Source organism: Streptomyces montanus, from assembly GCF_005786655.1.
Classification (GTDB): Bacteria; Actinomycetota; Actinomycetes; order Streptomycetales; family Streptomycetaceae; genus Streptomyces; species Streptomyces sporangiiformans.
The window spans coordinates 1-46,725 of the sequence record NZ_VBZC01000071.1; the positions used below are offsets into that span (position 1 = coordinate 1).

At 70.2% G+C, this 46,725-nt stretch carries 38 protein-coding genes and 1 pseudogene; 20 read left to right on the forward strand and 19 right to left on the reverse strand.

Translation table 11 applies throughout. From position 1 onward, the window contains the following. The 3 genes from FE633_RS40005 to FE633_RS40015 form a co-directional block, all read left to right on the forward strand. A partial coding sequence (locus FE633_RS40005) for a cbb3-type cytochrome c oxidase subunit I (RefSeq protein ID WP_171060313.1) occupies positions 1-500 on the forward strand: 500 nt, incomplete at its 5' end. Between the two features lie 5 nt (positions 501-505). Further along, the gene (locus tag FE633_RS40010) at positions 506-856 is read left to right on the forward strand and encodes a hypothetical protein (RefSeq protein WP_138050077.1); all 351 of its coding nucleotides are present in this window, start codon (positions 506-508) and stop codon (positions 854-856) included. 32 nt (positions 857-888) lie between these two features. Further along, complete coding sequence (locus FE633_RS40015) at positions 889-1,812, forward strand: aminoglycoside phosphotransferase family protein (protein ID WP_138050078.1); 924 nt, start codon at positions 889-891, stop codon at positions 1,810-1,812. A 37-nt stretch (positions 1,813-1,849) separates the two neighbouring features. Here the strand turns inward: FE633_RS40015 and FE633_RS40020 are convergent, their stop codons facing one another. Continuing rightward, the gene (locus FE633_RS40020; RefSeq protein WP_138050079.1) at positions 1,850-2,512 is read right to left on the reverse strand and encodes a TetR/AcrR family transcriptional regulator; all 663 of its coding nucleotides are present in this window, start codon (positions 2,510-2,512) and stop codon (positions 1,850-1,852) included. Positions 2,513-2,672: 160 nt separating this feature from the next. Here FE633_RS40020 and FE633_RS40025 point away from each other — a divergent pair, with 160 nt between their 5' ends. Further along, a complete protein-coding gene (locus FE633_RS40025; RefSeq protein WP_138050080.1) occupies positions 2,673-3,947 on the forward strand; it encodes a YncE family protein in 1,275 nt (424 codons plus the stop codon). Here the strand turns inward: FE633_RS40025 and FE633_RS40030 are convergent. From FE633_RS40030 to FE633_RS40060, 5 genes are all read right to left on the reverse strand, one after another. After that, positions 3,940-5,817: a cellulase family glycosylhydrolase gene (locus FE633_RS40030; protein ID WP_246114040.1), complete on the reverse strand. Its 1,878-nt coding sequence runs from the start codon at positions 5,815-5,817 to the stop codon at positions 3,940-3,942. The genes FE633_RS40025 and FE633_RS40030 overlap by 8 nt on opposite strands. A gap of 439 nt (positions 5,818-6,256) precedes the next feature. Continuing rightward, positions 6,257-6,961, reverse strand: a complete 705-nt coding sequence (locus FE633_RS40040) for a helix-turn-helix transcriptional regulator (protein WP_246114041.1) — start codon at positions 6,959-6,961, stop codon at positions 6,257-6,259. A gap of 1,136 nt (positions 6,962-8,097) precedes the next feature. Then, complete coding sequence (locus tag FE633_RS40050; RefSeq protein WP_138050082.1) at positions 8,098-10,092, reverse strand: elongation factor G; 1,995 nt, start codon at positions 10,090-10,092, stop codon at positions 8,098-8,100. Positions 10,093-10,235: 143 nt separating this feature from the next. Continuing rightward, positions 10,236-10,742: a metallophosphoesterase family protein gene (locus FE633_RS40055; protein ID WP_138050083.1), complete on the reverse strand. Its 507-nt coding sequence runs from the start codon at positions 10,740-10,742 to the stop codon at positions 10,236-10,238. A 24-nt stretch (positions 10,743-10,766) separates the two neighbouring features. Then, complete coding sequence (locus tag FE633_RS40060) at positions 10,767-13,205, reverse strand: SpoIIE family protein phosphatase (RefSeq protein WP_425473293.1); 2,439 nt, start codon at positions 13,203-13,205, stop codon at positions 10,767-10,769. Between the two features lie 362 nt (positions 13,206-13,567). Here FE633_RS40060 and FE633_RS40065 point away from each other — a divergent pair, with 362 nt between their 5' ends. After that, complete coding sequence (locus FE633_RS40065) at positions 13,568-15,619, forward strand: SpoIIE family protein phosphatase (RefSeq protein WP_138050111.1); 2,052 nt, start codon at positions 13,568-13,570, stop codon at positions 15,617-15,619. 150 nt (positions 15,620-15,769) lie between these two features. Here FE633_RS40065 and FE633_RS40070 read toward each other — a convergent pair whose 3' ends face one another. Then, the gene (locus tag FE633_RS40070) at positions 15,770-17,005 is read right to left on the reverse strand and encodes a S1 family peptidase (protein ID WP_138050085.1); all 1,236 of its coding nucleotides are present in this window, start codon (positions 17,003-17,005) and stop codon (positions 15,770-15,772) included. A 428-nt stretch (positions 17,006-17,433) separates the two neighbouring features. Here FE633_RS40070 and FE633_RS40075 point away from each other — a divergent pair, with 428 nt between their 5' ends. The 5 genes from FE633_RS40075 to FE633_RS40095 all read left to right on the forward strand — a co-directional run bounded on the left by FE633_RS40075 (position 17,434) and on the right by FE633_RS40095 (position 24,894). Continuing rightward, positions 17,434-18,129, forward strand: coding sequence for a type 1 glutamine amidotransferase domain-containing protein (locus FE633_RS40075; RefSeq protein WP_138050086.1), 696 nt, complete (start codon positions 17,434-17,436; stop codon positions 18,127-18,129). A gap of 482 nt (positions 18,130-18,611) precedes the next feature. Further along, complete coding sequence (locus FE633_RS40080) at positions 18,612-18,827, forward strand: type A2 lantipeptide (protein ID WP_138050087.1); 216 nt, start codon at positions 18,612-18,614, stop codon at positions 18,825-18,827. 133 nt (positions 18,828-18,960) lie between these two features. Continuing rightward, positions 18,961-19,767 (forward strand): biotin/lipoyl-containing protein, encoded by an 807-nt coding sequence (locus tag FE633_RS40085; RefSeq protein ID WP_138050088.1) that lies wholly within the window; start codon positions 18,961-18,963, stop codon positions 19,765-19,767. A 29-nt stretch (positions 19,768-19,796) separates the two neighbouring features. Next, the gene (locus FE633_RS40090; protein WP_138050112.1) at positions 19,797-22,013 is read left to right on the forward strand and encodes an NHLP family bacteriocin export ABC transporter peptidase/permease/ATPase subunit; all 2,217 of its coding nucleotides are present in this window, start codon (positions 19,797-19,799) and stop codon (positions 22,011-22,013) included. 112 nt (positions 22,014-22,125) lie between these two features. After that, positions 22,126-24,894, forward strand: a complete 2,769-nt coding sequence (locus FE633_RS40095) for an NHLP bacteriocin export ABC transporter permease/ATPase subunit (protein ID WP_246114046.1) — start codon at positions 22,126-22,128, stop codon at positions 24,892-24,894. A 35-nt stretch (positions 24,895-24,929) separates the two neighbouring features. Here the strand turns inward: FE633_RS40095 and FE633_RS40100 are convergent, their stop codons facing one another. Continuing rightward, on the reverse strand, positions 24,930-26,150 hold the full coding sequence (locus FE633_RS40100; RefSeq protein WP_138050090.1) for an RNA-guided endonuclease InsQ/TnpB family protein: 1,221 nt from the start codon (positions 26,148-26,150) through the stop codon (positions 24,930-24,932). Between the two features lie 17 nt (positions 26,151-26,167). Here FE633_RS40100 and FE633_RS49615 point away from each other — a divergent pair, with 17 nt between their 5' ends. The 4 genes and pseudogenes from FE633_RS49615 (at position 26,168) to FE633_RS40120 (ending at position 28,939) form a co-directional block, all read left to right on the forward strand. After that, entirely contained in the window at positions 26,168-26,404 is a 237-nt protein-coding gene (locus FE633_RS49615) for an Arc family DNA-binding protein (protein WP_138050091.1), read from the forward strand. A gap of 41 nt (positions 26,405-26,445) precedes the next feature. Continuing rightward, positions 26,446-27,261 (forward strand): HAD-IIA family hydrolase, encoded by an 816-nt coding sequence (locus FE633_RS40110; protein ID WP_138050092.1) that lies wholly within the window; start codon positions 26,446-26,448, stop codon positions 27,259-27,261. Positions 27,262-27,292: 31 nt separating this feature from the next. Further along, a pseudogene (locus FE633_RS40115) lies at positions 27,293-27,538 on the forward strand (hypothetical protein); the annotation flags it as partial. 129 nt (positions 27,539-27,667) lie between these two features. Then, a complete protein-coding gene (locus FE633_RS40120) occupies positions 27,668-28,939 on the forward strand; it encodes an ABC transporter substrate-binding protein (protein ID WP_138050093.1) in 1,272 nt (423 codons plus the stop codon). A 99-nt stretch (positions 28,940-29,038) separates the two neighbouring features. Here the strand turns inward: FE633_RS40120 and FE633_RS40125 are convergent, their stop codons facing one another. The 7 genes from FE633_RS40125 to FE633_RS40155 all read right to left on the reverse strand — a co-directional run bounded on the left by FE633_RS40125 (position 29,039) and on the right by FE633_RS40155 (position 35,467). Beyond that, the gene (locus FE633_RS40125) at positions 29,039-29,779 is read right to left on the reverse strand and encodes an ABC transporter ATP-binding protein (RefSeq protein WP_138050094.1); all 741 of its coding nucleotides are present in this window, start codon (positions 29,777-29,779) and stop codon (positions 29,039-29,041) included. A 2-nt stretch (positions 29,780-29,781) separates the two neighbouring features. Next, positions 29,782-30,789 (reverse strand): ABC transporter ATP-binding protein, encoded by a 1,008-nt coding sequence (locus FE633_RS40130; protein WP_138050095.1) that lies wholly within the window; start codon positions 30,787-30,789, stop codon positions 29,782-29,784. Next, positions 30,779-31,771, reverse strand: coding sequence for a branched-chain amino acid ABC transporter permease (locus tag FE633_RS40135; protein WP_138050096.1), 993 nt, complete (start codon positions 31,769-31,771; stop codon positions 30,779-30,781). The genes FE633_RS40130 and FE633_RS40135 overlap by 11 nt, the downstream gene beginning before the upstream one ends. Positions 31,772-31,783: 12 nt before the next feature. After that, entirely contained in the window at positions 31,784-32,779 is a 996-nt protein-coding gene (locus FE633_RS40140; protein WP_138050097.1) for a branched-chain amino acid ABC transporter permease, read from the reverse strand. A gap of 128 nt (positions 32,780-32,907) precedes the next feature. Continuing rightward, positions 32,908-33,666: a sulfite exporter TauE/SafE family protein gene (locus FE633_RS40145; protein WP_138050098.1), complete on the reverse strand. Its 759-nt coding sequence runs from the start codon at positions 33,664-33,666 to the stop codon at positions 32,908-32,910. Positions 33,667-33,859: 193 nt separating this feature from the next. Then, positions 33,860-34,951, reverse strand: coding sequence for a serine hydrolase domain-containing protein (locus FE633_RS40150; protein WP_138050099.1), 1,092 nt, complete (start codon positions 34,949-34,951; stop codon positions 33,860-33,862). Between the two features lie 3 nt (positions 34,952-34,954). Then, positions 34,955-35,467 carry an ArsR/SmtB family transcription factor gene (locus tag FE633_RS40155; protein ID WP_138050100.1) on the reverse strand — a complete coding sequence of 171 codons (513 nt, stop codon included), beginning with the start codon at positions 35,465-35,467 and terminating at the stop codon, positions 34,955-34,957. A 178-nt stretch (positions 35,468-35,645) separates the two neighbouring features. Between FE633_RS40155 and FE633_RS40160 the strand changes: the two genes are divergently transcribed. The 6 genes from FE633_RS40160 to FE633_RS40185 all read left to right on the forward strand — a co-directional run bounded on the left by FE633_RS40160 (position 35,646) and on the right by FE633_RS40185 (position 43,142). Continuing rightward, the gene (locus tag FE633_RS40160) at positions 35,646-36,734 is read left to right on the forward strand and encodes a LacI family DNA-binding transcriptional regulator (protein WP_138050101.1); all 1,089 of its coding nucleotides are present in this window, start codon (positions 35,646-35,648) and stop codon (positions 36,732-36,734) included. A 122-nt stretch (positions 36,735-36,856) separates the two neighbouring features. Next, a complete protein-coding gene (locus tag FE633_RS40165) occupies positions 36,857-38,170 on the forward strand; it encodes an ABC transporter substrate-binding protein (RefSeq protein ID WP_138050102.1) in 1,314 nt (437 codons plus the stop codon). A gap of 9 nt (positions 38,171-38,179) precedes the next feature. Then, positions 38,180-39,157, forward strand: coding sequence for a carbohydrate ABC transporter permease (locus FE633_RS40170; RefSeq protein WP_246114043.1), 978 nt, complete (start codon positions 38,180-38,182; stop codon positions 39,155-39,157). Continuing rightward, the gene (locus FE633_RS40175) at positions 39,154-40,065 is read left to right on the forward strand and encodes a carbohydrate ABC transporter permease (protein WP_246114044.1); all 912 of its coding nucleotides are present in this window, start codon (positions 39,154-39,156) and stop codon (positions 40,063-40,065) included. Before FE633_RS40170 ends, FE633_RS40175 begins: the two co-directional genes overlap by 4 nt. Positions 40,066-40,148: 83 nt before the next feature. Continuing rightward, the gene (locus FE633_RS40180) at positions 40,149-41,129 is read left to right on the forward strand and encodes a hydroxyacid dehydrogenase (protein WP_138050115.1); all 981 of its coding nucleotides are present in this window, start codon (positions 40,149-40,151) and stop codon (positions 41,127-41,129) included. Between the two features lie 48 nt (positions 41,130-41,177). After that, positions 41,178-43,142 (forward strand): DUF2264 domain-containing protein, encoded by a 1,965-nt coding sequence (locus FE633_RS40185; RefSeq protein ID WP_138050103.1) that lies wholly within the window; start codon positions 41,178-41,180, stop codon positions 43,140-43,142. A 6-nt stretch (positions 43,143-43,148) separates the two neighbouring features. Here the strand turns inward: FE633_RS40185 and FE633_RS40190 are convergent, their stop codons facing one another. The 4 genes from FE633_RS40190 to FE633_RS40205 all read right to left on the reverse strand — a co-directional run. Further along, positions 43,149-43,685, reverse strand: a complete 537-nt coding sequence (locus FE633_RS40190; RefSeq protein WP_138050104.1) for an SRPBCC family protein — start codon at positions 43,683-43,685, stop codon at positions 43,149-43,151. A gap of 6 nt (positions 43,686-43,691) precedes the next feature. Beyond that, the gene (locus FE633_RS40195) at positions 43,692-44,048 is read right to left on the reverse strand and encodes an ArsR/SmtB family transcription factor (protein WP_138050105.1); all 357 of its coding nucleotides are present in this window, start codon (positions 44,046-44,048) and stop codon (positions 43,692-43,694) included. A 56-nt stretch (positions 44,049-44,104) separates the two neighbouring features. Further along, positions 44,105-45,472: an MDR family MFS transporter gene (locus FE633_RS40200; RefSeq protein WP_138050106.1), complete on the reverse strand. Its 1,368-nt coding sequence runs from the start codon at positions 45,470-45,472 to the stop codon at positions 44,105-44,107. Beyond that, positions 45,469-46,725: ABC transporter permease subunit (locus tag FE633_RS40205; protein ID WP_138050107.1), on the reverse strand; the 1,257-nt coding region annotated here is incomplete at its 5' end. The genes FE633_RS40200 and FE633_RS40205, both read right to left, overlap by 4 nt.

A 46,725-nucleotide genomic window follows, 5' to 3' on the forward strand; every position in this document is an offset into this window, starting at 1 on the left:
TGGTGTTCGGCACCGTGGTGTTCGCGATGTTCTCCGGCTTCCACTTCTGGTGGCCGAAGATGACGGGCAAGATGCTCGACGAACGACTCGGCAAGATCACCTTCTGGACGCTGTTCATCAGCTTCCACGGCACCTTCCTCGTCCAGCACTGGCTGGGCACCAACGGAATGCAGCGCCGGATTCCCGACTACCTGGCGGTGGAGGGCCTGACCGTCCTCAATACCGTCTCCACCATTTTCTCCTTCCTCCTCGGTCTGTCCCTGCTCCCGTTCTTCTACAACGTGTGGAAGACCGCCAAGTACGGCAAGAAGGTCGAGGTCGACGACCCGTGGGGCCACGGCCGTTCGCTGGAGTGGGCGACGTCCTGCCCGCCGCCGCGGCACAACTTCCTCACCATGCCGCGTATCCGCAGCGAATCCCCGGCGTTCGACCTGCACCGACCCGAAGTCGGCGCCGCCGGGGTGGAGTTGGACGCCGCGGAGAGGGCGGCCCTGCGGTGACCGCGATGGACGAGCGCCCGCTGGACGCGAACGCCCTGATCAACGAGATCGAAGGCCATCTGCTGGTCGAGGCCACCCGCGGCGAGGGCCGTGCCCAAGCCGGCCGTTTCGCCCGGCAGTTCGAGTGGCTCAGCGAGTCCCAGCGCGAGGAGATCGAGGAGCGCTACGCGAAGGAGTACTTCGCGCTCACCCGGCTCTCCTGGCGACGCACCGCACGACGCGGCGAAGAACTGCGGGCCGAGTATCAGGAGAGGTATCGCAAACTGCGCCGGCGGCTCGTCGGCCGGTTCCTGTTCGGGGTGGCCCTCTTCACCGCGGCGGTTGTGCTGGTCGTTTCCGTGATCGTGTACGAGTAGGGTGCTGTCATGCTGGACGCGGGATACGCGACATGAGTACGTCGATTCGGGTCGACGTGCCCGACGCGTTCGCCGCGTCGTACAGCAGGAGCGGCGCGTCCGGCCGTGCGTGGATCGCCGCGCTCCCGGGGCTGGCGGCGAGCTTCCTGGACCGCTGGGCACTGCGGCTGGACGGCCCCGCCGGGCACGGCATGGCCTCGCTGGTGCTTCCGGTGACCCGCGCGGACGGTACGCCCGCGGTGCTGAAACTCCAGCAGGTCACCGAGGACAACGCCGACGCCGCGCGCGGTCTGCGGGCATGGAACGGCAACGGTGCGGTGCGGCTGCTCGACCACGACCCGGACACCGGCACCATGCTCCTGGAACGGCTGGACGCGACCCGGCCGCTGTCGTCGGTGACCGACGACACCGCCGCGACGCGGATCCTCGCCGAGGTGATGGCTCGCCTGGTCGCGGTGCCCGCGCCGCAGGGCGTGCGGCGGCTCGCGGACATCGCCGCCGCCATGCTCGACCAGGTGCCGCGCGCCGTACCGGTACTGCGCGACCCTGCCGACCAACGGCTGCTGCGCACCTGCGCGTTCGCCGTGTCCGACCTGATCGGCGAGGCCGGCGACCGGCTGCTGCACTGGGATCTGCACTACGACAACATCCTGGCCGGGCAACGGGAACCCTGGCTCGCCATCGACCCGGAACCACTGGCCGGTGACCCCGGGTTCGACCTGTGGCCGGCACTCGACAGCCGGTGGGAGTCGGTGGTGGCCTCCGGCGACGTGACAGACACGGTGCTCCGCCGCTTCGACCAGCTGACCGAGGCGCTCGGTCTGGACCGGCGGCGGGCGTCCGGCTGGACACTCGGTCGCGTCCTGCAGAACACGTTGTGGGACGTCGAAGACGGCAGAACAGCCCTGGACCCGGCCCAAGCCGCCGTCGCCACAGCGATGCTGCGCCGTTGGTGACCGTCGGGCCATCCCACTCGCGTACAGCGAGGCGGACTTACGTGTCCGCCGGGCTCCACCCGGCCGGGCGCAGAATGCCCAGGAGCAGTTGGACCAGTTCGTCGACCACCTCGTCGAGACTCGCGTCGACCCAGCCCGAACTCCAGTCGTGCAGCAGGCCGTTGACGCTGCCGATGAAGGCCGCGGCGGCGACGCGGTAGTCGCGGGGCGCCGCCTCGCCGCGCTGGACGGCGGCCGCGGCCTCGGCGCAGATGAAGTCGATCCAGCGGGAGCGGCGGGCCAGCCGCTGTCTCTCGAGGCGGGGGCTGACACCGATGATCTCGACGAAGGTGATGCGCAGGCGACGTGGGTCGCTGGTGACGTTGGCGGCGTAGGCACGGAAGGCGGCGGTGGCGCGCTCCGCGATCGGCTGTCCGGTCACGTCGCCGAGTCCGGCCAGGGCGGCTTCCTCCGCCCAGTCGTTGACCTGGAGGTGGAGGGCGGCGAGTACGTCCTCGAGGGTGCGGAACTCCTCGTAGAACTGGCGGGTCGACAGCCCGGCGGCCTCGCTCAGGGCGGCCACGGTCGTGGCGCGGTAGCCAGGGCTGTCGCCGAAGAGCTGGAGCGCGGCGTCCAGGAACCGCCGACGTCGCTCGGCCTGCCGCTCCTGGGCGGACTTGCCACCATAACGGCCGGTCGGCGCTTTGATCCTGCCCGCCACTGACCCCTCCCTCATCACTCTTGTCGCTCAGATGGCCAATTTTGTCGTGTCCGACGTCTTGTGGAGAGCGGCACCCACTCCTTACTTTCCAGTAAGTAAGTCTGAACGCCCACGTATTCAGATCTCAGCTTGTCATGCTCCCACCAATGAGGAGAAGGTCATGTCTGCCTTCAAAGCCCGGCACGTAGGGCCGCTCGCGGCCGCCCTCGCCCTGATCGTCGCCGGACCGGCGGCGGCCACGGCCGGCACGCAGAACGCCTCCGACGGCACCCAGGACGCCTCCGCGGCCCTGCGCGAGGTGATGTTCGTCGGCAACAACTGGGACGGCACCGCCGACGTCATCAAGTCGAGCGGCGACCTCGCGAAGATCGGCCGGATCAACGTCATCCCGGACAAGGAACAGCGGATGGCGGAGATCAACGCCGACCCGATCAAGTGGATCTACTTCATGGCCATCCGCAACGGCGTCGGAGAGGGCCACGACCAGTTCGTCGACGACATGTACTCGACGCCCGACGGGTCGGCGATGGTGGTCTCCCGGCCCAGCTTCGCCGATGTCGTGTCGATCAACCTCGCGACGGGGAAGATCAACTGGCGCTTCCCGGTGTCGGGTTACCGTTCCGACCACATGGCGGTCTCCCCCGACGGCAAGCGTGTCGCCGTGTCGGCCTCGATCTCCAACACCGTGCACGTCCTCGACATCGCCACCGGCAAGCAGCTCGGCTCGTTCAAGACCGGCGACAAGCCGCACGAGAACGTCTTCTCCCAGGACGGCAAGTACCTGTGGAACATGTCGATCGGGGACGTGAACACCGCGACCGACGCCCCGTGGCTGGACTGGACGAAGGGCGACCGCAAGATCACCGTCGTCGACGCCAACACGTACGAGACGGTCAAGGTCATCGACATGCGCGAACGGCTCGACGCCTTCGGCCGCAAGGACCTGTCCGACGCCGTCCGCCCGGTCGCCTTCACTCCGGACGAATCGAAGCTCTACTTCCAGGTCTCGTTCTTCAACGGCTTCGTCGAGTACGACATCGCGAGCGACAAGATCACCCGCGTGAAAACACTCCCCAAGAACCCGGCGACGAGCGAGGACCGCACGACCTGGGTCAACGACTCGCGCCACCACGGCATGTCGATGAGCCCCGCCGGCGACAAGCTGTGCATCGCCGGGACGATGGACGACTACGCGACCGTCGTCGACCGCTCCTCCCTCCAGGAGGGCCCGCTCGTCACCGCCTCGAAGCCCTACTGGGCGACTGTCAGCGGTGACGGCAAGTCCTGTGTCATCTCCGAGAGCGGCGCCGACCGGGTCACGGCCATCGACTTCGCCACCGGGCGAAAGACGGCGTCCGTGACGGTCGGCGACCACCCTCAGCGCGTACGCCTGGCCCAGGTCCGCGCGGACTGGACCGGCCCGTCCGCTAACTGACCTTCGTCGCGACCCAGTTCGCCAGCTCCGTCCGCGCGGCACTCAGCAGCTCCGCGGACGGAGCCGTCGCGCCGTTGGTGACGAGCGCGTAGTGCGTGCCCGAGCCGGCGGCGGTCAGGAGCAGCCGACGACTGCCCGTGCCGCCCGGCTCGTTCGCGACCGCGACCGGGGTGGTCTTCGTGTACGAGGGCGGGGCCGCCGTCGTACCGAGATCGGAGACCACGGTGGTGGACGAGTTCGGGAAGGACGCGGGCAGGTGCAGTTCGGTGGGTGCCGAGCCGCCGTCGGAGCGCCACACATGCAGGGCGTACTGGCCCGAGCCCACCAGCTGCTTCACGCGCGGGAGCGAGTCGGGCACCGGGTTCCACGTCAGGGTCGTGGAGCCGTCGCGGGAGCGGTCCTCGTAGGTGAACGCGACGGTGCTGCCCGCCGTGGCGCTCGGGTAGACGCGGTCGAGGAGCCGGGCGTCCTGGCGCAGCACCGCCTTGCCGGAGTCGTCGAGGCGTACGGCGGAGAGGTCCTCGTCGTTCCAGGCGTCACCGGAGGTGAGCACCTTGTCGGGGTTGCCGTTCATCAGCTCGCGGTGGCGGCCGTTGTAGATGTCCCACTGCCACTGCGAACCGGAGAGGACCGGACCGGACTGCGCGGGCCGGGACCACCAACTGGCGCCCGGCACACGGGAGTCGAGCGCCTGGTACATCGCTTTGAGGACGGTCGGGGCCTTGTCGGAGACGGTCCCCGCCAGCGGATGGCCGAACTCGCTGATGATGCCCGCCGTGCCACCCGCGGCGGCACGGTCGCGCACCGTGCCGAAGTCGGTGGCGTACTGGCCGTCACCCGCCTTGCCCGGCATGAAGATGCCCGAGATCGCCTTCTGGTCGTAGAAGTGGGTGTTGAAGACGTAGTCCGGCCCGAGCTTGCCCGCGTCGAGGAGGCCGCCCTCCTGCTTCTGGAAGTCGATGTTCGCGTTCCAGAAGAGGTTGGGTTCCACGAAGGCGGGCTTGTCCTGCCAGCCGGCCGCGTCCATACGGGCGCGGAACTTCTCGTAGAACGGCCACAGGACGTTCTTCTCCCACTTGCGGCTGGTCTGCCCGGAGTCGTAGGTGCCCGCGTGGGGTTCGTTGTACGGGTCGAAGCCGATGACGCCCGCGAACTGGTCGTCGGTCAGGTTCCGTTCGACGTACGCCATGGTCTTCTGGGCGGTGGTGAGGAAGGCTTCCTGGAGTCCGTGCTCGTTGTGCCAGAAGTCGTAGGACGCCTGCTTCACGGCCTCGTTCTGCGTGATGTTCTGGCCCCAGAAGGGGCAGATTCCGCAGTACTCGTCCGGGTAGTCCCCGGCGTCGACGGCCCACTTGGGCGCCCCGTCGCCGGTGTACCAGCTGTCCGGGTCGAAGAGATGGCGCGAGTAGAGGTCCTGGTGGAAGTCCGGATACACGCGGATTCCGGCGTCGAGGAACGCGCGCATCTGGCCGGTGGCGGCGGCGAGATACGTGGCGTCCACCTGGCCGCGCACGGGCTCGGCATACGCCCAGGAGAGCAGGAAGCGGACCGTGTTGCCGCCGCCGAGGGCGCGCAGCGCGGTCGCGGACTTCTTGGCGTCGGCGACTGAGGCGAACGGCAGGCCCTTGTTCTCCGCCAGCTTCGTCTCGCCGGAGACGTTGTAGCCACGGAGCACCACTTCGCGGCCGAGGCCATCGGTGAAGCGGCCGTTCTCGACGGTGAGGGTGGCCCCGGCCGGTCTGTCGAACCAGAGGTCGTCGGGGAGAGCGGTGGCGGGCCGGGCGCCCGCCGTGGTCAGCAAGCCGGTGAGGAGAATGAGCACACCGAGCAGGCGCGTACGCGATGGTGCCATGTCCGCGATCTTTGACATGTCCACCACATTCGCAACGGCAGCAGGGGCCCGTCAACTCCTCTGACTCCAGAGTAAGTATCTGTTACTCCAAAGTAAGTACTCGTTTTCTCGGGGTAGTTCTGTCGCTGCACGTCGTCCTCGCGGTTCTGCGCGGCCGGCTTCGCCGTCATGTCCCTGGCGGCAACGCCCCGCTGCCGGCCGCCGGAGCGGTGGTCAACTGCCTGGGCACGGGCATGCCGCCGCCAGCCCTCCTCACCAGAGCGTCAAGGGCCAGCGGTTGACACTTGAGGGCATGAGCGGATCACGCCCGAGTTGGGGGCCAGGTGTGCCAGAGCCCCGTTCTCACCTACGAAGCCGGCCTGCGGATTGCAGGTAAGGGAAGGCGCAATCCCATCAGTTGATGCGATCGCCACAGGCACACCCTGTGGTCGAACGGTCGATTGCCGCCGTGATGTTGCTACTTGACGAACTCGGGCAGGACCCGAGGCGGCCAGTGGCCGACGGTCAGCATGCCCAGGGAGTGCGCCCGGGCAACGAGGGCCGCACGGTTGGGAGCCCTGAGTTTCCGCAACATCAGTCCGACGTGGTACTCGACACCCTGCCGACTGAGGTAGAGCCGTGTGGCAAGCTGCACGGTGGAGGCACCGCTCGCGACACCTTCGAGTACCTGGGCATCGAGCTTGCTGAGAAGAACGTCGCGGGGGCTGACCGCCTCCGCGGTGGTGTCGCCCGGGACCGTGTCCGGGTGGACGAGGACCACGATGCCGACAAGGCGGTCCGAGGTGCCGTGAACCGCTATGCCTGCCAGCTCGCAGGAGAACACGCGATGAGGGGCGCACACGCCCACTGTGCGTTCGACGAACCGGTTGCAGCGGCCCTCGGCGAGTCGCCTGAAGTGCCGGCCCATGACGCTCGGGGCGCTGGGATGCAGGAGGTCGAAGAGGCTGCGCCCACAGGTGTCGGCCGAACTGCGTCCGAACTGCCAGCAGAAGTCGGAGTCCGCGGCCGTGACATTGAGCTCGGTGTCGATGTGCGCCGTACAGGTACGGCGTCGCGCGCGGGGGTTGAGTCGGCTTTCCAAAGGATGAGCGGGGACGGTTGCGCGGGACGACACGGTCACGCTGTCACTGGCACGCGAGGCACCGGTCATGTTCTTGGTCATCTGAGACGTACCGTCTTTCTTCTGCTGCACATACATGGGGGGTTGTTCGACTGTCCCGTCAGGCCATGAGAAGCCCTAGTGTCGGGGTTTGCCAGAAAGTTGAGTACCTGAGCGGACAATGCCGTGGTTCGGTGGTTCGGTCCGGCGGGGCCGGCGGTTCTTCGGCGGCATTGTCGGTGTCGGGCCGAGCTGGGCCGTAGGCGATCGCGGCCATCGCAGTGACGGCGACGGCGGCGACGGCCCATGGACCAACCACCCATCGCTGCCATCCGTTGCCGCGTGCTGCCTTCTCGTCAGCACATCGGGACTTGCATACAACTCTCCGTCCAAGAATTCGTCATGACTCCTTGAAGCCACCAAATCCTCTGGAGTCGGGAGACTTTCCTTTTCACAGGGGGATCTTTGATGGCTTCGGGCCCCAGTGGACCCATGGGGGAATTTCTACAACGGATGTGCGGCACTGACTGTGTTTGTTGCTCATCCGATGGTGCCCGTATGGGCCCGTTTCGTCCGCCGGTACCCGTACGGGACCAGTGGTGGAGCGGAATTCGAGCGCTGCGGCAGCCCGAACACGCGGGCGAGCGGGGCCCGTTTGGTGCCTGCCCGCCCTGTGCGGTGCCCAGCAGGGGCAGGGCGGTTCGATCTACCGCCCATTAGCCCTCCGCCTCGGCATCGACCTCGAAGTCGTTCGCCGCACGACCGGCACCCGCGGCTCCACCGTGCTCCCGCGCAGGTGGACGGCGGAGAGGATGCTCGGCTGGCCGATGCTCCACCGCCCTCTCAGACCGGAGCGTGATGCGCCGTGGCTGGAGCCCCAGCTGACGTACGGCCGACAGGTGTGCCGCGCGTGACTGGAGATCGCGACGACCCGCCGCCGACCGCGCTCGATAATGCCTGGCAGCACCGCCCGGCAGGCTGCCGGCGCGCCACCCAGGTTGACCCCCATGGCGTGCCAACACTCCACCGGGTCGTTCTCCCAGGGTGGTCCGGCCGGTGCGGAGACGTCAACGTCGAACATCACTCCAGCGGACGTGACCCTGCACCGGAAGCACTGTGCTCACCTGCATAAATGCGCCCTAAAATGGATCACCTCGTGTACTCGTGGTAAATACCCGTTTTCTCGGAGGAGTTCAACGTCATCCGGCAACCCGCCGTGTCACGTTCAGCAGGTACTCCTTCCGGTCCAGGGGGTTGTGGTCGGTCCGGGCCCGCTCCGGGAGCATGCCGCGGGCGACCGGCGCGTAGTGGTCGAAGGCGGACTCCAGCTCGCCCTCGCCCCGGGTCATCCCCGGGAGCTGCTGCTCCAGTTCGTGCACCCGGGCCGCCGGGATCCGCCCCTCCAGCACGGACGCCGTTCCCCTCGTCCGGGTCGTCTGCGGCGCGGCGCGCAGCTTCGCCAGGACGGGCAGCACCGCGCCCAGCGTGTCCGTCGGGGCCTCCAGTCGGAAACGGTGCATCGGCTCGTGCACCTGGGTGCCCGCCTGCCGCAGCGCGTCCATCAGCACCAGTGGAGTCAGTCCGCGGAAGTCGGCGCCCGTGCTCGACATGCTCTTGTCGAACCGCTGATGGGCGTGGCTCTGCCGCGGCGAATAGCCGGAGTGCGTCATGGTGACCGTGCAGTCGGTGACCTGCCAGCCGTGAATGCCCTGGCCCAGCGTCTCCCTCACGGTGTCCTCGACGGCCTTGAAGAACGCGTACGGCATCGATCCGAGTTCGGCCTCCAGCCGGAATTCCACGCCGGAGCCGACCGGTGCCGGATCGACGCGCAGACCGACGGTCGCGAGGAAGGGGTTCGGGTCCTTGCCGTTGAACTCGACGGCCGCCCCCGTGCCGACCGGCCGCTCGACGCAGATCGTCGTCGTCTCGCGGAAGGTGACGTCGATGCCGAATTCGTCGGCCAGCGTGGCCTGGATGACCTCTTTCTGCACTTCTCCGTACAGGGACAGCGAGGTTTCCTGCCGGATTTCGTCCTGCCGAAGATTGATCAGCGGGTCCTGTTCGGCGAGTTGGGTGAGCGCGAGATGCAGGGCGCCTTTGTCGGCCGTTCTGGCCGGGACGACGACCGTTTCCAGCGTCGGCGGGGAGAAATGGTGCTCGGCCGGCCCATTCCGCGGTACGCCGATGGTGTCGCCGATGCGGATGTCGCCCAGCCCCCACAGCTTGCCGATCCGCCCCGCCGTCACGGACGTTGTCCGCGCGGCCGAGCCGCGGTCGAAGACGCTGATCGCGGTGACCTTGCCCTCCTCGCCGTCGCGGAACGGCAGCCGGTCGCGTGTGTGCAGAGTCCCCGAGAACATCCGCGCGTACGCGACCTTCTCCCCCGCCGGCCCGCGCTCGACCTTGAAGACGGTCCCCGAGACCGGACCGTCCGTGTCGCCCGTGGCCGAGGGCAGCAACTCCCGGATCCCCTTGACCAGTTCGCTGATCCCCGCCCCCGTGATGGCCGAGCCCAGGAACACCGGGTGCACCAGGCACCGCCCGGTCTGAGCGGCGAGTTCCCTGTGCAGTCGCTCGCGGGAGACGGTCGCCTTGTCGTCGACGTACGCGGCCAGCAGCCCGTCGTCGTGCTCGGCGAGCAGCTCGAGAAGTCGCGGCGCGGGACCGGTGTACGGGGTGAAACGGGCGTCCCGCGTGCCCAGTTCGCGGACCTCGCCCATCGGGACGATCGCCGGGGTGAGCCGCCTGGAGATGCTCTCCAGCAGGTCCGCGTACCGTGCCCCGGCACGATCGATCTTGTTCACGAAGATCAGCGTCGGAATGCCCAGCCGCCGCAGCGTCCGCATCAGGACGCGTGTCTGCGCCTGTACGCCTTCCACGGCCGACAGCACGAGGACCGCGCCGTCGAGCACGCTCAGCACCCGTTCCACCTCGGCGATGAAATCCGGGTGCCCGGGTGTGTCGATCAGATTGACCGTCACGTCGTCGATCGCGAAGGAGACGACGGCGGATTTGATCGTGATGCCGCGCCGGCGTTCCAGCGCGAGGGAATCCGTCTGGGTACTGCCGTCATCCACGCTGCCGATCTCGTCGATGACCCCGACGGTATGCAGGAGCCGCTCGGTCAGGCTCGTCTTACCGGCGTCTACGTGCGCCAGAATTCCCAGGTTCAGCGTGTGCGTGTGCGTATGCACCGGGTGTCATGTCCTTTGAAGTGAGAGGGATTCCTTCCTGGGTGGACATGAACGGTGCTCGCATGTGCTGCTCCTCAGATCTGCTTGATCAATGACGGCTCGTCTCCCGTAGTGCAGCAGGCGGCGTGCGCGAGCGCAACGGATTAACGTTGACGGGGCGGCAGCCGGTGGAGGTGTACGTCCGTCAGGCGGGCGTCGCTCACGACCGCCGTCATGTACGTGCAGTGGGGCTGGCGGCGGCGGTCGGTGGGTGAGCCGGGGTTGAGCAGGCGCAGGCCGGTCGGTGCCGTGGTGTCCCAGGGGATGTGGCTGTGGCCGAAGACGAGGACGTCGAGGTCGGGGAAGCGTGCGGCGCAGCGGCGTTCGCGCCCCGCCGCGGCGCCGGTCTCGTGGACGACTGCGAGGCGCAGCCCGTCCAGTTCGGCGTGGGCCACTTCCGGCAGGCGGGCCCTGAGCGCGGGGCCGTCGTTGTTGCCGTACACGCCGATCAGCCGGTTCGACCGGCTTTCCAGGAGGTCGAGGGTGGCGACGTCCACCCAGTCGCCGGCGTGGATGACGATGTCGGCGCGCGGGAGTTCGGCGAGCAGCGGCGCAGGGAGCTCCTTGGCGCGCTGGGGGATGTGGGTGTCGGACATCAGCAGGAGGCGCACGCCACTCAGCGTAGGACGGACGGTTCAGCTCAGGGCGATCTCGCTCCACACCTGTTTGCCGCCACTGACCGGCACGGTTCCCCAGACCGCCGACAGGGCCTCGACCAGGAGGATGCCACGCCCCCCGGTGGCCTCCCAGCCGATGCTGGTCGGCTTGATGGGCGTACGTGGTGAGGCGTCGGCGACGGCGACGCGCAGGCGGTTGTCGATCAGCGTGAGGTCGAGCCGGACCTGGCCGTCGGTGTGCACGAGGGCGTTGGTGACCAGCTCGGAGACGACCAGCAGGATGGCGTCGGTCTCCTCGGTCACGCCCCATGCACGCAGGGTGCGCTTGGTGAAGCGACGGGCGTGCCGGACCGCCTCGGGCAGGCGCCACACCGTCCAGCTCTCGCGCTGTGGCCGTAGCGCCATGCCGTCGTAGCGCAGGAGCAGCAGGGCCACGTCGTCGCTGCGGTTGGCGTAGGTGAGCAGGGCGTCCGCCACCAGGTCGAGGTGGGCGGGGTCGGCGGCGGCCAGCTCGTCGGCCAGCCGGTACAGGCCGTCCTCGAAGTCGAGTTCGGCGGACTCGACCAGACCGTCCGTCGTCAGCGCCAGCAGCGAGCCGGGGCGCAGCGGTATCGGGCTCATCGGGAAGTCGGCCTGTGTGATCACGCCGAGCGGCGGCCCGCCCTCCGTGACCACGACCTCGGTGGTGCCGTCCGGGTGCCGCAGGACCGGGGGCAGATGTCCGGCTCGTACGCACCAGGCCGTGCCCTCCTCCATGTCGACGTCCACGTAGCAGCAGGTGGCGAAGAGATCGGTCTCCAGGTCCACGAGCAGCCGGTTGGCATGGGAGACCACCACGTCCGGAGGGTGACCCTCGACGGCGTACGCGCGCAGGGCGGTGCGCATCTGGCCCATGAGCGTCGCCGCCCCGGCGTTGTGCCCCTGGACGTCGCCGATGACGAGGGCGACGTGGTTGTGGGGCAGCGGGATCACGTCGTACCAGTCGCCGCCGACCTCCAGGCCCGCCGTGGTGGGCAGATAACGGGCGACGGCGACCGCGCCGGGCAGGGTCGGCAGGCGGCGCGGGAGCAGGGTGCGCTGGAGCATCCCGACGAGTTCGTGTTCGGCGTCGAAGGCCTGGGCGCGTATCAGGGCCTGGCCGGCGAGACCGGCGGACGCGGTGAGCAGGGCGCGCTCGTCCGGGCCGAAGTCGTGCGGAGTGTCCCAGCCGATCAGGCAGGCGCCGGCCGTGCGGCCGCCGGCCGGCAGCGGCAGGACGGCGAGACCGCCGGGTCCGACCTCGGCGAGCGCGGGTTCCAGCGGCGTCCCGGCGGGCCAGATCGCCGCGCGCCCCTCGCGCAGGGCGGCCGCCAGGGTCGGCATGGTGCGGATGGGCGCGTCGGGCCACTCCGAGCGCCACTCGCTGCGCCACACCTGGGGCCATGCCTCCGGCTCCGGCGGGTCCAGGACGGTGACGACGAGGCGGTCGCCCTCCACTACGGCCAGCGCCATGCGGTCGGCCAGCAGCGGCCGGCGCAGGGCGGTGACCACGGCCTGGCTGACGTCCCGCACGGTGCCCGCGGTGGCCAGGGCTGCGGCGAGTTGCTGGACGCGGGCCACCTCGTTGATGCCGGTACGCAGTTTCGAGGCGTCCGCGACCGTGCCCACGAGCCGCGCCGGCTGCCCGTCGCCGGCGGGCAGCAGCTGTCCGCGCAGCCTCAGCCACCGCTGCTCCCCGGAGGGCTGGAGGATGCGGAACTCCAGCTCGCGGTCCCCGATGGACATGTGGTCCGCCTCCACCACGGACATCAGCGTGGGCAGGTCCTCCGGGACCGTCATCCCCAGCAGGGTCTCGACCTTGCCGTCGAAGTCACCCCTGCTGAGGCCGAACAGCTCCAGCATCTCGTCGTCGACCTCGACGCGCCCGGTGTCCATGGCCAGGGCGAACGCACTGCTGGGCAGGCCGTCGCCGTGCGGGGCGTCGCCGTGCGGGGCGTCGGCAGCGCCCGCGGACGGAGGAAGAGGTCGGGGCGGGGAGGGGACCCGGGGCGGGAAGGGGCGGACCACGACCGCCTCGGCGAGCAGTTCCAGGCACTGCCGGTCGTCGGCGTCGAAGCCGCCGGGGCTGTCGCTCACGGCGAGCAGGCATCCGCCACCACCCTGATCCGCGGGCAGCGCAACGGCGGCCAGCGAGAAGTCCCCCGCGGGTGTGTGCTGGACGCCGCGGGGATCAGGGATGCCGGGGGGATCAGGGATCCCTGAGGGATCGCGGATACCGGAGGTTTCGCGGATGCCGGCATCCCCGGGATTCGTGGCGAGTTCCTCGGGGCCGAGCCACAGCGGCTGTCCGCGGCGATACGCGTCCGCGGCGGGCGAGTCCTCGGAGAGGGGATAACTGTCACGCAGCCCGTACAAGGTCCAGGGCACGCCCGCGGACTCGACCAGACTCAGCTGTTCGTCCTCCCCCGGCGCGTACACGGCGGCGACCGTCGCGCGGCCGAAGACGAGGGCCAGCTCGATCACGCTCCGCAACCGCTCGCGGGAGCCCGGATCCGCGGAGAGCGCCTTGAGGGCAAGTTCAGCACGCAGTGTTCTCGTTCTGCGTCCCGCAGCGCCCTCACTTACCACGTCCGCAATTACAGCGCGTCGTGGACGCTCGCGCAGCCCTTGTGACGGTTCCCGCTCGCCGTGCGGGAACGGTGCGCACGAGAGAGCCTTGATTCCGGTACTCCTACGCACGTCCGTGGGAGGAGGTGGTCGGCGTGCCTGAGTGGCAGGAGCCGGACAACGTCCCGGCGACGGTCGGCCGACCACTGCTGTCCCTGACGCTGGCCGCGATCATGGACGACGTCCACGCCCACTCCGGCGCGGTCTATCTGCTGGCCCCGGGGGAACAGGTCCTGGAGATGGCGGTGATGGCGGGGCTGCCCAGGGCCTTCGCCGCGCCCTGGGAGCGGGTGGGGCTCAGCGCCCCGGTCCCGGTGGCGAAGGCGGTGCGCGAACGCCGGCTCGTCTGGATCGCCGGCGAGGAGGAAATGGCCCGGGACTATCCGCGGATCGCCGTGGTCCTGCCGTATCCCTTCGCGCTGGCCGCGCTGCCGGTGGCCACCGAGCGGGCCGCGTACGGAGCGATCTTCGTGACCTGGCCGGGCACGCGTCCGTCGGAACTGTCCGACCGCGAGCGGGACCATCTCAGCGCCGCCTGCGGCCGCCTCGCCCTGCGTCTGGAGCGGGCCGTCGAGGAGGGCTACCCGGTCCGCCCCGAGCCCGATCTGCTCGCCCCGGCGTCGGTGGCGACCGTGGCCGGGACGCTCGGCACGGTGGAGGCCGTGCGCATGGTGGCCCGGCTGCCGTACGGGCTGTGCGCCCTCGATCTGCACGGCCGGATCACCTTCGCCAACGCCGCGGCGGGCAAACTGCTCGGCCTGCCGGTCAGCGGCCTGCTGGGCACCCAGCTGTGGGCGTCCGTGCCGTGGCTCAACGACCCGGTCTACGAGGACCGCTATCGCGCCGCGCTGCTCAGCCAGCAGGTGACGTCGTTCGTGGCGCTGCGCCCGCCGGCCGACTGGCTGTCCTTCCGGCTCTATCCCACGACGAACGGGCTGAGTCTGCGGATCTCCCGGGCGCGCGCGGTCGCCGGGGCCGGCCGCGCGGAGATGCCACCCGGGGAGGGTGGGTCGAGTCTCGTGACCATCTCGCAGGTCCTGAACCTGGCCAGCGCGCTCACCGAGGCGGTGGGCGTCCAGGACGTGGTCGATCTGGTCGCCAGCGAGATCGCCCCCGCCGTCGGAAGCCAGGCGCTGGTCCTCCTCGGCACCCAGGGCGGCCGGCTGCAGGTACTCGGTCATCGCGGCTACCCGAACCCACAGGCGGTGGAGCGGTTCGACGGGATGCCGCTCACCGCACAGACCCCCGAGACCCATGCGCCCAACAGCGGCGTGCCCGCCTTCTTCGAATCCCGCAGACAGCTGGAGCGCGTCTATCCGGCCCGGCCGACCACCGCCGACGGCATGGCGGCCTGGGCGTACCTGCCGCTGGTCGCGTCCGGCCGGCCGGTGGGCACCTGTGTCCTCGCATACGCCGAACCGCACGCGTTCCCGGCCGACGAACGTGCCGTACTGACCAGTCTGAGCGGACTGATCGCGCAGGCGCTGGAGCGGGCCCGCCTGTACGACACGAAGCACCAGCTCGCGCATGGTCTGCAGGCCGCCCTGCTGCCGCACTCCTTGCCGTCGCTGCCCGGTATCGAGGCGGCCGCCCGCTATCTGCCCGCCACGCGGGGCATGGAGATCGGCGGGGACTTCTACGACCTGGTGCCGACGCTCGGCGGGGCCGCGGCCGTGATCGGTGATGTGCAGGGCCACAACGTCACGGCGGCCGGGCTCATGGGACAGATCCGCACCGCCGTACGCGCGTACACGACCGTCGGCCGGACGCCGGAGGAGGTCATGCGCAGCACCAACCGGCTGGTGATCGACCTGGGCACCGACCTCTTCGCCAGCTGTATCTATCTGCGGCTGGATCCCGCGCACGGCCGGGCCGTGATGGCCCGTGCGGGGCATCCACCGCCCTTGCTGCGCAGGCCCGACGGGCAGGTCCGGACGCTCGACCTCGCCGGAGGTCCGCTGCTCGGGATCGACACGGCCGCCACGTACCCGACGACCGAGGTCGCGCTCGACCCCGGGGCGGTACTCGCCCTCTACACCGACGGGTTGATCGAGTCCCCGGGTGTCGACATCGAGGACGCGCTGGCCGGGCTCTCCCGGCGGCTCACCGAGATCGGCGACCAGCCGTTGGAGGAGCTGGCCGACAGTCTCGTACGGCACAGCGGAACGGAACGGGACCGGGTCGACGACGTGGCACTGCTGCTGCTGCGCGCGCGGGGCGGCTGACCCGGGTCACACACGCAGGGGGCCACACACGCGGGGCGGTCCGGCTCTCCCGCCGGAGAGCCGGACCGCCCCACCACAGCCGTCACGCGTGTACGTCGTACGGCCGAGTCAGCTGGATCAGCCGGGTCAGCTGTTCAGGCCCTGGCGGCCCTAGCCGTTGTTCGCGCCGTTGGCGTTGGCGTTGCCATTGGCCGCGCCGTTGCCGTTGGCGGCGCCATTGCCGTTGGCGGCGCCGCCGGCCTCTTCACCGGCACCCGCGCCACCGCCGCCGGCGCCGCCTTCGCCGATCGTCGCGCCGACCGCCTCCAGCGCGGTGGTGACCGGCTGGAAGAAGGTCTCGCCGCCGACGGTGCAGTCTCCGCTGCCACCGGAGGTCAGGCCGATCGCGCTGTTCTCGTTGAACAGCGAGCCGCCGCTGTCACCCGGCTCGGCGCAGACGTCGGTCTGGATCAGACCGCTGACCGAGCCCTCCGCGTAGTTCACGGTGGCGTTGAGGGCGGTGACCGTACCGGAGTCCTGGCCGGTGGTGCTGCCCATGCGGGTGACCGGCATACCGACCTCGGCCTCCGCGGCCTGCGCGATGTCGACCGTCTCGCCACCGAGGTTCACGGTGCTGGGCGCCTCGGTCGCCGGGTCGTCGTACTTGACGAGCGCGAAGTCGCCCTCACCGGGGAACGTGGCCGTGTCCGCGTCGGTCGTGCCGATCGCCGCGCCACCCTCCTCCTCCGACCACTCGGCCGCCGCGACACCACAGTGACCCGCGGTCAGGAATGCGGGCTCGCCCGCGGAGTCGGTGACGTTGAAGCCGAGCGAGCAGCGTGACCCGCCGCCGAAGATGGCGTCGCCGCCCGCGGCGAACGTCTTGAACGTACCGGCGGACCTCTTGACCTCCGCCATGCCCCCGAGCGACTTGACGGTCGACTCCACCTGGTCCCAGTTCTCGCCCTTGACGGAGCTGTCGGCGGTGACCTGGATCTTGTTGGTCTTGGGGTCCATGGCCCAGGACGTGCCGGGCACGGTCGCCTTGGTCTTCAAGGTCTGCTCGGCGGCCTTAAGCTCGGACATGCTGTTGTCCACCTGGCGTACGACCGCACCGGCCTGCTCGCCCAGGATGATGTTGTTGTTGTCGCCCACGACGTTGATGACGAGGTTCTGCTCGTCGGAGTCGTACCACGACCCGGCGAACGCGTCGCCGAGCTGCTCGGCCAGTTGCGCTGACAGGGCCTGCGCCGCCGCGGCCTTGACCGACTTCGGTTCGGCGCTTCCCGATGAGGACTCGGTCTGCGACGCCATCGCGTTGGGGAGTATGAGTGCCGCCGCGCCGAGCGCCGCCACGCTGCCCGCTGCTATTACGGCCTTGCGCTTCGGTGTTCGCTTGTGACTCAACTTCTTGACCTCCTGGGGACGGGGTCCGAACTGCCGGGGTGGCAGTTGGTGGCGGCGCCTGGATGGCTGTAGGTACGGATGCTGTGCGTGTGGTGTTCAACGTGTTTTCCCAACTCTCTTTGCGAAACTGCGCATCGCGCGTTGCCAAGGCCTTGCCGTCGACGACGGCGAACAAGAGCCGGCATGGGCTGACCAGCACCGACGTACCCAAGATCCTCGCGGACGCCTTCCTCCCTGGAGGCGCCCCAACTCCGCGTAGCTGTCGTGAAGTTGAGTGACCGTCGGCAGGTGATGCGACTGCTCACCAGGCCAAAGGGTCCGCTATTGGATCTCTATGCCCGATCGGCCTACCTTCGAGAGTGTCGGCGCGGCGGCGCACCGTTTGCGAACGCCGTCGCGCGAACCCCCCAACTCTCGGAGCATGTGACATGTCGAAGATCCTGTTCGTACTGACCGGCGTCGACCACTGGACGCTGGCCGACGGCACCAAGCACCCGACCGGCTTCTGGGCCGAGGAGGCCGTCGCCCCGTACGAGGCACTCAAGGCCGCGGGGCACGAGGTCGTCGTGGCCACCCCGCGCGGGGTGACGCCGACGGTGGACCGAGGGAGCCTGGCCGCCGAGGTCAACGGCGGCCAGGAGGGAGCGGACAGGATCGCCACCGCCCTCGCCTCGTTCGCCGAGCTGGGCAGGCCCATCCGCCTCGAAGACGTCGACCTGGACGGCTACGACGGCGTCTTCTACCCCGGCGGCCACGGCCCGATGGAGGACCTGGCGGTCAACGCCGACTCCGGCCGACTGCTCGTCCAGGCACTGGAGTCGGGCAAGCCGCTCGGCGTGGTCTGCCACGGCCCGGCCGCGCTGCTCGCCGCCACGAAGGAGGACGGCAGCAACCCGTTCGCGGCCTACCGCCTGACCGGATTCACGAACGCGGAGGAGACTCAGGCCGGCCTCGCCGACAAGGCCAGGTGGCTGCTCCAGGACCGACTGGGGGAGATCGGCGCCGACTTCCAGGAGGGCGAGCCGTGGGCCCCGCACGTGGTCGTCGACCGCAATCTCGTCACCGGCCAGAACCCCGCCTCCTCCGCCTCGCTCGCCACCCAGCTCCTCAAGAAGCTGGACTGACCCCGCCCGTGGCGGAGGCCACTCCCTCGCCCTCCGCCACCACCCGGTAACAGCCCGTCCGTCAAAGCGAGCTGAATCCCGGCTTCAGGAAATCTGCACATCGAATACGCAGCCAAGTCACGGCACGCGGCGAATCCACACAGCGGCTCGTCGCGTGCCGCGCCTTTGGAACGAGAGTGTCCGATTCGGAATCAGCAGCCCGGCCCCGAAATGTGACCACCCCCGGGATTCGTGTGAAGAACTCGCCCCCGAGCCGTGCACACACCTGCACGGATGGGTCGCCTCGGGCCACAAGTGCCCTGATCACGTGGGCGGTTGATTGGATGCGTGCCACGGCACCGTGCTTTGATCCTTTGCACCGCGGGGGTCACGTACGGTTCCCGGTTCCGGGAAACCGGACGCCTGCGTACGCGGCCCGACCATCTGTCCCCAGAGGGGGCCGCTCCCCCCTTATGAATATCAATAGGAAGGGAAGTTCCATCATGAACTCCACCCCCCAGGTCGAGACCGTCGAGATCGCTGACGCGGACCTCGACAACGTCTCCGGTGGTCTGTCCGTCAACGCCGTGGACACCGTCACCAGCACGCTGGACGGCGTCGCCCCCGTTTCCAGCACCGTTGACACGGCCGTCGGCACCCTCGAGGGCGCGACCGGCCTGAACACCGCCCCGGTCACCGGCCTGGTCGCCGGTCTCTGAGCGCATCAGCGTGCCTTGAGTCCCGGAACCGCTCCCCGGTTCCGGGACTCTCGGATGCCGTAAACCAGTCGGCCGTACGGCAGCCGTTCACCCTGGCCGTACGTCATGTCGTTCGCAGGTGAGGGAAAGTCCCGTGCAGTTCCGCCAACAGGCCCTCGCCAAACTCCAGTCACCCGAAGAGCTCGACCTTCCGGTGCGTTTCGCCCGCCCCCAGGGGTGGCTCGTGCTGTCCGTGACGATCGTCGTCATGGCGGCCGCGTCCGTCTGGGCCGCGACGGGTTCCGTGGCGTCCACGGTGAGCGCGCCCGCCATCCTCACGCACGGGCAGGGCAGTTACGTCCTGCAGAGCCCCGTCGCCGGCCAGGTCACGGCGGTCCTCGCCAAGCAGGGCCAGCGCCTCGCCGCCGACGCCCCCGTCCTCAAGGTCCGTACGGAGAAGGGCGAGACGGTCGTACGCACCGTCGCCGCCGGCCGGATCACCGCCCTCGCCGCCACCATCGGCGCGATCATCAGCACGGGGGCGAACGTCGCCTCCGTGGAGAAGGTCGCCGACGCCGACGACCCGCTGTACGCGACGGTGTACGTGCCCGCGGAGAACGCCGCCACGATTCCCGGGGACGCGGCCGTGGACCTCACCGTGCAGTCGGCGCCCACCCAGCGGTACGGAGTGCTGCGCGGCCATGTGAAGTCGGTCGACCGGAACGCGCAGACACCACAGCAGATCACCGCCTACCTCGGTGACAGCCAGCTGAGCGAGCAGTTCACCAAGGACGGCAGGCCCGTGGCCGTCCTCGTCCGCCTGGACCGCTCGTCCGGCACGAAGTCGGGCTACAAGTGGTCGTCCGCCGATGGCCCGCCGTTCCGGCTCGACTCCATGACCATGGCCTCCGGATCGATCCGCCTGGCCGATCAGCGTCCGATCGATTGGCTGCTCCCGTGACCGCTCCCCAGGACACCGCGGAGTCCGAACTGCCACCGCCCGTACGGGGCAGGCGCCGTGCCGCGCCACCGAAGCGCACCGTCCCCAAGGGCCGCCGGAAGACCGTCCGCAGCCCCACCGTCCTCCAGATGGAGGCCGTGGAGTGCGGCGCCGCCTCGCTCGCCATGGTGCTCGGCCACTACGGGCGGCACATCCCCCTCGAAGAGCTGCGCATCGCCTGCGGCGTCTCGCGTGACGGCTCGCGGGCCAGCAACCTGCTGAAGGCGGCCCGCAGTTACGGCCTCACGGCCAAGGGCATGCAGATGGACACGGCGGCGCTCGCCGAGGTGCGCGCCCCGGCGATCCTCTTCTGGGAGTTCAACCACTACGTCGTCTACGACGGCATGGGGCGCCGCTTCGGGCGCCGCGGGGTGCACATCAACGACCCCGGCAAGGGCCGCCGTTTCGTCCCCATGGAGGACTTCGACACCAGCTTCACTGGTGTCGTCCTGGTCATGGAGCCGGGTCCGGACTTCGAGAAGGGCGGCCGCAAGCCGGGCGTCCTGGGCGCCATGCCGGCCCGGTTGCGCGGCACGTCGGGCACCATGCCGGCCGCGGTCCTGGCGAGTCTGCTGCTGGTGGCGGTCGGGGCCGCGGTGCCCGCGCTCAGCCGCACGTACATCGACACGTTCCTGATCGGCGGGCAGACCTCGCTGCTCGGTGTGCTGTTCGCGTCGATGGGCGCCACGGTACTGCTCACGGTGGTGCTGACCTGGCTGCAGCAGGCGAACCTGCTGCGCGGGCGCATCATCTCGTCCACGCTCAGCAGCGCGAGGTTCCTGCGGCATCTGCTGCGGCTGCCGGTCACGTTCTTCGCCCAGCGCAGTCCGGCCGACCTGGTGCAGCGGCTCCAGTCGAACGACGCGGTGGCCGAGACCCTGGCCCGGGACCTCGCGGCGGCCGGCGTGGACGCGGTCGTGGTGGTGCTGTACGCGGTCCTGCTCTACACCTACGACCCGCAGCTCACGGCCGTCGGCATCGGCGTCGCGCTGCTGAACGTGGTGGCGATGCGGGTCGTCGTGCGGCTGCGGGCGACGCGTACCGCGAAGCTGCGGGCGGACAGCGCGCGGCTGACCAACACGGCGTACACCGGGCTGCAGTTGATCGAGACGATGAAGGCGACCGGCGGCGAGGACGGCTACTTCCGCAAGTGGGCCGGGCAGCACGCCACCACGCTGGAGGAACAGCAGCGGCTCGGTGTGCCGAGCGCCTGGCTGGGCGTGGTCGCGCCGACGCTGGCGACGCTCAACAGCGCGCTCATTCTGTGGATCGGCGGGATGCGGGCCGTGGAGGGCCACATATCCGTCGGACTGCTCGTCGCGTTCCAGGCGCTGGTGACCCGCTTCACCGCGCCGATCACCCGGCTCAACGGCGTCGCGGGCCGCATCCAGGACTTCGCGGCCGACGTGGCCCGTCTCAAGGACGTCGAGAACTTCGCGGCGGATCCGCTCTATTCCCGTCCCGGTGCGGGCGACAGCACCCGCAGGCTGCACGGCCATGTGGAGCTGGAGAACATCACGTTCGGCTACAGCCCGCTCGACAAGCCGCTGCTGTCGGGCTTCTCGCTGACGGTCGGACCGGGCCAGCAGGTCGCGCTGGTCGGCGGTTCCGGCAGCGGCAAGTCGACCGTGTCCCGGCTGATCTCAGGGCTCTACGCTCCGTGGGAGGGCGTGATCCGGATCGACGGGCAACGTCTGGAGGACATCCCGCGCGGCGCGCTCGCCTCCTCGGTCTCCTTCGTCGACCAGGACGTCTTCCTCTTCGAGGGCACGGTCCGCGACAACATCGCGCTGTGGGACCCGTCGGTCCCGGACGAGGCCGTGGTCGCCGCGCTGGAGGACGCGGCGCTGTACGACGTCGTCATGCGCCGCCCCGCCGGCATCCACAGCAAGGTCGAGCAGGACGGACGCAACTTCTCCGGCGGTCAACGCCAACGTCTGGAGATCGCACGGGCGTTGGTGCGCAGGCCCAGCATCCTCGTCCTCGACGAGGTCACGAGCGCCCTGGACGCGGAGACGGAGCAGCTTGTGATGGACAACCTGCGCAAGCGCGGCTGCGCCTGCGTGGTGATCGCCCACCGGCTCAGCACCGTGCGCGACAGCGACGAGATCGTGGTCCTGCAGCACGGCACGATCGTGGAACGCGGGCGTCACGACGCCCTGGTGGCGGCCGGCGGCCCGTACGCCGAGCTGGTCAGGGAGCGGTGAGATGACGTCCGTGCACCCACAGCACCAACACCAGCAGCAGCACGAGCAGTATCAGCAGCAGCACCAACAGACGGGCACCGAGGGCGACTACGTGCTCGCCGCGCTCGGCGGCATGGGCACGCCGGTCGACGGCTCCGGGCTCACCCGGCTGGATCTCGAAGGCCCGCACGTGCTGTGGCTCGTCGCCTCCGGCGCCATGGACCTGTTCGCGGTCGACGCGGTCCAGCAGGGCCACTGGCACCACCTCGGCCGACTCGAAGCGGGCACACTGCTCCTCGGCCCGGTCGCCGGGCCGCAGCACACCCTGGTCGGCAGGCCGCTGCGCGAGTGCGTGCTGCGGCGTATCGAGCTGCGCGAGCTGTACCAGCCCCCGCAGACCGAGACATGGACGTACGACGAGTACGGCAACCCCCAGTACGTACCCCCGGCCACCAGTCCGCTGGAGTACGCCCTCTCCCTCGGCGTCGGCCGCGGCCTGGCCATCCTGTTCGAGGCACCGCTGGCCACCGAGCGGGGCGCGGCCCTGACCGATGACGACGTCCTGTGGATGCAGGTGCCGCCGGGCAGTGTGCAGTACGGCTCCGTGTACGGTGCCGAGGCCGCCGCCGATCTGCTGATGGACCCGGCGATGTGGCAGGCCATGGTCGACCAGCAGTACCGGCTGCTCGCCACGCTGGACCGGTGGATCGAGCAGCTGGAGCTCACCCACGAACACCGTACGGCCGCCGGCATCAAGGCGGGTGAGGCGGTCCGCGCCGAGGCCGACCGGACGCTGCTGGCCTCCATCTCCAAGCGCTCGGGGCGGAGTTCGGCCCCCGCGGACGCCGACGCCACGTACGCCGCCTGCAAGCTCGTCGCCCACGCCGCCGGGATCACGCTCGCCGACCCCGCGCAGGGCGGCACGGAGAGCGACCGTCTCGACCCCGTCGAGCGGATCGCGCTCGCCTCCCGCGTCCGCACCCGCGCCGTACGTCTCGACGGGCGCTGGTGGCGTGACAACGTCGGCCCGCTCGTCGGCCACCGGGCCGCGTCGGGTACCCCGGTCGCGCTGCTGTGGCGACGCGGCGGCTACGTGGCCGTGCACCCGTCGAGCGGTCGTGAGACACCGGTCGAGAAGGCCAACGTGGCGGATTTCGAGCCGCGCGCCGTCATGTTCTACCGGCCGCTGCCCGAGCACCGGCTGAGCCCCATGCGGCTGCTGCGGTTCAGTCTCCAGGGCTCCACCGGCGACCTGCGCAATCTCGCGATCAGCGGGCTGGTCACGGTGGGGCTCGGCGCGCTGGTGCCGATCGCCACCGGGCAGGTGCTCGGGGTCTATGTGCCGCAGGCCCAGGAGAACCTGATCGTCCAGTTCTGCCTGGCCATCATGATCGCCAGTGTGGTGTCGGCGGCCTTCATGCTGATGCAGAACCTCACCGTCCTGCGGATGGAGGGGCGCATCGAGGCCACGCTGCAACCCGCCGTGTGGGACAGGCTGTTGCGGCTTCCGACGAAGTTCTTCACCTCGCGCTCCACCGGTGAACTGGCCAGCGCCGCCATGGGTATCAGCTCCATCCGCCGGCTGATGGCGGGCGTCGGGCCGGTGGTCGTCCAGTCGGGCACGGTCGGCGCGATGAACCTCGTCCTGCTGTTCTTGTACAGCGTCCCGATGGCCTTCGCCGCGATCGGCATGCTCGTCGTGATCGCCGCGGTGTTCCTCGGGCTCGGCCTGTGGCAGGTGCGCTGGCAGCGCCGGCTCGTCGTGCTCAGCAACAAGCTCAACAACCAGGCGTTCCAGACCCTCCGGGGTCTGCCCAAGCTGCGGGTCGCGGCGGCGGAGAACTACGCGTACGCGGCCTGGGCCGGCGAGTTCGCCCACAGCCGAGAGCTGCAGCAGAAGGTGGGGCGCATCAAGAACCTCACCACGGTGCTGGGCGCGGTGTATCTGCCCCTGTGCTCCCTGCTCATGTTCATGCTGCTCGCGGGGCCGGCCCGCGGATCGATGTCGGCCGGTGCCTTTCTGACGTTCAACACCTCGGTGACCATGCTGCTGACCTCGGTGACGCAGCTGACCGGCTCCTTCGTCTCGGCGGTCGCCGCGCTGCCGATGTTCGAGGAGATCAGGCCCGTCCTCGACGCGACGCCCGAGGTGCGCGTGGCGAGCACCCGCCCCGCCGCGCTGTCCGGCGCCATCGAGGCGAAGAACCTGTCCTTCCGGTACACCGACGACGGGCCGCTCGTCCTCGACGACGTGTCGTTCGAGATCCGGCCGGGCGAGTTCGTGGCGATCGTGGGGCCGAGCGGGTGCGGCAAGTCCACGCTGCTTCGGCTGCTCATCGGCTTCGACAAGCCGGTGTCGGGCAGTGTGCTGTACGACGGTCAGGACCTGGCGGCACTGGACCAGTCGGCCGTACGCCGTCAGTGCGGCGTCGTGCTCCAGCACGCGCAGCCGTTCACCGGCTCGATCCTGGACTGCATCTGTGGCACCGAGCCGTACACGCCGGAGGAGGCGATGGCGGCCGCCGAGATGGCGGGGCTCGCCGAGGACATCAAGCGCATGCCCATGGGGCTGCACACGATCGTCTCGGGGAGCGGCGCGATCTCGGGCGGGCAGCGGCAGCGGCTGATGATCGCTCAGGCGCTGATCCGCCGGCCGCGCATCCTCTTCTTCGACGAGGCGACCAGTGCCCTGGACAACGAGACGCAGCGCACGGTGATCGAGAGCACCCGGGCGCTCAACGCCACGCGTGTCGTGATCGCGCACCGGCTGTCCACGGTGATGGACGCGGACCGCGTCATCGTGATGGAGTCCGGGCGCGTCGCCCAGCAGGGGCCGCCCGCCGCGCTGCTCGCGGACACGGGTGGGCGGTTGCATGAGCTGGTGCGGCGGCAGATGCATTGAATCCTCCCTTCCCTGAAGGGGAGGGGATTCCTGGCTCAGGCCGCCTCTTGGAGCAGCGCTCCAGGAGGTCTTCCGCCATCAGCACCAGCCGGGTTGAGACCAGCCCGGACGAGCATGACGCGTGCGGAGTTCTTGTCCCGTGGGGACACGGTTCCGCACGCGGCGCAGGTGTAGGTGCGCTCACCCAGCGGCAGTGCGTGCTTGGCTCTCGCATCGCAGTTGGCGCAGTCCATCGTTGTGTGCGCGGGGTGTACGAGGCGGATGTCCCGCCCATGCTTGCGGCCCATCTCGATCAGAGCCGCCTTGGTGGCGCCGATGGCGGCGTCAGCGGCCTTGCGGGCCATGGTGCTCTTGGCCAGGAACTTCGGACGGAAGTCCTCGACAGCGATGGCGTCGTGGTCGCGGACCAGCTTCTTGGCCCACTTGCGACCGGTGTCCTCACGCTGCCTCGCGACCTTCTTGTGCGCCTTCGCCCGCAGTTTCTTCGCCTCGCGGTAGCCCTTCGATCCGGGCCGGCCCTTCTTCGGCTTGCGGCGGGCCATCATCCGGTCGTACCGGGTCAGCTTCGTCTGGGCCTTCTTGCCGTGCTCGGCGTGCGGCAGGTCGTGCGCGTCGGACGTGGTGGTCGCGGTCTCCTTCACGCCCCAGTCGACGCCCAGTGCGTGGCCGGTCTCCGGCAGGGGCTGGACCTGGGCGGGGACGACGAACGAGCAGTACCAATGCCCGAGGCTGTCCTGGTACACGCGCACCGAGGACGGCTCAGCCGGCAGTTCCCGCGACCACACCACTGTGACGACGATGCCCCCGGCCAGGTGCAGCCGGCCGTCCTTCAACCGGAACCCGCGCCGGGTGTAGTTGAGAGTCGGCAGTGCCTCGCGCTTGGTCTTCCACTTCGGCATCCCTGCCCGGCGCGCCATGGGCAGGTGCTCTGTGATGTCCTTCTGCGCCTTGATGCGGGAGCGGCCGAAGTCGCGGATGACCTGCTGTTGAGGAACCGACGAGCCCTCGCGCAGCCACGGCGTACGCTCCCGCGCCTCGGTCAGCATCTTGTCGAGCTGCGCCGGGCCACAGGTCCGCTTCTCGCCCGTGGTCTTGTTGTGCAGGTGAGTTGCCTGGGACTTGGCGACGCACTCGTTCCAGATCCACCTGCACCGGTCCCACTCCGCCAGCAGCGCCGTACGGGCGGCCGACGACACACGCGCCCGGTACGTGTACCGGGCGCGTCCGGCCTCGTCGGCTTCCCGTAGCGTCGTCATGACGCCATCAAAGCGTCATGATTCGTTTCTCACTCCGCATTCCGGCGGGCCTACCCGAACGGGTGACCGCCCAGGCTGCTGCGGACCAGCGGTCCCTCAACTCCGAGATCCTCCACCTCCTGGAGGTCGACCTCGCCGCTCCCGGGCAGACGCCGGACGGCCCGGCGGCGATCCGGCTCTCCCTGCCCCGCTACGCGGGAAACCGGATTCCTCCCTGGCCTGAAGGCCGCGGCATCCTCCGGGAATCCCGGTGACGTGAACTGTTGGGCGCCGATATGTTCGGTATGTTCGTTGGATGGCAGGCCTGGAGTCGGTACGCGCGGTTCTGATCGACATCGACGGTGCACTCGCTGTCTCGTGGGAGCCGCTGCCCGGAGCCGTTGAGGCGTTGCAGCAGATCCGGGAGGCGGGGCTCGGTGTCGCCCTGGTCACCAACACGACGTCCCGTACGCGCGCGTCGATCGCCGAGGCACTGGCCGGGGCGGGCTTCCCGGTGGACGCCGGGGACATCCTCACCGCGCCTGCCGCGACGGCGGCGTTCGTCTCCGAGCGGTATCCCGGGGCGCGGTGCTCGCTGCTCAACAGCGGTGACATCCGTGAGGACCTCGCCGGTGTGGCGCTGCTCGACGACGCCGAGGCCTCCTCCGATGAGGAGACCGTCCCGGATGTCGTCATCGTGGGCGGTGCGGGGCCGGAATTCGATTACGCCTCGCTCAACCGGGCATTCGGACATCTGCAGGATGGTGCGCGGCTGGTCGCCATGCACCGCAATCTGTACTGGCGCACCGCGGAGGGCTTGCGGCTCGACACCGGTGCGTTTCTGGTCGGCCTGGAGCAGGCCGCACGTACGGAGGCCGAGATCACCGGCAAGCCCGCGCCGGCGTTCTTCGAGGCTGCGCTGGCGCGGGTCGGGGTCGGTCCCGGTGAAGCACTGATGGTCGGCGACGACGTCGAGTCCGACGTGCTGGCGGCGCAGCGCGTCGGGATCACCGGTGTGCTCGTCAAGACCGGTAAGTACCTGCCCGAGACCCACAAGTCCGCGAGCGGCACACCCGACCATGTGCTGGACTCGGTGGCGGATGTTCCCGCGCTGCTGACCTCCCTCGCGTAGCGCTGCCGCTGCGGCCGTCGCCACCGGCAACCGCGGAGATGCCTGGGCCCGCAATGTGGAGGACGGCATCGAGAAGCTGTCCGCCACCGTGACCGTCACGGAGCCCGGCGAGCACGTCCTGAGGCTGTTCATGGTCGACCCCGCGGTCGCCGTGGACCAGATCGTCATCAATACCGGTCGGGTGCCCGACAGTTACCTCGCCCCACCGGAGAGTTACCACCGCTCCCACCACCCGGATCCCGTCGCGGAGGTGGAGCCGGACGGAACGGACCGGTAGTCCGAGGCTCTGGCGGATGCCCCGGTCGCCTGACGTGCCTGGACGGGACCAGAGGTTCTACCCTCAACTATGAAGGCGGGCGGAGGCCGGCCTCTCGACCGCTGCCCGCCTCGTTGAGAGGAGGCGGACATGAGAGTGTCGAAACGTCGGTCCGCGATCTTCGTGAGCGCGGCGGCGCTGCTGGTGACGGCCGTCGGTGCGACCACCGGCGCGACCGCCAGTGCCCGGGCCGGGCTACCGGCCGGCGAGGAAGACGGTGAGCTCAAGTTCGGCTATGTGCTGCCGGAGACCGGACAGCTGGCCTACCTCGGCCCACCCCAGATCGAGTCCTTGAAGTTCGCGATCCAGACGATCAACGACGCGGGCGGTGTGCTGGGTGAGCCGGTGCCGGACGCGGTCGCCAGCGATGAGGCCGGTCAGGAAGCCGTCGCGGCCCAGTCCGCCGAACGGGTCCTCGCCTCCGGCGTGGACGCGATCATCGGTGCGGCGGCCTCCGGCATGTCCCTGGCGTTCATCGACCGGGTGACCGGAGCCGGCGTGGTGCAGTGCTCGGCGTCGAACACGGCACCCACCTTCACCGACTACGACGACGGCGGGTACTACTTCCGTACCGCGCCGAGTGACGTACTGCAGGGTCCGGTCCTGGCGGATGTCATCCGCGAGGACGGCCATGACCGGGTGGCGCTGGTGGGGCGTGCCGACGACTACGGGCGCGGTCTGGTGCAGGCCACCAAGGCGGCACTGGAGGACCAAGGGGTGGCCGTGACACTCGCGGACACCTACGACCCTGAGGCGACGAACTTCGACCAGGTCGTGCAGCGGGTCAGGGACGCCAGTCCGGACGCGGTCGGAGTGATCGCCTTCGAGGAGGGCACGCAGATACTGCAGGGTCTGATCGAGGCCGGGCTCGGCCCTGATCAGATCGGCGTGTACGGCGCCGACGGCCTGCGCAGCGAGGAGCTTGCCACGCTCGTCGCTCCCGACAACCCGGAGCGGCTCTCCGGGATGAAGGGGACGGCCCCCGCGTCGGCGGCCAACGAGCAGTACGTGAACGATCTCAAGAAATTCGCACCCGATCTGAAGGAGCTGCAGTTCGCACCACAGACATTCGACTGTGTGACAACCATCGCGCTCGCCGCGGAACAGGCGAAGTCGGACAACCCCGAGAACTTCGTGAAGGAAATGGTCGGGATCACCAAGGACGGAGAGAAGTGCAACACGTTCGCCGCCTGCAAGGAACTGATCGCGGACGGCCGTGACATTGACTATGACGGCGTGAGCGGCCCGCTCGACTTCACGGACAAGGGCGAACCGGGCCGGGCCACCATCGAGGTCTACACCTACGACGACCAGGGCCAGCTGCAGACGATTCGCACCGAGGTGAGCACTGCCGAGGAGTAAGGACAAACCGACGCACAGCGAAGGGACGACAGGACGAAGAGCGACGAGTGAGGAGGTGAGACGAAGGGACTGGGGCCTGTCCGGCGGACAGGCCCTGGGTCAGCGGACGCGGGCGAGGGTGCCTAGGTAGAGCTCGATCACCTTCTCGTCCCGCAGCAGGTGCGCGCCCGTACCGGAGTACGCGTTGCGGCCCTGGTCCAGGACGTAGCCCCGGTCGCAGATCTGCAGACATCTGCGGGCGTTCTGCTCGACCATGAGCACGGCCACGCCCGCGCCGTTGATCTCCCTCACTCGCTCGAACACCAGGTCCTGATGGACCGGAGACAGTCCCGCGGACGGCTCGTCGAGCAGCAGCAGCCGCGGCTCCATCATGAGCGCGCGGGCCATCGCGAGCATCTGCCGCTCGCCGCCGGACATCGACCCGGCCTTCTGCCTCCGGCGGGCGGCCAGCACGGGGAAGAGTTCCGCCATCGCCTCGGCACGCCGCGCGTAGTCCTTGGGCCGCAGATAGATCCCCATCCGCAGGTTCTCCTCGACGGTCAGTGCCGGGAAGACGTTCTCCAGCTGCGGTACGTAGCCCACGCCCCGGCGGACCTGCTCATGCGCAGACCAGCCGGTGACGTCCTCGCCGAGCAGCCGTACCGTCCCGCTGCGCACGCGCAACAGGCCGAAGACCGCCTTGAGCAGGGTCGACTTGCCGGCTCCGTTGGGGCCGATCACACCGACCAGTTCACCGGGCCCCACTCGGACGCTGCATCCGCGCAGGACGTCGACGCCTGCCAGGTATCCGGCGACGATGTCGTCGGCCGCCAGCACCGGTGCGTGTTCGTCGGCAGACATGGTCACTCCTTGTCCTCGCTCGACTCGTCTCCGGTCCCCTTGTCCTCGGTCGGCCCGGCCCCGGTCGACTCGTCCCCGGTCGGCCCGTTCCCGGTCGGCTCGTCCTCGCCGGCTCCGGGCTCGTCGTGGCGCCGGCCCAGATAGGCGTCCACCACCGCGGGGTTCTGCCCGATCGTGTGCGGTGGGCCCTCCGCCACCAGGCGGCCGTCGGCCATGACGGCCACCCAGTCGCTGATGCCCATCACGACGTCCATGTCGTGTTCCACGAAGCAGACGGTCAGTCCCTCGTCCCGCAGCTCGGTGATGTGTCCGAGCAGGGACTGGCTCAGCGCGGGGTTCACACCGGCCACCGGCTCGTCGAGCAGGACCATGACGGGGCGGACCATCAGCACACGGGCCAGCTCCAGCAGTTTGCGCTGGCCTCCGGACAGCGTGCCGGCGTAGTCGTCGCGGACGCCTCCCAGCCTGAACCGCTCCAGCAGCTCGTCCGCCCTGCGCCCGGCTTCCCGCTCCTGCCCGCGCCACAGCGGCCGCAGCAGGGCGGACAGCAACCGCTCGCCGCCCTGCCCGGCGGCCGCCAGCATCATGTTCTCCCGTACGGTCAGCCGGGAGAGCGTCCTGGGGAGCTGGAACGTACGGACCAGGCCCTGCCGTGCCACCCGGTGCGCGGGGCGGCCGGTGAGCGGATGTCCGTCGAACGACCAGCTGCCGCTGCCGGCCCGGTCGAACCCGCTGACGATGTTGAACAGCGTGGTCTTACCGGCACCGTTGGGGCCGATGAGCGCCGTGATGGCCCCTCGCTGCACCTCCAGATGGTCCACCCGCACAGCCACGAGTCCACCGAAGCTGCGGGTCACCCCGTCCAGGACGAGCAGTGGATCGGGCTTGCGCACACCGGGCTCGGGCGCGGTCCCCGCGAGCCGGCCGGCGGCCGCGGACGCAGACGCAGACGCAGACTCGGAGTCGGCAGAAGCAGAGGCGCGCACAGCCGGGCCCTGGTCAGCGTTCACTGAGCAGCATCTCCTTCCTACTGCCGAGGATGCCCTGCGGCCGGAACACGATCAGCAGCATCAGCGCGAGACCGACCAGCGCGAAGCGCACGGCGCCGACCTCGGACGTACTGATCAGATCCGGCGAGATGTACCCGGCGCCGATGGCCTGGCGCAGCGCGCTGTCGAGGAACGTGAGCACGAACCAGAACAGGATCGAGCCGACGACCGGCCCCAGGATCCGCCCGGCACCCCCCAGCACGAGCAGGGTGTACAGGAAGAAGGTGACGGCGGGGTCGTAGCTGTCGGGGTTCACCGACTGCACCTCGATCGCCTGCAGCATGCCGGCGACGGCTCCGAGCACGCCCCCCAGCACCAGGCTCTGCATCTTGTACGCGTAGACGTTCTTGCCCAGGCTGCGGGCGGCGGTCTCGTCCTCGCGGATGGAGCGGATGACGCGGCCCCACGGGCTGTGCACCAGGAGGGCGAGCAGTATGCCCACCACAACCACCAGCCCCCATCCGACGATCAGCACCCACAGGTCCTGGGAGCTGAACTCCACGAGCCACACCCCGTAGGTGCCGCGCGGTATCGGGCTGAGGTCGTAGAAGTCGCCGGCGAACCTCTGCAGGCCGAAGACGCCGCCGGTGACCGGCTCGGCCCAGCTGGAGCGGTAGAACAGCCGGAGCGTCTCCCCCGCGGCGATGGTGGTGATCGCGAGATAGTCGGCGCGCAGCCGCAGTGTGGGCGCTCCGAGCAGCAGGGCCAGCACGATCGCGCAGGCGAGTCCGCTCAGGACCCCGAGCCACATGGAACCGTCGTACGTCGCCACGGTGACCGCGAGCCCGTAGCCGCCGACGAGCATGAAGCCGACCTGGCCGAAGTTGAGCAGGCCGGTATAGCCGAAGTGCAGGTTCAGCCCCATCGCGGCGAGCGCGTAGATGGCGGCGATGGGACCGAGGCCGGAGCGCAGCGCGTCGGAGACGATGACCGAGAAGTCCATGGACCCGCCTCCTCATCCCACGCGTTCCCGGCGGCCGAGGATGCCCTGCGGCCGCACGAGCAGGACGACGATGAGGACCAGCAGCGCCCAGGCGTACTGCAGGTCGACCGGGAACCAGAGCGTGGACACCTGGGCGACGATCCCGATGACGAGACTGCCCACCATCGCTCCGTAGGCGGAGCCCAGTCCGCCCAGGATGATCCCGGCGAACATGAGCAGCAGCAGCTTGAAGCCCATGTCCCAGGTGATGATCTCCACCAGGCCGAAGAAGACTCCGCCGAGGGCAGCCAGGGCGCCACCGAACATCCACACGACGAGCACCACCCGTTGCACATCGATGCCCGAGGCCTCCGCGAGGTCGCGGTTGACGGAGACGGCCCGGACGGCCGTGCCGATCCGTGTCCTCTGCAGGAGGGCGGCGACACCGAGCAGGACGAGGATCGAGAGCAGGGTGACCGTGAGGTCCCGGGGTGTGATGCCGACCGGCCCGAGATCGATCGCCTCCTGGATGTCGTACTGGGCGAAGGAGGCCGGCCGTGTCCCGTACAGCACGAGAACGATGTGCCGCAGCAGCAGGGACAGCCCGATGGTGACGATGAACAGATTGATCAGCCCGGTGCCCCGCGCCCGCAGCGGGCGCCATATGCCGCGGTCCACCGCCGCGCCCAGCAGCGCCCCGAACAGGACGGCGGCGGCCGCGGCCGGGATCAGATGCCAGCCCGGACCCGCCGGAGAGGCATTGAGGAAGAAGGCGAAGGTGGCGCCGATGGTGACGAACTCACCGTGCGCGAAGTTGATCAGGTGGATGGTGCCGAAGACGAGCGACAGCCCGACCGCGGTGATGGCGATGATCACACCGAACTGGACGCCGTCGATCAGCGCCTGCAGAAAACGTGCACCGAACCCCCGGCCAGCCGGGAGCTCCTCGCCCTGCCCCGCCGCGGGGGCTGCGGACAACACCACCAGTGCCAGAGCGAGTGCCGGAAGCAGAATCCGCGGACAGCGCATGATGTACCCGGTATGTTCCGAACATCCGTGTTACTCAGTGTAAGCGCGGCTCGTCAGGCACTCGGCAGGCCAATTCCGCGCCTCGGCGGAGAAGCCGGCCGCGCCTCGGCGGAGCACTCGGCCCCGCCTCAGCGGAGGAGCTGGACGATGGCGACGACGCCGATCGTCACGATCAGGGCCCGCAGGACCGCGGGGCTGAAGCGGCGGCCCACCGTGGCTCCGATCTGGCCGCCGAGCGCGGACCCGACGGCGATCAGTACGACGGCGGTCCAGTCGAAGTCCGCGACGAAGAGGAAGAAGAGCGCGGCTACGGCGTTGACGACGGCGACGAGGACGTTCTTGACGGCGACGAGGCGCTGCAGGGTCTCGTCGAGGAGCATGCCCATGAGAGAGATGTAGATGATTCCCTGCGCGGCGGAGAAGTAGCCGCCGTAGACGCTGGCCAGCGTCAGACCGGTGTACAGCAGCGGGCCACCGTCGCGTCGGGCGGTGTCGCCCGGTGCGCGGCGGCGCATTCTTTTGCTGATCAGTGGCTGCACCGAGATCAGGACGAGGGCGAAACCCACCAGGACCGGCACGATCTTCTCGAACGCGGTGGCGGGCAGGGCCAGCAGGAGCGTGGCGCCGGTGACACCGCCCAGCAGGGCGCCGACGCTGAGTTTCAGGATGCGTCGGCCCTGTCCCCTGAGTTCCTTGCGGTAGCCGATGGCGCCGCTGACGGAGCCGGGGACCAGCCCGAGCGCGTTGGAGACCGTCGCGGTGACAGGCGTGAGGCCGGTGGCGAGCAGAACGGGAAAGGTGATCAGGGTTCCCGAGCCCACAACGGTGTTGATGGCACCGGCGCTCACGCCGGCCGCGAACACGGCGAGCATCTCCCCCGGCGTCACGCTGAGGCTCCCCTGACGGCGGTGCCGCCTGCTGCCGCCGTCATCTGTCCTGGTTGCCGGCGTCCCGTGCCGGAGGAGATGTTCATGAAGCCGACGCTAGGCGGGCGACGCTTCGGTGTCCGCCGAATTCTTTCGGCCCGGCTCGCGAACCGCCCTGAGAGCGCAAGCGAGCGGGCCGGCTACGCGATGCGCCTCAGGCCGCGTCGAGTTCGTCGAGCAGGGCGAGGGTCAGCGCGTCGACCGGGCGGGCGTCGGTCGACGTCTCCTCGCTGAAGGTGTTCACCATCATCACGGCCGCCGTCCCGCTCTTCCTGCTGAACGCCGCGCAGGTGCTGAATCCGCCGGTGCCACCGTTGTGCCAGGTCATGGTCCGACCGCTGGGCAGTGGGCTGAGGTGCCAGCCGAGACCGATACGCAGGTTCTGGTCGACGGTGAAGTGGGGCCGCTGCGTCAGTTCGATCGCGTCCCGCAACGGCGAACGCTCCGGGCGCAGTTGGGCGCCCAGAAAGCGCAGCATGTCGTCGGCGGTGCTGTAGATCGAGGTCCCCGCGGCGCTGAGGACGGGGTCGTGCCAGTCGGGAACGGGATCGCCCTCCAGATGGCCGACGGCCTTGCGGGACGCCATGTCCGGCCTCAGCGTCGTCGTCGTGTCATGCAGGCCCAGTGGCGAGGTCACCCGGCGCCGCAGCATCGCGTCCACGTCGTCGAAGGCCAGCGCCTGGCCGAGCAGTCCGAACCCGAGGTTCGAGTACGCGTGGACGCTGCCCGGCTCGCTGCTCAAGGTCGTCTCGGCCAGGCCGGCCGCCAGGTCGTCCAGCGTGTAGTGCGCGTACGGGTCATAGGGGTCCGCTCCCGCCAGGAGGTTCGGAGGCAGCGAGGGCAGACCGGCGGTGTGGGTCGCCAGGTCGGCCATGGTGATCCGGCGAGGGCCCTTGCGCGGGATGCGGAACCGGGCGGGTAAGACGAGGGGTGCGTCGAGGCGGGTCGCGCCGTCCCGCACGGCGCGGGCGAGCGCGGTGGCGGTGAGGGTCTTGCCGATCGATCCGAGCTGGAACACCGTTCTGCCGTTCGGCTTCGGCGTGCCCTGGGACGCGCCCGCGACGTAGGTGCGTGCGCCGTGGATGACCCCGCAGACCGCGCTCGGGCTGCCCGCGGCCAGGGCCCGGTCCAGGTAACGCCGCACCCGTGCGGGCAGGTCGTTTTCGGCTGCCGCGGCGTTCTGCGGCAGCAGCGACACACCGGCCGCCGCTGTCGTCGCCACGGTGAGAAATCTGCGTCGGTCCATGGGTTACTCCCCTGTCGTCGGGTTACCTGGCGGCACCACCGCGGACAGCAGCACGAGCAGCGGCACGACCCTGCCGGCGGGCACGTGGTAGTGGCCGCGCCCTTCGGCATTCAGCCAGCCGGTGGCTGTCAGCTGCTTGAGGTGGTGGTAGAGCTGACCGGTGGTGTTCAGTCCGGCTGTCTCCTGCAACTCGGCCGCGGACCGGGTTCCTTGGAGCACGGCGCGCAGCAGGGTGAGCCGCACCGGGTGCCCCAGCGCGGCGTACGACGCGGAGTGCTCGGCCCAGTCCGCTTCGAGCAGCCCGTCCGTCGCGGCGCCCTGCTGCCATTCGTAGTGTTCGCCCGTGGGCAGGTCCAGGGCGCCGGTGAACAGCACTTGTCCCTGTCCCGTGAGCCGCTCACGCAGCCCTTCGAGAGCCCAGAACGTTTCGTTCCGGGGGGTCCGCGGCCCGGCCTCCAGCCGCGCCACCCGTTCTTCGAGCGCGGCGAGCCGCTCCGGGAGGGACTCAGCAGTCATGACGCGAACGCTACGTTATTCCGGAATAACAGAGCAAGCTGGTTGGGCCGTACAGACGACGTCGCCCTGTCTGATCGATTGATCGCTACTATGGCCGCATCGCGCGAATTCGATCGCGCAAGCCGCCGCGCGGTCGCGCCCCGGCGGTGCGGCCGACGGGAACGAAAGCGGTGGGGCCATGCGGGAGTCGGCGCAGAAGCGGCAGACCCGGATCGCGGAGGTGGTGCGGGACCGGGGCGTCGCGCGCATCACCGATCTCGCCGACGAGCTCGGCGTCTCCGTCGTCACCGTGCGCCGGGACGTCGAGGAGCTGGCCCGGCGCGGAGAGGTGCGCCGCGGGCACGGGGTGGCGCGTTCGCTGCGGCCGGTACCCGAGGAGAGTGCCACCGGGGGCGACGCCATCGCCATGATCGTGCCCGAGCGCAACACCTATCTCACCGAAGCCGTACAGGGCGCGCGGGAGGCCGCGGAGAAGGCCGGCCTGCGGCTCGCGCTGCACATCGCCGCCGACGAGGGCGGGGCGGAGCGGGAGGCGGTGCGCCAGGCGCTGGACGCCGGGGCGCGGGGGGTGCTGTTGTCGCCGCACTGGCGCACGCGGGCCGAGGCGGAGGCGGATCACTCGTGGCTGTCCGCACTGGATGTTCCCACGGTGCTGGTGGAGCGGCGCCCCGCACGGACCAGCGCGATCTACCCCCTGGACTGCGTGCGCACGGACCATGCGTACGGCGTTCATCTGGCGCTCGGGCACCTGGTCGGTCTCGGGCACCGGCGGATCGTGCTGGCGTCGCGGGACGACAGTCCCACCGCCCGGGTCATCCGCGCCGAGTTCGCCGAGCAGACCGCCGCCCGGGGGCTCGCCGAGGGGTGCCGCTCGATCCTCAGCTCGCGCACCGCGGGCCCCGATCCGCGTGTGCCCGACGCACGGGCGGAGGACCTGGCCGAGGTGGTGGGGCAGAGCGGTGCGACGGCGGTGCTGATCCACAGCGACATGGACGCGCTGGTGCTGGTGCAGCGGCTGCAGGCCGCGGGGATCGATGTGCCCGGGAGGTGTTCGGTGGTCGCGTACAACGACGTGGTCGCCGACATGGGGCCGGTCGCCCTGACGGCCGTCGCCCCGCCCAAGGCGGAGCTCGGGCGGGTCGGAGTCGATCTGCTGCTGCGCCGGCTCGACATGGCGCGCGAGGGACTGCGCCCGGGGGCCACCCGTCACCTGGAACTGCTGCCGGGTCTGGTGATCAGGGAGTCCACGGCTCCGCCGGCGGCCTGATCCCGTTCACTGGTCGACGCTTGTTCGTTTGACCGCTTTAGTTTCTTCTGTTCGATCTATTGACGCCTTTTTCATCTGCCGCTCAAGATGCCCGTAATCCATGCAAGGACGCGGGAGGGCTCATGCGATGGACCCGCAGGGCTACGGCGGCGCTGCTCACGATCTTCGCCATGCTGCTGGCGGGCTGTTCCGCCGGAGACAGCAGCGACACCGCCGGCGGCGGGCCGGTGCACATCACGTTCTGGTCGGCCCTCCGCGGCAGCCAAGAAGTCGTGGACGAGTTCAACCGCACCCACACCAAGATCAAGGTCGACTTCGAGCAGGTCCCCTCGGGCGATCAAGGAGGCTGGGCCAAGCTCAGCAACGCCGCACGGGCGGGCAACGCCCCCGATGTCGCCACCATCGAGTATCCCCAGCTGCCCGGATACGCCATCGACGGTGTGCCCCGCGACATCACCAAGCTGCTGCCCGACTCGGTGCGCCGCAAAATCCTGCCGCAGGCGATGGACCTGACCACATTCGGCGGGCGCACCTACGCCGTGCCGGTCGACATCGAACCGATGGTCTTCCTGTACCGCAAGGACCTGTTCACCAAGAACGACATCCCGGTCCCCAAGACCTGGGCGGAGTTCGAGAGTTCGGCCCGCAAGCTCAAGGAGGCCGACCCCCGTTCCCGTATCGCCAGCCTCTTCACCACCGGCGGTACTCTCTACATGGCCGGCTACAGCTGGCAGGCCGGCGCGCGGTGGTACGACACCTCCGGCGAGACCTGGCGTGTCTCCATGGACGACGCACCCACCCGCAAGGTCACCGCGTACTGGCAGCGCCTGCTGGACGACGACCTGGTGCGCGTCGAACCCTCGTCCAGCCAGCAGTGGCGGGCGCACCTGCGCAGCGGTGAGACGGCCGGCTACCTGGCGGGCGCCTGGGCCGCGGGCTCGATGATGTCCTCCACACCGAGCGGCAAGGGCAAATGGGCCATCGCGCCCTTCCCGCAGTGGGACCTGAAGAAGCCGACCCTCGGCACACAGGGCGGCTCGACCTTCATGGTCACCAAGGACAGCAACCGTCCCAAAGAGGCCATGGAGTTCATCTCCTGGATGGTGACCAGCCCGGCCGCGCTGCGCGCCAAGCTCTCCAGCGGCGTCAGCAGCGCGTATCCGTCCGTGCCCGACCTCGTCCCGGTCGCCCGCAAGGAGATGGACACCAGCTACTACTCGGGCCAGGACATCTTCGGTCTCTTCCAGAAGCAAGCAGAGCTGATCGACCCCCGGTGGAAGTGGGGACCGCGGATGGTCTCGACGATCAGCTCCGGCGACGACGGGCTCGCGCGCGCGGGGGCCGGCAGCGGCACCATCCTGGACGCCCTCCGCGAAGCCCAGCGCAGAACCCTCCCCGACCTGAAGAGCCTCGGCCTGTCGGTCACTACCAACTGAGGTGCAGCCGTGAGCACAGTGATCTCCCCAGGGAAACCGGGAAAGCGGACGGGCACCACACCGCCGGCCGCGAGCCCCGCCCGCCCCCGCAGAGCGGGACGCCGACAGCAGATGCTCGCCTGCGTCACGCTCCTGGCCCCGTTCACGGCACTGCTCGTCGCCGTGTTCCTTGTACCCGTCGGCTACGCCATCGGCCTGAGCCTCTTCTCCGAGGACCACCAGGGCCTCGGTTTCGGCGGCGGCACCACCGTCTTCACCGGGCTGCGCAGTTACCTCGCGGTGCTCGACGACCCGAGCTTCATGTCCGGGTTCGGCGCCATCGCCCTCTACTGCGTGATCTTCGTACCCGTCGTCGTGGTCAGCGCGCTCGCGCTCGCCCTGCTCCTCGACTCCGGGCTGGTCCGGCTGCGGCGCACGGCGCAGATGCTGCTGTATCTGCCGCACGCCGTGCCCGGCATCATCGCCGCCGTCATCTGGCTGTACCTCTACACCCCCGGCCTCAGCCCGGTCATCAAGCTCTTCGCGCAGGCCGACATCACCATCGACTTCCTCGGTCTGCACACCGTGCTGCCGTCGATCGTCAACATCGCGCTGTGGAGCGGCCTCGGCTACAACATGGTGATCTTCTACGCAGCGCTGCAGGCGCTGCCGCGCGAAGTGCTGGAGGCCGCCCGGATCGACGGCGCGGGAGATGTGCGCACCGCGCTGCAGGTCAAGGTCCCCATCATCAGGGCCTCCGTCGTCATGGTGTGCATGTTCTCCCTGATCGGCGCGCTCCAGCTGTTCACCGAGCCCATGCTGATGAACCAGGCCACACCGATGGTCAACTCCCGCTTTACGCCGAACATGTACATCTACGACGCGGCCTTCCGCCGCAACAACTACGGAATGGCCGCCGCGGCCTCCGTCATCCTCCTCGTCGTCACCTGCGCCCTGTCGTACGCGGTGACGCGATGGGCCGGCCGCCGGGAACGGAGCGCGCGATGACCACAACGACCCCCGCCGGCCCCGGCGTCGCCGGCCGGCCGCTGGGCAAGCCGCTCGGCCGCCCCTTCGGCACCGGCAGGCTGACCAGCCGCGGCGTCGCCAACGCCGTCGTTCTGATCGCGGCCCTCTACACCCTGCTGCCCGGACTGTGGCTGCTCTTCGCCTCCACCAAGAACGCCGATGCCCTCTTCGGCAGCGACATCTTCTCCCTCAGCGACTTCTCCTTCACCCAGAACCTCTCCGACCTGTTCGCCATGGACGGCGGCCTCTACGGCGAGTGGTACCTCAACAGCCTCCTGTACGCGGTCGGTGACGCTCTCGTCGGCTCGCTGATCAGCGTCGCCGCGGGGTACGCCTTCGACAAGTACGAGTTCCGGCACAAGGAGAAGCTGTTCGGGCTCGTCCTCGCCGGCGTCATGGTCCCGCCGACCGTACTGGCCCTCCCGCTCTACCTGGTGGCCTCCGGCATCGGCCTGGTCAACACCTTCTGGGCGGTGTTCATCCCTGTCCTGTTCAACCCCTTCGGTGTCTACCTCGCCCGCCTCCTCAGCAGCGGCTACGTGCCCAACGAGGTGCTGGAGGCGTCCCGGGTGGACGGTGCGGGCGAGCTGCAGACCTATGTGCGCGTCAGTCTGCGCATGCTCGGCCCCGGATTCGTCACCGTCTTCCTCTTCCAGCTCACCGCCATCTGGAACAACTTCTTCCTGCCCATGGTGATGCTCTCCGACCAGCACCTGTATCCGCTGAGCCTCGGGCTCTACACCTGGAACAGCTCCGCCACCGTCTCTCCCGAGTACTACCCCGTCGTCGTCATCGGCTCGCTGCTCGCCGTCGTCCCGCTGATCGTCACGTTCATCACTCTGCAGCGCTACTGGAAGTCCGGCCTGACCGCAGGAAGCGTCAAGTGACCAGCAGGGAGCGCCAGTTGCCCCGTACGGAGCCCGAAGTGACCGACCTCGACCACCGGCCCCGCCCGCGTGCCGTGCTGGCCATGGCGAAGAAGACCGCGGAGCAGGTCCTCGACGCCGGCATACGGGCCCGGCTGGCCGCCCTGACCGACATCGACCCGCACCTCGTCCTGGACGATTTCACCACCCCCACCGCGCGCCGTGCGCTCGCCGACGCCGAACTGCTCGTCACCGGCTGGGGCTGCCCTCCCCTCGACGCGGCGGCCCTGGACGCCGCGCCCCGGCTGCGCGCGGTCGTGCACACCGCCGGCACCGTACGCCACCACATCACCGCCGCCTGCTGGGAGCGCGGCCTCGTGGTCTCCTCGGCCGCCGCGGCCAACGCCGTGCCGGTCGCCGAGTACACCCTGGCCATGATCCTGCTCGCCAACAAGCGGGTGCTCGACACCGCCCGCGTCTACCGTGCCGAGCGCCGCCGTATCGACTGGAACGAACGCCACCCCGACGCGGGCAACTACCGCAGGACCGTGGGCATCCTCAGTGCCTCGATCATCGGACGCCGCGTCATCGACCTGCTCCGCCACCACGACCTCACAGTGCTGCTCCACGACCCCTATGTGACGGACGACGAGGCACGCGAACTCGGGGCGCACGCGGTCTCGTTGACAGAGCTGTTCACCGAAAGCGACGTCATCAGCGTGCACACGCCGCTGCTGCCCGAGACCCGCGGCCTGGTCAGCCGGGACCTGCTGGCGCGGCTGCGTACGGGCGGCACTCTGATCAACACCGCGCGCGGCGCCGTGGTCGACCAGGAGGCCCTCACCGACGAGGTGGTGTCCGGGCGGCTCCACGCGATCCTGGACGTCACCGAGCCGGAGGTGCTGCCCGCCGACTCACCGCTGTTCGACTGCCCCAACGTCGTCGTCACCCCGCACATCGCCGGCTCCAAGGGCGGCGAACTCCGCCGTCTCGCCGACCTGGCGCTGGCCGAGGTCGAAACGTACGCCCTCGGCCGCCCCTTCGCCCACCCCGTCCGGCCCGAACACCTGGCCCGCCTCGCCTGAGCCCCCTGAGCCCATCCGCCGGAACGAACAGGAGATGTGGCCCCTCCCATGCCCGAACACCCCCTCCCCACAGCCCCCGAGGAAGATCGCACCCTCAGCCCGCACACCGGCTGCACCCGCGCCCACTGGGAGGCCACCGCCGACCGAATGCTGGCCGCCGCCCTCCGCTACGCCACCCCCGGCCAAGCCCTGATCGACCTGCCCGGCCCGCCCTCCAAGTCCGGGGTGCGCTCCGACGGGCTCGAAGGGTTCGCCCGTACGTTCCTGCTCGCGGCGCTCCGTACCGCCGGGGCGTCCGGCAAGGACCCGCACGGGTTCCTGGAGCGCTACAACTCCGGTATCGCACGCGGCACCCGCACCCCGGGGCGCGGCGACGCCGAGTCCTGGCCGGTGATCGGCCACCACGGCATCCATGGCCAGCCCATGGTGGAGTCCGCCTCGGTGGCACTGGCCCTGCGGCTGACCACGCCGTGGACCTGGGACACGCTGCCCGCCGCCGACCAGGACCGCCTCGAACAGTGGCTGCGCGGCGCGCTGCGGCACACCCCCGCCCCGAACAACTGGTACCTCTTCCCGCTGACCGTCGCGGGGTTCCTCGAGTCCGTCGGACGGGGCGACGCCGAGACGCGCCGCGGGATCGAGCGCGGGCTCGATCTGCTGGACGGCTGGTACCAGGGGCAGGGCTGGTACTCCGACGGCGACGGCCGGTCCTTCGACCACTACAACGGCTGGGCCCTGCACCTGTACCCGATGCTCCATGCCCACCTGGCCGGTGACCGGGCGCTGCTCGACCATCTGGGCCCGCGTCTGCGGGAGTTCCTGGACGGCTTCGCGCTGCTCTTCGACGCCAGCGGCGCGCCGATCCACCACGGGCGGTCCCTGACCTACCGCTTCGCGGCGGTCGCCGCCGTGGCGCTCGGCGCCCTCACCGGCAGGACACCGCTCGCGCCCGGCGTCACCCGTCGCGTCCTCAGCGGGGCACTGCGCCACTTCCTCGACCGCGGCGCCCTGACCGCGGACGGCGTCCTCAGCCTCGGCTGGTACGGGCCGCACGAGGCGACGCTCCAGCGCTACTCGGGGCCGGGCTCGCCGTACTGGGCGTCCAAGGGCTTCCTCGCCCTGCTCCTGCCGCCCGGGGACCCGGTGTGGACGGCCACCGAGGAGAACGCACCCGCCGAGGGGCCCGACCGCACACTCGCCCTGCCCGCCCCAGGGCTCCTCATCCAGACCACCGGCCGGGACGGCCTCGCGCGTCTGCACAACCACGGCAGCTACAAGCTCGACTCCCGGGAGCCGGAGCGGGCCCCCGGGAACCCGCTCTACGCCCGCCTCGCGTACTCCACCCGCACCGGCCCGACCAGCGCCGCCAACACCCCCGACAACCACATCGCGCTCCAGGCACGCGGCACCCGCAGCGCCCGGGTACGCATCACCCCCCTCGCCGCCGGCCCCGACTGGCTCGCCTCATGGCACCGGCCGGTCTTCCCGGAGGGTGGTCCGGTGCTGCCCTCGGCCCGGATCGAGAGCCTGACGCTGGCGCGCGGCAGGTTCGAGCTGCGCGTGCACCGCACGGTCGGTGTCCCGGCCGGGACACCGATCCACCACAGCGGCTGGGCCGTCGCCGCTTCGCCGGAGGCCGAACCCGCCGAGGCCGAACAGCTCGCGGAGATACGTCTCGACGGTCCGGAGGTGACCAGCCAGCTGCTCGGCCTGCACGGCTGGCAGACGCAGCGCACCGTCCGCGCACCACAGGGCACGGCCTACGGCCCCTGGGCGCTGGTCCCCGAACTCACCGGAACCGTCGGAGAGACCCCGGCGGGCACGGTGTTCGCCGCGCTGGCCTCCCTCACCGGCGAACCCGGCGCGTCGCGACTCGCCGGGCAGGCCACCGCTGAGGTGAGCGGCCTGGCTGTCACCGTCCGCTGGGCCGACGGGGCCCGTACGGTCGTGGACTTCGGCGACGGCGGCCCCACGGTCACGACGGACCGCGCCGCCGCCGAGGGCCCGGCGTGACGCCGCTCAGCTCCCGGCGTCCAGGCCCGGTACCGGCGCGCCGGAGGGGAATGCGGCCTCGACGTAACCGCGGTAGATCTCCTGCCAGCGTGCGGAGGCACCGGCGTGCGGGCCCTCCAACCGCTCGCCGCGGGTCCAGGCGTCGAGGGCGGTGAGGCACACCTCCCAGCCCGCGCCGTTGCGGGCGGCGGTGTTCTCCTCCACCAGTACGTTGGTCAGCGTGAAGCGGGTCCGCTTCTCGTCCAACTCCTCCAGGTCGAAGCGCAGTTCGTCGCCGTTCCACTCGAAGGACAGGTGCCGGGGCGCGTCGACGGCGATCACGCGGCCCGTCGTGTCCTCCAGGTTCGGGTCGCCGCTGAACGTGATCGTTCCCCCGGCACGCAGCTCGATCTCGGCGCGGGCGGGGAACCAGTGGGCCAGTTCGTCCGCTTCGGTCACGAACTGCCAGACGCGGTCGATGGGGTGGTCGTAGGTGCGGCTGAAGCGGACGGCCGGGAGGCCGTCGTCCAGGGCGAGGTAGGTTCCGGTCAGTTCGGCGGACATAGTGGCTCAGTCCTTCGAGATGGGGGCTTGGGAGTGGTCCGGCGGCTCCTTGGGGGCCGTCTCGTCCAGACGGTGCCCGAGTGCGTCGAGGCTGCTGTTCCACAGCTTCCGGTACGGGGCCAGCCAGGCGTCCAGCTCCGCGATCGGCGCCGGATCGAGGGCGTACACGCGGCGCTGCGCGTCCTGCCGTACGCGCACCAGCCCCGCGTCTCGCAGCACCCGCAGATGCTTCGACGTGCTCGGCTGGCTCAGGCCGCATGCCTCGACGATCTCACCGACGGGTCGGGGCCGCTCCAGGAGCAGGCCGACGATGACCCGCCGGTGCGGATCGGCGAGCGCGGTCCACACGGAGGCGTCGGACATGCTTCAAATATGCCTCTGCGGTTATATTCTTGTCAAGGAATACGCCGCGAGGTCGGCTACGTGGCCCGGTCCTCGACGGCGTCCGGGGCCGACCTGGCCGGTGGCCCGGCGGCTCCGGCCGCTCCGCCCGCTTCGGCCGCCCCCGTCGGGACGGGGCGGCGGGGCAGCAACACGACCGCCGCGGCGGGAATTGCGGCGAGGACGAGCCAGGGGACGGCCGGTGGCAGCCCGGAGTCGAGGAGGGAGCCCGTGGCCGCGCTCCCCGCGAGAACGATCAATCCGGACACCGAGGACATCGCGCCGGTGTAGAGGCCCAGCCGGTCGGGGTCGGCGAAGTCCGGCACCCAGGCACGGGCGGCGGGGGCGACGAGCATCTGGCCGAGAGTGAGCAGGACGACGTAGCCGGCCGCGGGCAGCAGCCCCGCCGTGCCGGTCCACCCGACGGGGCGGGCCAAGGCCACGACCGCGAAGCCGGCCGCGATGAGCAGCAAGCCCGCGGCCATGCACCGGCGCAGGTCGAGCCGGTCCGCCGCCCAGCGCGTGACCGGCAGCTGGGCGGTCACGACCAGCAGCGAGGACAGCGCGAACAGCCACGCCAGCGGCGCCTGCGAGCCCGCCGCGCGCTCCACCTCGGCGGGGAGGATGAGATAGAGCTGGTTGTACGCCAGCAGGTAGGCGCCGTATGCCCCGCACAGGGCGAGGAAACGGCCGTTGCGGACCAGTGAGCGGAGGCCTCCGCGGCCCTTGGCGCGGACGCGGCCGGGTATGTGCTGCGGCAGCAGCCACGCGTGCCCGGCCAGGACGAGTACGAAGACCCCGGCACCGGCGAGACAGACGGCACGGAAGTCCACGGCCAGCAGGAGGGCGCCGATCAGCGGGCCGACGAACGCGCCGGCCTGGCCCGCCACGGTGAACAGGGCCAGTACGTGCGTACGCGGGCCGTCGCCCGCCTCCTCCCGGCAGACCGCCTGCCGGGCCACCTCCGACTCGACCGCGGGCGAGAACAGCGCGGCGGCGAAGCCGATGAGGAGGACCGCGCCGATGACCGCCCAGCTCGCGTCCGCGTATCCGAGCCAGCCGAAGCCCGCGATCCGCAGGACGCAGCCGACCAGCACCACCGGGCGTACTCCGTACCGGTCGGCCAGCGCGCCCCCCACCACGAACAGTCCCTGCTGGCTGAAGGTGCGCAGGCCGAGGACCAGTCCGACCAGCCAGCCCGCCAGGCCGATCGCCGTGCCGAGGTGTTCGGCGAGGAACGGCAGCACGGCGTAGAAGCCGATGTTGAAGGCGAGTTGGGTGAGGATGAGGAGGCGGAGCAGCGGGGAGAGGGAGGTGAAGGTCCGCAGGGACCGCAGCAGGCGCCTGCTGCGGCGGGGCGTGTCCGCGCTGGTCCCGGACGGGGGTGGTTGCTCCTGCTCGGTCATGACTTCGCCTCCACGGAACTCGCGGCCACCGGCTCGCTTTCGTCGGACCGCTGGTCGCGCTCCGCTCGCATCTCGCCCTCGAACACCGCCCTGCCTGACCGCCGCGGTCGCGGCAGCCGTGGCCGCCGCACCCCTCCCCCGGCCGTCACCGCCACCGCCCCCAGCAGGGCGAGCGCGGCGGCCGGTGCCAGGACGGCCCACGGGGCGCGTTCGGCGTACGGCTGGTTCTCGGACAGGAGCAACCCCCATTCGGGCGACGGCGGTTGGGCGCCCAGGCCGAGGAAGCCGAGGGCAGCGAGAGCGAGGGCCACGCCCGGCAGGCGCAGGAGGGAGTGGCGGACGACCGGAGGCAGGACGGCGGGGAGGAGTTCGTGCCCCAGGAGGTACAGCGGTCCCGCTCCCAGAGCGCGTGTCGCCGTCAAGTGCGTGGTGGCACGCTCCTGTTGGAGCAGCGCCGAGGTGTGGGCGGCCAGCGGCGCCCAGGCGACGGCGGTCACGGAGAGGGCCGGGGTCGAGGCGCCGCTCCCCGCGACACCGGTGACGAGGAGGGCGGCGAGGACCGGCGGCACGGCGTTGACCGTGTCGGCCAACGGGCCGGAGAACCTCGGCAGCAGCCCCAGTACGACACCCATCACCAGGGCGGCCGCGCTCACCGCGACGGCGAGGGCCAGCGTGTCCCACGCGCCGTGCCCGACCCGCGCCAGTACATCGCGGCCCAGCGCGTCCGTGCCGAACGGGTAGGCCCAGGAAGGGGATTGGAGCCGCGCTGTGGTGTCCAGTGCCACCGGGTCCCGGGCCAGTCCGAGCGCGACGACGCCGAGCAGCAGCCCGCCGTACAGAAGGGGCAGGGTCGAGGGCCGCGTCGGCGTCGGGCGGTGCAGCGAGGACAGCGCGCCGTCGCGCAGGGCCGGTCCAACGAGGAGCCGTGCCGCGAGACGGGCGACGCCGGAGGCGACCGCCGCCAGCAGGACGAGGACCAGCGTTCCGGCTTGGAGTACGGGCAGGTCCTGCGCCACGGCTGCCTGCAGTGTCAGCCGTCCGAGCCCGGGGATGTCGAAGACCTGTTCCACGGCGACCGCGCCGCCGGTCAGGCCGACGACGAACAGCCCGGTGTTCGGGAGCAGTCCGGGCACGCAGCGGCGCAGCGCCTGCCGGGCGACCCCGCGGCCGGGGACTCCACGCGCCGCGGCCGCCAGCGCCCAGGGCTCCGCGAACGCGCCCGGCAGCATGTCGTCGAGCAGCCGGCCGAGCAG

Excerpts from the sequence above, each read along its gene's own strand:
- FE633_RS40010 (WP_138050077.1), top strand. The coding sequence starts at position 506 with ATGGACGAGCGCCCGCTGGACGCGAACGCCCTGATCAACGAGATCGAA.
- FE633_RS40015 (WP_138050078.1), top strand. The coding sequence starts at position 889 with ATGAGTACGTCGATTCGGGTCGACGTGCCCGACGCGTTCGCCGCGTCG.
- FE633_RS40025 (WP_138050080.1), top strand. The coding sequence starts at position 2,673 with ATGTCTGCCTTCAAAGCCCGGCACGTAGGGCCGCTCGCGGCCGCCCTC.
- FE633_RS40030 (WP_246114040.1), bottom strand. The coding sequence starts at position 5,817 with ATGTCAAAGATCGCGGACATGGCACCATCGCGTACGCGCCTGCTCGGT.
- FE633_RS40040 (WP_246114041.1), bottom strand. The coding sequence starts at position 6,961 with ATGACCAAGAACATGACCGGTGCCTCGCGTGCCAGTGACAGCGTGACC.
- FE633_RS40065 (WP_138050111.1), top strand. The coding sequence starts at position 13,568 with ATGGACGACGTCCACGCCCACTCCGGCGCGGTCTATCTGCTGGCCCCG.
- FE633_RS40075 (WP_138050086.1), top strand. The coding sequence starts at position 17,434 with ATGTCGAAGATCCTGTTCGTACTGACCGGCGTCGACCACTGGACGCTG.
- FE633_RS40080 (WP_138050087.1), top strand. The coding sequence starts at position 18,612 with ATGAACTCCACCCCCCAGGTCGAGACCGTCGAGATCGCTGACGCGGAC.
- FE633_RS40095 (WP_246114046.1), top strand. The coding sequence starts at position 22,126 with ATGGGCACGCCGGTCGACGGCTCCGGGCTCACCCGGCTGGATCTCGAA.
- FE633_RS40100 (WP_138050090.1), bottom strand. The coding sequence starts at position 26,150 with ATGACGACGCTACGGGAAGCCGACGAGGCCGGACGCGCCCGGTACACG.
- FE633_RS49615 (WP_138050091.1), top strand. The coding sequence starts at position 26,168 with ATGATTCGTTTCTCACTCCGCATTCCGGCGGGCCTACCCGAACGGGTG.
- FE633_RS40110 (WP_138050092.1), top strand. The coding sequence starts at position 26,446 with ATGGCAGGCCTGGAGTCGGTACGCGCGGTTCTGATCGACATCGACGGT.
- FE633_RS40120 (WP_138050093.1), top strand. The coding sequence starts at position 27,668 with ATGAGAGTGTCGAAACGTCGGTCCGCGATCTTCGTGAGCGCGGCGGCG.
- FE633_RS40125 (WP_138050094.1), bottom strand. The coding sequence starts at position 29,779 with ATGTCTGCCGACGAACACGCACCGGTGCTGGCGGCCGACGACATCGTC.
- FE633_RS40135 (WP_138050096.1), bottom strand. The coding sequence starts at position 31,771 with ATGGACTTCTCGGTCATCGTCTCCGACGCGCTGCGCTCCGGCCTCGGT.
- FE633_RS40140 (WP_138050097.1), bottom strand. The coding sequence starts at position 32,779 with ATGCGCTGTCCGCGGATTCTGCTTCCGGCACTCGCTCTGGCACTGGTG.
- FE633_RS40150 (WP_138050099.1), bottom strand. The coding sequence starts at position 34,951 with ATGGACCGACGCAGATTTCTCACCGTGGCGACGACAGCGGCGGCCGGT.
- FE633_RS40155 (WP_138050100.1), bottom strand. The coding sequence starts at position 35,467 with ATGACTGCTGAGTCCCTCCCGGAGCGGCTCGCCGCGCTCGAAGAACGG.
- FE633_RS40160 (WP_138050101.1), top strand. The coding sequence starts at position 35,646 with ATGCGGGAGTCGGCGCAGAAGCGGCAGACCCGGATCGCGGAGGTGGTG.
- FE633_RS40165 (WP_138050102.1), top strand. The coding sequence starts at position 36,857 with ATGCGATGGACCCGCAGGGCTACGGCGGCGCTGCTCACGATCTTCGCC.
- FE633_RS40175 (WP_246114044.1), top strand. The coding sequence starts at position 39,154 with ATGACCACAACGACCCCCGCCGGCCCCGGCGTCGCCGGCCGGCCGCTG.
- FE633_RS40180 (WP_138050115.1), top strand. The coding sequence starts at position 40,149 with ATGGCGAAGAAGACCGCGGAGCAGGTCCTCGACGCCGGCATACGGGCC.
- FE633_RS40185 (WP_138050103.1), top strand. The coding sequence starts at position 41,178 with ATGCCCGAACACCCCCTCCCCACAGCCCCCGAGGAAGATCGCACCCTC.
- FE633_RS40190 (WP_138050104.1), bottom strand. The coding sequence starts at position 43,685 with ATGTCCGCCGAACTGACCGGAACCTACCTCGCCCTGGACGACGGCCTC.
- FE633_RS40195 (WP_138050105.1), bottom strand. The coding sequence starts at position 44,048 with ATGTCCGACGCCTCCGTGTGGACCGCGCTCGCCGATCCGCACCGGCGG.
- FE633_RS40200 (WP_138050106.1), bottom strand. The coding sequence starts at position 45,472 with ATGACCGAGCAGGAGCAACCACCCCCGTCCGGGACCAGCGCGGACACG.